Below are 55,549 nucleotides of genomic sequence, written 5' to 3'. Positions count from 1 at the left end.
TCGATTTTCCGCTCGAATCCGGACGCGGCCGCTTCGATCTCCGACCGCGATAACTCGTCGGCCCGCGCCGTCGGACGCGAAACTGCCGTGGTGAGGCCGCAACCATATCGAAGCAGCGTGCAATCATCTTCGGGACGAATCTGTTCGGGAGAAAACCCCGCCAGGTGAACGACACGCCAGAACCGATTGCTTCCGTTCGCGAAGTGGTGGCCTCTCGATGCCGAACGAAGCCCAGGATTGATTCCGCAAAATATCACCGACAACCCGGGTTCGAGAACGTCAGGAAGAGGCTGAACCGAATCGGCGTGACTCACGGATACACAAGCCCTTGCGAACCGATCGGGTGGTCGGCCCCGACCTGGGCGCTCCGAGGTGAACCTGCCGCGCCCCTGAACCGTTGCCGGTATTGTTGCGGCGTAACATTGAGCCGCCGGGAGAACGTCATCCGCATGTGTGTGGCACTGTGAAAGCCGCATCGGTATGCGACGGTTTTGAGCGGCGCATCCGACGTTTCGAGCAACGTCCTCGCCGTGTCGACGCGAATCTGTTCGACAAACGCGGACGGCGTCACCTTTGCATGCTTCGCAAACAGCCTCGAGAAGGTCCGGCGGCTCACCGACACGGCGCTCGCGAGCTGCTCGATCGACAGCGTATCGGTGATGTGCTCGGTCACGTACTGATGGACTTTGCCGATGATCGGGTCCTCCTCCTTGCCTGCCGAGACGAACGGGCTGTACTGGGACTGCCCGCCATCGCGCTGGATGTAGACAACCAGTTGTTTCGCTATGCGTACCGCCATCTCGTGTCCCCAATCTTCCGACACGAACGACAGGCACAGATCAATGCCCGCCGTCACGCCGGCGGATGTGAACAAGCGCCCGTCACGGATGAAGATGCTGTCGGGTTGTACGCTTGCCAGCGGGAATTCATCGGCCAAGCGGGCTGCGACCGCCCAGTGGGTCGTCACTTCCTTGCCGTCGATCAGGCCGGCGTGGCCGAGCAGGAACGTTCCGTTGCAAACGGAGCCAAACCGCGTCGCGCCATGTGCCTGATGTTGCAGCCAATTCAGGACGTCGCACGATGGTCGAGAGTCGGGCAGCATCGGCCCCCCTGCGACCAACACCAGGTCATATTGAATGTCGAGCTCAGCAAAGCCGACCGGGACGGAAAGTTGCATCCCGTTCGAGCAGGTCACGGTGCCGGCCTGGCTTCCTACGAGGGAAACCTCATATCTCTGATGATCAGGAAGATATGTGTTGGCTTCCGCAAATACGTCGAGTGGGCCTGCGACATCCAACGCCTGCACACCATCGAAGATGACAATGGCGACTTTCATTCCTGACCTTCAGCAAGTAAGAGCACGCTCCCGTCGGCGCCATGCGTCGACGCCTTGTCGTCGCGTTTCGATTCGGCGTGACAGACCGCGGTAACGAGCGTTGCGCCAGCTTACCGCAACGGCCGTATTGCAGGGGCGCGCAGTCCGGTAATTGACTTTTGCGGCTCTGGAAGAAGGCTGACTGTAAGCAATGTCCGCATTCTTCGGCGTCGCCGGAAGCAGATTCCACTTCCGATCCCCGGGCCCTGGAGAGCCATTCTTTCGGCTTGTGCATTGCAGCACTCGCGACATTGGAGCCGGGCGGAAGGCGTGGCGATACCGGTGACGCGACGTGGCCCAAATCTCGCCGCAATTGGCCACGCACGGCTCCATGTACGTGTTTCCGCTGCGATGCCGGCTGGCTAGACTTCGTTTCAAAAACGCGAGCGGGAAGATTGCCCGGACATCACAGCAGAACCTGGCTGGAACTCGGGCTGGCCAGGATGACGGGCTACCGTCGCTCCACCTCCACCTCCACCTCCACCTCCACGTCACGGTCGAAGTCGAGACCCGGCACCCGGAAAGGACAGATTCATCATGTCGATTCAGGAACGTCAGACCTCTTTGTTGTTCGAGGGAAATGCCCGCCATGTCGAGGAGCAGTACGAACTTTATCTGGCCGACCCGGCGTCGGTCACGGACGAGTGGCGTGCCCCTTTCGATGCGGCAAGACAGTCGGCGTTTGTCTCGAGTGCGTTTGCGGAGTAATGCTCCATGCATGTTGCAATGATGCTGTACGCCGGGTTTCGGCTGCTCGAGGTGAGTGGTCCGATGGATGTGTTTCAGGAGGCAAACCGCCTGTGTGGCGAGATGTTCTACGAACAGCATCTCGTCGGGCCGGCGCCCGGGCCGGTCGTGTGTTCGAACGGGACCCCGGTGGGCACGACCGCGTGCCTGACGGACGCGCGCACGTCGTTCGACATCGTCGTGATACCCGGGTCCCCGGTCGCCGGTTCGCAGCGAGAGCATCGGGAGCTGGTGGATTGGCTCAATGAAACCGGACGCCGCGCACGAAAGCTCGCGACCGTGTCCAACGGTGCGCTTCTGCTCGCGCGTGCCGGTCTTGCCGATCATCGCTGGCTGACCACGCATCGGGGCGATGCGCGACGTCTCGCAAGCGAGCATCCATTGGTACACGTCGTAACCAGTCTGAATGGCCTGAAGGACGGGAACCTTTACTCGGCGGATGGGGTGGGCGCCGGTATCCATCTGGCCCTGGCCCTGGTCAAGGAGGATCTCGGCGAAAGCGTCGTCGAGCGCATCGCCAAAACGTTGTTGGTGCGGCGAGATTGAAGCAGGAAGCAAACCCGCCCGATCAACGACGCCCGCTTCTTCCAGGATGCCGGATCGATGGGCCGAACCGCGACGTCATGATCCGCCGTGGCGCGGATGATGCCCATTTTGGCCTGCAAGTGAGCTTCTTGGGCGCGCGGGCAGGGTCGATCGTTGGCAGAATGATTTTCACCCTTCTTTGCAATGCTGCCGGAAGCTCACTTGAGAAAGTGCTGGATGGACCGGGCCAGATACGGGGAACCCGTCGGAGCAATCGTCCACGAACCGGTGTCGAACATGCGCTGCTCTCGAGTTGGAAGGGAAGTCGTCCTTTGATCTTGGTTGCTGACGGTGTCAGCACCGGCTTTCATACGAGTCAGCCATGACCCAAAATCCACGCGTTACGTCGCAAGTTTTTCCGCAACCGAGTCACGTCGGCGAATTGATGTCCGGTGCCGACATCATCCTGCGAGTGCTCGCAGAACAGGGCGTCGATACGCTGTTCGGATACAGCGGCGGCGCGATCCTGCCCACGTATGACGCCGTGTTTCGTTTCAACAAAGGGTACAACGCAAACCCCGAGCGCCATATCAAGTTCGTCGTGCCGGCCAACGAACAGGCTGCGGGCTTCATGGCTGCCGGATACGCACGTGCCAGCGGAAAAGTCGGCGTATTCATGGTGACGTCCGGGCCGGGCGCGACAAATGCGGTGACCCCGATCGCCGACTGCAACGGGGATTCGGTTCCCGTCGTTTTGATATGCGGACAGGTGCCTCGCGCGATGGTCGGCACCGACGCGTTCCAGGAGGCACCCGTCTTCAACATCATGTCGGCGTGCGCAAAGCAGGTATTCCTGGTGACCGATCCGGCGAAACTGGAACAGACACTGCGAAGCGCATTCGAAATCGCTCGCACCGGTCGTCCGGGGCCGGTTGTCGTGGACGTGCCCAAGGACATCCAGAACTGGACGGGGCCCTATGTCGGACACGGTACCTTGCAGTTTCGCGGGTACTCGGATCGTCTTCGAATGGTGGCAAAGGGCGCTCGTCTCGACGAGGACAAGCGCGCCGAATTCTTCGATCTTCTCGCGCAGAGCAGGCGACCGCTGCTGTATGTGGGCGGTGGCATTGTCGCGGCGGGCGCGACCGCCGAGTTGCTGCAGTTTTCGAAGCGCTACAGGATTCCTGTCGTGACCACGCTCATGGGCCTGGGCGCGATACCGGCAAAACACGAACTGTGGCTTGGCATGCTGGGAATGCATGGTGCCGCCTGTGCAAACTATGCAGTCGAAGACTGCGACTTCCTGATCGCCGTGGGTGCCCGATTCGATGATCGGGTTGTCGGTAGCCGTCCTGACGGATTCGCGCCGGGCGCACGGCATGTGGCTCACATCGACATCGACGAGGCGGAGATCAACAAGGTCAAGCGAGCACAGTGGTCTCACGTCGGCAATGCGAAGGACGCGTTGCTGTCATTGATGACGCATGACCGGGTTGTGCAAACGCCGTCGGACTGGCTCGACCGGGTGGCGGAACTCAAGCGCCGCTACGGCATGAATTACGACCGGAACAACGCCGCGATTCAGCCGCAGTTCGTGATCGAGAAACTTAGCGAGATGACCGGCGGGCGCGCCATCATCACGACGGGTGTCGGCCAGCATCAGATGTGGGCCGCGCAGTATTTCGATTTCGTCGAGCCGCGCAGTTTTCTGACGTCGGGCAGCATGGGAACGATGGGCTTTGGGCTGCCCGCAGCGATCGGCGCCCAGTTGGCGCGGCCGGACGCGCTTGTGATCGACATCGACGGTGACGGCAGTATCCGGATGAATGTGGGCGAACTGGAAACGGCGAGTACGTATGGTGTTCCTGTGAAGGTGCTGCTCCTCAACAATCGCGGTGACGGGATGATCCGGCAGTGGCAGCGTCTTTTTTTTGATGGACGGATGTTCGTGAGCGACAAGGCGCTTCATCGCAAGGATTTTGTGATGGCGGCACGGGCCGACGGGTTTGAATTTGCTTGTCGCGTTGAAGCGATGAGCGAACTCGTGGACAGACTCAAGGCATTCATTGAATTTGACGGGCCAGCCTTTCTCGAAGTGATGATTGACCCGAACGCCGATGTGTTCCCGATGGTGGGTCCGGGTCAAAGCTACTCGATGATGGTCACGGGGCCCTTCATCCCGGCTCGGCCTGGCCAAGGAGGCGGAATTCACGACGCAGGGAGCCAGTACAGCGCCGACATGTTCTGACGATACTGCGTCCCGGCGCAGCGGCGCTTGATGCGGACGTGGGCGTGGAACTGAGCGATCAGCGCGATGCATTCCGTACTCCAGCACTCGCTTGCCCCCGTATTTTTGGCTTCTATCCCGATCCTGGTCGAACATCATGGTGATTGACACGAATCTGATTCATAAGGCCCTCGCGAACCCCTTACGGCGTGAAATCCTGGCGTGGCTGAAGACGCCGAATGAAGCGTTCGCGCGGGGGCCCATCGACTTTCGCCATGGCGTTCCATCGAATGCGATTCATGCGCGCAGTGGTCTATCGCAGTCGACCGTATCGGCACATGTCGCGACGTTGATCGATGCCGGACTTCTCGTTTCGACCCGAGTGGGTCAATGGACATTTGTGTCTCGGAACGAAGAGGTGATACGCGCGTTTGGCAAGCAGGTTTACTTGCACCTATGACAAGCGGTTGAGTCGATCGGGACATAGCGTGCGAACGGGCGTACAGGGTCCGGTGGAACTCGCCGGTGCGACGTGCCGGTTGCTACCGAACGAAATCGAAAGGCGGCTGGTGGATAATGGTGGGCTCCGGTCCGGTCGGGTAACCCGCTGTGTGCGTTCCGATCCGCCCAGCGTCGTGATGCGCGGTTGACCGACACACGACAGCAACCCCTGTGCCACTCCTGCAGCCCCCGAAAACATGAACCCGAGATTCAACGCGATTGCCATCGCCCTGACCGCCGCCGCCCTGTTCGGTGCCGCGACGCCTGTTGCCAAGGCGCTGCTCGGCGCGATGTCGCCGTTCATGGTGGCCGGGCTGTTCTACCTCGGGAGCGGGATCGGCCTCGGTATCGGCATCGTGGTTCGCCGGCTGCGCCGGCCGGCCACGCGAACCGCGGACGAGCATGCGCTGAAGCGATCGGAAATTCCGTGGCTGGCGGGCGCGATCGCCGCGGGCGGCGTCGCCGGGCCTGCGCTGCTGATGCTCGGCCTGGCGAGCACGCCGGCCGCGACGAGCGCGCTGCTGCTCAATCTCGAGGGCGTGCTGACGGCCGTGATCGCGTGGATGGTGTTCCGCGAGAATGTCGACGTGCAGGTATTCCTCGGCATGGTGGCGATCGTCGCGGGCGGCGTGTTGCTGTCGTGGGCGCCCGGCGAAGCGCGCGTGCCGACCGGCGCGCTGCTGATCGCCGGCGCGTGCCTGTGCTGGGCGATCGACAACAACCTCACGCGCAAGGTGTCGGCCAACGACGCGATGGTGATCGCGTGCCTGAAAGGCCTGTTTGCCGGCCCCGTCAACATCGCGATCGCGTTGCTCGCCGGCGCGGCGCTGCCGCCGGTGACGGCAACCGCTGCCGCGATGCTGACGGGACTCTGCGGCTACGGCATCAGCCTCGTGCTGTTCGTCGTCGCGCTGCGTCACCTCGGCACGGCGCGTACGGGCGCGTATTTTTCCGTTGCGCCGCTGTTTGGCGTTGCGCTGTCGCTGCTGATCTGGCCGGAGCTGCCGGCCGTCACGTTCTGGATCGCCGCGGCGTTGATGGCGCTCGGGATCTGGCTGCACGTGCGCGAGCGGCACGAGCACGAGCACACGCACGACGTGATCGAGCATGCGCATCGTCACCGTCACGACGAGCATCATCAGCACGAGCATGATTTCCAGTACGACGGTGTCGAACCGCATACGCATCCGCACGTGCATCTGCCGATCACGCATTCGCACGCACATTTCCCGGATATCCATCACCGCCATCGGCATTGAGCGGTCGCGGCTGAACGGGATGCAGCCGTTCGGACATCCAATGATCGGGCGCGCGGGGTTTCGACGGCTGGCCTAGCGGTTGCCGCGTCGATAGATCGCAATGCCGTTGGCGCTGATGTCGAATGCCATCAGATCCTCGCCGATGACCAACGGGCCGTCGTACGTTTCGCGTGTTTGCGCGACGATCTCATCGGTCGTCACGCTCGGCACAGTTGGCGAGCCGATCAACGAAAGGTGCGTATAGACAGCGAGCCTGGGGCGCGCACGGGTGAACACCACGCCGGCCTGTTGAGGCGTGACGTGGTGCGCGGCGATGCGCTGAATCGCGGGGCTTTTCATCAATTCCGGCTTGACGGCGAACACCTCGTGCACCAGCAGATCGGTGCCGGTGCCGTATTTCACGACGTTCTCGTTCATCTTCGTGTCGCCCGACACGAGAACGGCATGGCCTGCGTAGTCGATTCGGTATCCGTATGCAGGCTTGACTGCTTCGCCCTGATTGACCTCGACTGCGGTGACGCGAAGCCCGCCCCGTTCGTACACGACGCCGTCCTTCGAAAACTCGTCGACCTTGACCTCGACGCCTGCTCGCGAGAGCTTCTGGTCGGCCATCCGGATTCTGATGTCCGTCGCATACGCGCGCTCGAGATTCGCCATCAGCTCGGCGGCGCCGGTCGGCCCAATCACGTGGAACGGCCCGCTGCGCTGCCCGAACGGGGGCGGCAGCCACCCGGTAAGCCACAGGTCGGGAATGCCGACAGTGTGGTCGGAATGGTATTGGGTCAGAAAGAGCGCGTCGATCCTGCCGAGCGGGATGTTCAACTGACCGAGCCGCATCGTGACGCCACGCCCGGCGTCGATGAGTATTTTCTGGTTGCCGGCCTCGATCAGCGTGCTGACACTGAAACGATCGATCGTCGGATCGGGCGCGCCCGTCCCGAGCAACGTGACGCGCAAGACATCGGGACTCGCCGGATCCTGTGCCATTGCGGCGCTCGGGTATCCGGCAACAACACACAGAAATGCGCAGGCCTTCACCGCGATTCGCCAAAGTCGCTTCATGCGGGTCTCCTCAGTCGAGCCTGGCAACAGCTCACGCCTAGATTTCACGCAGTTGCCGATCAGTATAGTGCGGCGCTGCATCGCTGCGAGCGTCTTACCCCGGGTCGATCGAACGGCGGTGACGCTGGCAGGCGAACAGGGCAACGCTGTCATCTGATACGTTACGATCGCTTCCCGGAGATACGAGTCAATGGTGGAGTAACGGGTAAGCGACGAGTCCGATGAGAGCGGCCGCGGTCACGATCATCGGCTCCTGCATCGTCTTGACGCGCCACAGCAGCAGCACCGTTGCGATGGCGAGAAGTGCGGTCGGGATGTCGACGATCGACCGTTTCGCGATGACGAGGACCGAGCCGGCGATCGCGCCGACGGCCGCGGCGGTGATGCCGTCGACAAACGCCTTGACGCCCGGACGGTGGCCGTACTTCTTCACGTAAGGCGCCGGAATGACCGTGAACAGATAACAAGGCAGGAACGTGCCGAGCGCGGCAACGCACGCGCCGGGCAGGCCCGCTACGAGATACCCGATGAATCCGACCGTGATCACGACCGGACCCGGCGTGATCATCGCGACGGCGACAGCGTCGACGAACTGCTTGTCGTTCAGCCAGTGGTGCTCCGTCACGACGCCGCCGTAAAGGAACGGCACGATCGCGAGCCCGGAGCCGAACACGAATGCGCCGGCCTTCATGAAGAACGCGGCGATCTGAACGAGCAGCGGAAGATCGATGCCGCTCAGTAGTGCGCTGGCAGCCGGCAGATTGGCGGCGGCAACCGCATTCAGTCCGCCCTTGTGGAGCCACCTCGGCGGCGCGCGCCAAAGCCAGCCGATCAGGCCGGCGGCAACGAACAGCCAGGCTATTTCGGATTCCGTGATGAAGGTCACGGTTGCCAGCGTCAGAAAGATCGCCCAGAGCAGCTTGTCGCTGCCGACGGTTTTCGTCGTCAGCTTGTACGCGCTCATCGCAATGATGCCGACCACCGCGGCGCCAACGCCGTAGAAGACGGCCTGCATCCAGGACAGTCCGCCGAAATGCGCATAGGCGAACCCGAGCGCGAGCACCATCACGAACGACGGCAGCACGAACGCGAATCCCACGAGCGTTGCGCCGAGGATGCGGTAATGGACGAAGCCGAGATAGATCGCAAGCTGGGCTGCCATCGGCCCCGGTGCGAGTTGGGCCAGCGTGAGCCCTTCCTTGTAATCGGCTTCCGTGATCCAGCCGCGGCGCTCGACGAGATCGCGACGCATGTAGCCCGCGAGTGCGACCGGTCCGCCGAAACCGAACGTGCCGAGACGCAGCATGTATGCGACCAGTTCGGCCAGCGAATAGGTCGGTTCGGTCGCGGCGATGGCGGTGGTCATGATCGTGTCTCCGCGTCGTTCTATCCGTTCGACGCGAAATGCGCGTACAGCGCGTCGAGCACGGCGCCCATCTGCTCGAGCAGCTGATCGTCGTTTTCCGTGCGCTGGCGCGTGCGGGCCATCACGGCCTCGAAGCCGGCCGCTTCGGGCGCGGCGGGGCCGCCCACGTCGAGCGTGTGCACGATTTCGCCGAGCCGGATCAGCGCCGGGTCGCGATCGAGCCCGAAGCTGGCCAGCAGCACCTCGAATGTCACGTGCTCGCCGACGTGGGTAAATGTCGCGCCGTCGAAATCGAAGCCCAACGCATCGGCTGGGCACTCCGCCGGCGACGCCAGCCAGACGAAGCGGGCATGCCTGTCGATGAAGCGGCGGATCAGCCACGCGCTGGCGGCACGATCGACCCACATCCGCTGCCGTGTCGCCCACAGGCGGCCCTGATACTCGTCGATCGCAAGCAGCCGGACCACGCGATCCGCGGCGTGCGGTTCCCCTGGCGACAGCACGGTGTCGATCAGGGCGACGAAATCCTGCAATGCGACTTCGGCAAGGGTCGTCGCATCGCCCGGGAAATAGTCGATCGCCCGGACCGCGTCGAAATCCTTGTGCAGGCGGCGCAGCAGGCGCGCGAGTTCCGTGGCGGATTGTCCGGCGAGCGTCTTGCGCGCGTCGACGAGCGTTCGGGTGAAGGCGGCGTAGTCGTCGCCGCGGTCGAACAGTGCCCGGAATTCCTGCTCCTGTGACGCATCGAGGCTCGGCGCGCACAACAGGTGAGCGGTGCCGCCGCTTTCGGCGATCGCGTCCGCGAGCTCGCGCAGCACGCCTTCACGCTCTTCCGTGTACGGCAGCAGGTAAATGCCGTCGCGCAACACCGCGCAGCCCTTCGCCTTGAGCGCGCGCCAGAACCGCATGCGAGCCGTCGCGTTCTCCGTAGGCAGCGTCAGAACAAGAAGCAGCCAGGGCGAAATGGTGTTCATGTAGAGAATGCTACTTCCATGTTGACTACGCTACAAGTTTACTTTTCGAGGGCGTGCAGCGGGCGTGCGGGCGCAAGCCGGCAACCTCGGGGCCGGAGCGGAAGCCTTGCCTTTCATTTATGCAACATACCCCCACTCCCTATATGGAAAAGTCTTTCCTGATATAGTCCCCCCCGCTATATGAAGAGGGCACCATGAGTCACACCATCAAGGAAAAACAGAAGCTGCTGAATCGCGTCCGCCGCATCAAAGGGCAGGTCGAGGCGATCGAGCGGGCGCTGGAAGAGGAGCGCGGCTGCAACGAAATTCTCCAGCTCATCACGAGCGGCCGCGGTGCGATGAACGGCTTGCTGGCAGTCGTGCTCGAAGATCACATCCGATCCCACCTGGTCGACGCCGACGGTCACGACGCGCACGAAGGCAGCGCGACCGAGCAGTTGATCGAAGTCGTTCACAGCTATTTCAAGTAATCAGGAATCGAAATGAGCGAATTCAAGGACGCCGCCTTCGGTGCGGGACACGACCACATCTTTCTCGGTGCGGCCCACGAGCAGAACGAGCGAAAGACCTGGATGGTCATCGGGCTTTGCGCGGCGATGATGGTGGCCGAGATTGTCGGCGGGACGATTTTCGGTTCGCTGGCGCTTGTCGCGGACGGGCTGCACATGTCGACGCACGCGGGTGCAATGCTGATTGCCGCGCTGGCGTACACCTACGCGCGCAAGCACGCGAGTGACCCGCGATTCGTCTTCGGCACGGGAAAGCTCGGCGACCTGGCCGGTTTCACCAGCGCCATCGTGCTCGCGATGATTGCGCTGCTGATCGGATACGAAGCGGTCGCGCGTTTGCTCGCCCCCGTTCCTATCCATTTCGGCGAGGCGATTCCGATTGCGGTTGCCGGCTTGCTTGTCAACATCGCGAGCGTCTGGCTGCTGAGCGGCGATCACCATGGGCATAGTCATGGTCATAGCCACGGCCATCATCACGGTCATGCCCATGACGATCACGACCACGAAGAGGAAGTGCACAAGATCTTCGACCGGCAGGGCGTATTCCTCGTGTCGGTGTTCGAAGATGGTGTCCCGCCGGTGTTCCGCGTAGCGCCTGCGACGAACGACACGAAGCTCGGCAATGCGAACGCCGTGTCGGTGACGACGATCCGCCCGGACGGTACCCGCCAGGATTTCGCAATGGAAAGTCGCGGCGGCTATCTGGAGTCGATCGAGGATATTCCCGAGCCGCACCAATTCAAGGCCATCGTCCGCCTGAACGGCCACGAGCACGAACTCATGTTCGAGGAACACGATCACAGCGTGTCGACGTCGGCCGCACGGGATCACAACATCCGTTCCGCCTACATTCACGTAATTGCGGATGCGGCAGTTTCGGTTCTGACCATCATCGGGCTGCTGCTCGCGCGCGCGTTCGGCTGGATCTGGATGGATCCGCTGGCCGGCATCATCGGGGCGCTGGTGATTGCGAACTGGTCGTACGGCTTGATGCGCGATACGGGCGGCATCCTGCTCGACATGAATTCGGATCGTCGACTGGAGGACAACGTTCGTATCGCTATCGAAGGCGGCGGCGACAGCGTCAACGATCTGCACGTGTGGCGTCTCGGCCCGGGGCACATGAGCGCGGTCGTCTCCATCTCGACCGACGACACGAATCGGGATTCGCGCTTTTATCACGGTCTGCTTCAGCGCTTCAAGGATCTGTCGCACGTGACCGTCGAGGTCGTGCCGGTCGCCAGGGGGCACTGAGCATGGCGGTCAAATCGCCTTGCGTCGAAGTGTGCTCGTTCGACGGCAAGACAGGCTACTGCGTGGCCTGTTTTCGCACGCGGGATGAAGCGCGTGCGTGGAAGAAGATGACGGACCATCGGCGCCACCAGATCGTCAATGAACGTGCTCGCCGGCAGGCAAAGCTGGCCCGCGAAACGGCCGACTGACACCGACGCTGGCAAAGCGTTCGGGCACCCGGACACCGCAGATATCCGCGTCGCCTGACGCGTGAACTTGATGGCGAGTCGCCCACAATGCACTCAATACTCGCGTGTCGCGTTTGACGCGTCGGCGGCCGCGGTGGTGGCGGCGGCTTCCCCAACCAGCGTATCGACGAGCGCCGCAGCCGGCATTGCACGAATCGATCGAACGTTTGCGCCGGCCCAGTGCGCAGCGTAGCCGTCGTTCCCCTGCGCCACGGCTGCCGCATGGAGGTGCTTTCCGGCATCGTATGCAATCGGATAATCCGGCACGTCGGGCCGGTTCGGGTCGTCATCGAACCGCGTGAACCGATTTTCGATTGCGCGCGCGACGCGGCCTGAAATCGATCGCGTCAGCACCGTGCGCGCAAGCGGGGCGCTCACGGCCGCGCGATACGCGTCGCTGACTGCGGACTCCGGCGTATTGATGAATGCGGTGCCGAGTACGGCCGCCTGCGCGCCGCGCCGGATCATCCCGGCAATGTCGGCCCCGGTCATGATGCCGCCGGCGGCCAGCACCGGCAAACGGGATGCGGAAACAACCGTGTCGACGAGCGCGGCGGTCGACAGTCTCTCGTCCAGACCATCCGGATCAAACACGCCGCGGTGGCCGCCGGCCTCGATGCCCTGCGCAATCACGGCGTCGATACCGGCACGCTCGATCTCGACAACCTCGTCAACGGATGTCGCATTCGCGATCAGCGTAATGCCGGCGGCGCGCAACGCGTCGATTGCATCGGAGGATGGCAGGCCAAAATGGAAGCTGACCACGGGCGGTCGCTCGGCAAGCAGCAGTTCGAGCATCGCGTCCGCGTCGGCGAAGCTTGGATAGATCGCCTGCAACGCTGCCGGCGGTGCCGCATCGAACTGTTCGAAGTGCGGGCTCAGATAACGCAGCCACTCGGCCTCCCGATTCGCATCGGGCTGCGCGGTATGGTGTGCAAACACGTTGACGTTGAACGGCTTGTCGGTGCGCTGGCGAACCTCGCGGATCGACGATCTGGCCTTATCGACCGACATTGCGCCGACCGCAATCGAGCCCAGGCCCCCCGCGCTCGATACGGCGGCGGCAAGCGCCGGCGTGCCGACACCGGCCATGGGCGCGAGCACGATCGGGAAGGTGATTCCAAGCAGATCGAGCAAATTCGTGGAAAAAGCCGGATTCATCGCGGGTCTCCAGTCAGTGGGTTATGCCGATGCCGACGAGGCCGTGCGCGCCGCCTTCGCGATTCGCTTGCCGCGCTGCCTCAGGTAGAGGTTGTTGAGGATGAGCGCCGCACCTGTCAGTGCGGCTCCGGCGATCTGTGCATGATTCGGCACGACTCCCGTCATCGCGGAGACGATGAACGCGGTAATCGGCACGATATCCATGAACAGCACCCCGTTCATCGGACCGAGGATCCGATTGCCCGTGATCCAGCAGAGAATCGCTCCGAAGCCGGCCACGGGCCCCATATACGCGAGATGCGGCAGGATTGAACGCAGCGACGCGAGCGATGGCGCCGCGATCGCGTGCGAAGCAATCAGGATCAGATTGAGCGTGACGATCGTGGTCAACGCCAGCCATGTCGTGATGGTCGTGTATTTCAGCGCAGACCAGCGCGTGAAATGCGCGGCGCCGAACGTGTAGATGACCCAGCACAACGCGCCCAGCACGATCAGCGCGTTCGCCGCATAGTGCTGCGGTTCACGCAGCGCGGTGATCAGGTCTCCGCGCGTGATGACAAGCGACACGCCGGCAAACGACAGGATCACGAACAAGATGGAAAGCGGTGCGGGCGCGGTACGCTTCACCAGCGCGTTGAGCAGCAATCCCATCATCGGCTGCGTCGCCATCATGATGGACGCCGTGAGCGCCCCTTGATCGCCAGCCAACTGCTGGCCAAGAAAGACAAACGAGCCGAAGCCGCAGAACCCGATCGATCCGAGAAACCACGCGAGCAGAAACGATTCGCCGGCGGGCACAAGGCCGCTGCTTCCTTCGGTCAGCCACAGCAGGACCAGGAAGCCGACGCCGGCGATCAGATAGCGCAGCGATGTGAACGTAAAGGGATCGATATGGAGCAAGGCATCCGTCATGATCGGAAACATCGCGCCCATCAGTATCGTTGCGCCGACACAATAAGCGATACCTTTCCAGTACCGAGCAACCGACAGCGTCTGATTATGAGTGTTATTCATGACTGATCGTTCTCAAATTCGGTGAAGAAATCCGGCGTTCAGCCAACCCGTGTCTGCAACACGACTTGCGTTATGCCGGCGTTCTGATTCCATCTGACCGGAGTCAGGCTTGAACTATTTGGTACTGAATGGTCTCAAAATATTCAAAAAAATTTCAGGTCAGTGCGCGCATGGCCATATCGACGATCGACGCGAGGTCCGGCTCATTCAGATTGGTCTTGCCCAGTACCCGCATCCCCTGAATCAGGCAAAGCAGAAACCGGCCGACCTCTTCCGCGTCGAGGCTGCGGTCGAATTCGCCCGCCTGCTGGCCGCGCGCGACGGCGAGGCTGTATTGCGTCGCGATGCGTTGCAATGTGGATTCGATATGCGGACGCAGTTCGTCGTCCGTCGGCAACAGCTCGATTGCCGCATTCGTGATGAAACAACCGCGTCGGGCCGACAGATTTGCAGCGATCTTCGTGTAATGCAGGAGCGCTTCGCGGAGCGCCTGACCAGGCGGCAGATCCGCCGCGAGACGCTCCTTGAGGCGCGCCACTGCACCTTCTGCATATTGGTTGAACGCAGCGACAAGCAATCCATGTTTGTCCCCGAACGTCCTGTACAGGCTGCCGCGAAATACGCCCGTCGCGTCGCACAGCGCGTCGATCGACGTTGCATGGTAGCCCTGTTCCCAGAACACGCGCGCTGCCGCGTCGATCACATCGTCGACTTCGAATTCGCGCGGGCGCCCCCGGTCACGGGACGGAATGGAAGAACTCGGACTCATGGGGACGAATATTAGAACCGACCGTTCTCAAAATCAAGCACTCGATTTTGCCGCCGGAGGGGCAATCAGCGACGCATGCGCGGCGCCTGCCAGTTCGACCGCCGCGCGAAATCGACGAACGAGACCAGATATTCGAGCTCGCCGTCGGCTTCGCGTGTGCCGAGAAAGATCCGCTTTGCAATGCCGTTCTTGCCGAGCTTCACCGCCGTGATGGCCATTCTGTCTGCGTATTCTTCCGCGAGCCACCGCGGCAGCGCGGCAACGCCCCGGTTGTTCGCGACCATCTGCAGCATGAAGCACGGATGGCATTCCATGCCGATCCGCAGCGTGCCACGCTCGCCGTTCGCGTATTGCTTCATGCGCGCCTCGGCATGCTCGAATTGCGGCAGCAGCTGTTCCGCGAGCGTCAGCAGGTAGCGGCCCGCCTGCGTGAGCCGCAGGCTGCGGCCCTCGCGATCCCGGATCGGCGTGCCGAGCTGTTGCTCGAGCTTTTTCACGGTATGGCTCAGCGCCGACTGGGTCAGGAACAGCTCGCTTGCGGCGGCCGTCAGCGAGCCCTGCCGCTGGACTTCGCGAATGATCAGAAGATGGAAGCGTTCAAGCATCGGGATGATCCGGAATGGCCAACATGAAAAAAACTAATCGATAGATGAAATAATTACATTTTTAATCATGCATCGGAAATCCTATCATCTGCGCCAGACAGCTTTCGACTCATCACTGGATGGCCGCGCCCATGGTTACGACACACAATCTCGGTTTCCCGCGCATCGGCGCAAAACGTGAACTCAAGTTCGGTCTCGAACGCTACTGGAAAGGCGAATCGTCGCGCGATGAACTGCAGGCGCTCGGCGTGCAGCTGCGCGCGCGCCACTGGGACCACCAGAAGGATCTGGATCTCGCACCGGTCGGCGATTTCGCGTTCTACGACCAGGTGCTCGACATGAGCTTCACGCTCGGCAACCTGCCGAAGCGTGTGCAGGATTTCCACGGTGACCCGCTCGACAACTACTTCCGCGTCGCGCGCGGCCGCTCGGCGCAGTCGGCTGAAGAACACGCGGCATGCTGCGGCGGTGTCGCGGCGGGCGAAATGACGAAGTGGTTCGACACGAACTATCACTACATCGTGCCGGAATTCCACGCGGACACGAACTTCTCGCTCAACCCGTCGCGGCTGCTGCAGCAGCTCGCGGAAGCCCAGGCCCGCGGTGTGAACGCGAAGCCGGTGATCATCGGCCCGGTCACGTACCTGTGGCTCGGCAAGGCGAAGGACGATTCCGACCGCCTCGCGCTGCTGCCGAAGCTGTTGCCCGTCTATGGCGCGCTGCTGGACACGCTGACCGCGCAGGGCGTCGAATGGGTGCAGATCGACGAGCCGGCGCTCGTGACGGAACTCGACGCCGCATGGCAGGACGCGTTCCGGACTGCCTACGAGACGCTCGAAACGCGGCGGATCAAGCTGCTGCTTGCGACTTATTTCGGCGAGCTGAAGGACAACCTCGCGCTCACGCGTTCGCTGCGCGTCGACGGCCTGCATATCGACGCGATCAACGCACGCGGCGAAGTCGACGCGCTCGCTCGCGAACTGGGTGGCGATCAGGTGCTGTCGGTTGGCGCGATCAACGGCCGCAATATCTGGAAGACCGATCTGAGCGCCGCGCTCGACTGGCTCGAGCCGCTCGCGAAGCAGCTCGGCGAGCGCCTGTGGATCGCGCCGTCGTGCTCGTTGCTGCATGTGCCGGTCGATCTCGCGAGCGAGGAGAAGCTCGGCGAGGAAATCCGTTCCTGGCTCGCGTTCGCACTGCAGAAGCTCGACGAGCTGAAGGTGCTCGCCACCGCGCTGAACGAGGGGCGCGATGCCGTCGCCGACGCGCTCGCCGCGAATGCCGCCGCGATCCGCAGCCGACGCGAATCGCCGCGCGTGAACAACCCGGCCGTCAAGGCCGCGGTGGAACGCATCACGGCCGCGCTCGGCCAGCGGCAGAGCCCGTACGGCACGCGTGCGCCGAAGCAGTCGGCCCGGCTGAACCTGCCGGCATTCCCGACGACGACGATCGGGTCGTTCCCGCAAACGGTTGAAATCCGTCAGGCGCGCAGCCAGTTCAAGGCCGGCGCGCTCGACGAAGCCGGCTACCAGGGCGCGATGCGCGCGGAGATCGAGCGCAGCGTGCGCGAGCAGGAAGCGCTGGGCCTCGACGTGCTCGTGCACGGCGAAGCGGAACGCAACGACATGGTCGAGTACTTCGGCGAGCAACTCGACGGCTACGCGTTCAGCCAGTTCGGCTGGGTGCAGTCGTATGGTTCGCGCTGCGTGAAGCCGCCGATCCTGTTCGGCGACATCAGCCGCCCGAACGCGATGACGGTCGAATGGATCACGTATGCGCAGTCGCTCACGAACAAGCCGATGAAGGGGATGCTGACCGGCCCCGTGACGATCCTGAACTGGTCGTTCGTTCGCGACGACCAGCCGCGCTCGGTATCGTGCTACCAGCTCGCGCTCGCGATCCGTGAAGAAGTGCTCGACCTCGAGAAGGCCGGCGTGCGCGTGATCCAGATCGACGAGGCCGCGCTGCGCGAAGGGCTGCCGCTGCGCCGTGCGCAATGGAGCGAGTATCTGAAGTGGGCGGTCGAATCGTTCCGCATCACCGCGAACGGCGTGCAGGATGACACGCAGATCCACACGCACATGTGCTATTCGGAGTTCAACGACATCATCGCGTCGATCGCCGACATGGACGCCGACGTGATCACGATCGAGACGTCGCGCTCGGACATGGAATTGCTCGACGCGTTCGATAACTTCAAGTATCCGAACGAAATCGGGCCGGGCGTCTACGACATCCACTCGCCGAACATCCCGACGCTGGAGCACATCGTCGGCCTGATGAAGAAGGCGTCCGAGCGGATCCCGGCGGAACGCCTGTGGGTGAACCCGGACTGCGGCCTGAAGACCCGCCAGTGGGCGGAAGTGATTCCGGCGCTGACGAACATGGTGAGCGCGGCGAAGGCACTGCGCAGCCAGCTCGATTGAGCGTTTCCGTTCGGGGGCGGCCGTCGCGCACGGTGTGCCGGCTGCCGGTGTATCTCTGATCGCGCGGCGGGCACGCAGTGCCGCTACCCGCGATGCACGCGTGCACGATGGCGCTGTTTGAACGAGGACGAATACGATGACCACGCAAAGCAACGATGCGATCGGGCCGCTGCTGAACGCGCTCGAAGCTGACGACGAATCGTGCTGGCCGCTCTACGAGGAAGTCGGCCGAGTGGCGGTCGCGCAGTTGTTGAGCACGGATCGTCAGGCAATGATCGAGATCGTACGTGCGTGGATCGTCAGCAACGACGCGTTGGGGGCGCTTGCCGATGCGTATCCCGATGTGCGCCCTGATGAACCGGCGCACGCCGATGCCGAATTGCGTGCGCAGGCTGCCGACACGGCGCTGTTCGCACGGATCCGCCGTACGCTGTTCGGCGGCGACATCGCCCGTTGACGCGCGGGCAAACGCTGTGGTCTACGTAAAGCGCACCCGTGTTGCATGTCCGCGCTGGAGCAACGGTGCGTACTCGCGCAAATCCCGTGGCGCGATGTCGAACGCGCGCCGGAATGCACGCGTAAAGCTCGACGCATCGTTGAAACCCAACCCCGACGCAATGTCCTGTACCTCCATGTGCGGAAAGCGCACGAGTTCATCGGCCGCCATTCGCAGCCTGCGGCTGCGGATATAGGCGGCCAGACCACCTTCATGCTCAAAGATGCGATACACGCTGGCGCGCGAGAGATGCAGCGATGCCAGCACGCTGTCAGGCGACAATTCCGGATCGTGCAGATGAGTCTCGACATGCCGCCGCACTTGTCCGTAGACAGCGGCACGGACCGCCGCGCGACCGTTGCCGGAAAGACCCGCTTGACGGCTGAAAGCGGCGACGACCAGTTCTACCGCAGTGACAAAGGACTGGTGCGCTTCCTCCTTGCTCAGCCCGACGATTTGTCGATTCAGCGCCACCAGATGCTCGATCAGCAAGCGCGTCAAAGGAGTGGTCGCATGAAGCGAGCGGCCATGCAGTGACGCTGCATCAGGGAGCGACCTTTCCACGAGCGCGCGCGGCACGAACAGGAGCAGTATCCGACCATGAAAGCTCCGGATCGTGCACGGTTGATCCATGTCCAGCGCGAGGATGCTTGGCACTTGCGGTATCGGCGGTGCGTCGGGACGCGGATTGCCGCCTACGAACAGCCCCGGTTGCCCTTCAAGGAACACGCTGAAGCTGATGTCGCGAATGCTCTCGGTCGAAACCCGGCCCAGCGACCGCACGGCCAGGTTCGGAGCGGTGCGGAAGTCGAAAAGACTCAGATTGTCGATCGTGTATCGGGACAGCGATGCGTCGAAGGTATCCTCGGCGTGCTTCGACGAAGGCTGAATGTCATAGACGGGACTCATGCGCTCCTGCCAGGCCAGGAAGCTTCGACGGGCGTCGCCCTGAACGCTGAAATTGCTGTGCGCGATGCCGGGCGCAAGCATCGGCGGCTCCGCCGGCAACAACAAGCGACCTGACGGTGCAGCCGTGTGACCGCTTGTACCAGGCAATATGAGACTTGTGTCGGTCCGCATCAGAGTTGCTGCCCCGGAAACCAGTCCTTGTACGTCCGAACCTCCTGCGGCGCGAAACCATAAGCCCGTCGAAAGGCGCGCGTAAAGTCCGACGCGGATTTGAAGCCGACGGAATAGGCGATCTCCGCGACCGGAAGGTTCGGCAAACGAACGAGATCGTCCGCCGCCGCGCGCAGCCGAAGATGCCGAATGTAGGCGTCTAGCCCGCCTTCATGTTGAAACATCCGGTATACGGTCGCCCGCGAAAGCGCCAGCGATTCGACCACATGCTCCGGAGAGAGATCGATCTCGGCCAGATTGGCCCGCACGAAGCGGCGTGCCGCGTCGAACGCAATCGCGCGGGCGATCGCGGGTTTGCTCCCGCGCAACCCGGCCTGTTCTCCGAATGCGTCGGCGACCAGTCGAACGATTTCAGTGATGCACCGATAGGCGTCATCGAACGACAGATAATCGATGCTCGTGGAGAGCGCCGTCGCGCGCTGCCTGACCAGCTGCACAGCCGGCTCGTTTGCGCCGAGGACACGCCCGTGTAAAGCGCTGGGGTCTGGAAATACCTGCTGCAATGCCGTACGGGGCACAAACAGCGTCACGTGCCGGCACGCACGTCGCAACACGTGCAGAGGCTGATCGAAATCGACCGCGAGGATGCCGACGTCGAGTGGGGCGTCCGCGCGCTTTCCCGGGCGGGTAACGAGCGTCGCGGCGTCGCCGTCCGTCACGATATGGAAGGCAATGGCACGCGCGTTGTCCTGCGAGATCCGGCCGATCGTGCGCTCGAGGGTCAACTCGTCGGTGTACGCGACGGCGAAGAGAAATTCCCCGAGCCAATACGTGTCGATCGCCCCGCGAAAAGGCCGCTCGATTTGCGCACGCGTCGGCACGACATCCATGACCTGACCGATACGCTCGCGCCATTCCAAAAATTGTCGGTGCACAGGTTCCGTCTGCACATCGAAAGGAACGTGAACGATCCCGCTCCGGGACTCCGGGCTTGCGCTGAGATGGCTTCGGCCATGCCGCATGCGGACACCTTGAAAAGGTCGGGGGAGAAGCGATTTTACCGGGAAATGTGGCAAGAAAATTAAGGCGAGATCGGGGCCGAGCTGGTCAATCGGCAACGCATGCGGCAGAGGTGCAGGCGTTCAGAAGATGCTGGCCTTTTCTCTCCGGGCATTGATACAGCATCCAGGCTTTCTGCGAAAACGTTTGCCGTCAGGATGTTGTAGTGTTTCTGTTTGCGACAGGCGTTGCTCCGGAGATCCGGGTTGCCAATGAATGACGGGAACGCAGTTGATTGCAGCCGTTCGGGGCTAGCGGATGACTATGTTTAGCCGAACCCGGGTCGACTACGAAGATCGTGTCGAATTTGCATGGTCGTGCGTGATCGTCGAAACACATCGTGATGGCGGCCCGCCATTTCGTCACGATCGTCGAGAGGCGGGACACACCCCGATCATCACATCAAAGGGGACCTGTACCAGGCATGAAACGTTTTGAGGATGCCGGCACGTCCGGACGTTCGGACGACCATACCCGGAGTGCACCGACACATGTTTTTGAAAGCGCTCCATTCGCTTTTTGTTGGAGGAAATGTGATTGAGCAAAACGTTTTCATGTTGGCTCAAATTCAAATTCATAGTTTTCCTATTTGAATGACGTCATATGTAACATGAAATTAGTTCAAATTTTTTGGAGGGGTGAGCGTAAATTCGTCCTATCAAACCGTGGAATTGTTCTCGAATAGCATATTCGTGGTGGTCGATTTCATAAATTGTTTTTCTGGCCGGAAGCAATGGGTCGTATCGATCATTTTCATCGTGTATGTTTCGTGTTTGAAACGTCTTGGGATCCTCGTCAATTGGCTGCCAGTGCAATCGAAACTTGAGAAAGAAGGGCTCGACGAAGCAAGGCATGTATCACGCATGTAGCGTTTTGTCATGTTGCGAATTCCCCGCGTGGCTATCAGGTGAATTTTGCAAATCAAAACAATGAGTAATCGTGAGTGGTCCATATTTCGCTAACAGTGCGATGCCGAATCACATGCGTCGGTTACGGCTGGCGTCATTGCAACTGCCATGCACCGACGATGAGCCAAGCAACCAGTCAGACAGTGCGATCGGAGTGCTGGCTCCGGGGCCATCCGCCTTTCCGGCAGGCAACGGCCCGCCACTCGCAACCAGATCAGGCAGCCGACGAGAGCGCAATTGTTGAAAGGTGAAGCTTGCGAAAGCAACCGCGCTTGCCTTCGGCATCAGCGCGTGACGACATCGATGCGATGTTCAACCGTTGACGAGTTACCGGGGCTGAGTCCAACAGGAGCGACCAACATGTCCCGAGCCATGAGCGACCACGCAACGGCTGTCCCTAAGCCTGGTCCTGCAGCCAATCCCGCTGATCGCTTGTCATGGGTGATCCAGAGGGGCTTTTCGCTTCGGTACTGGCCGCCTTGTCGGCTCTGCTAGGCGCCTGCGGTGGCGATAACGATTCGGGGTCGGCGACGCAGGCACGATTCCCATCGACGGCTGTCAGTGTGGGCGACGGCAGTCAAGGCGGCGCCAGCGGCAACCCGGTATCGGAGCCAGGCAAGGCCATCAGCGCACCTGTCATCTCGATCTCGGTACAGCCGCAAAGCATTACCGTAACTTCCGGCCAGACCGCAACCTTCTCCGTGACCGCGTCGGGCAACGGGCCGCTGATGTATCAATGGTTGATCGACGACGTCAAGATCGCTGGTGCGATGAGTTCGAAGTACACCACAGGCGCTCTATCTATCGGTGATACGAACTCGGTATTTTCGGTCGTCGTCAGCGACGTGACGGGCAAAGTCACCAGCGCCGGTGCCAAACTCAGCGTCAGGCCGCCGGAGACCGGCGTGACGGCCCCCAGCATCACGTCGCAGCCGCGCCGTCAGTCGGTGCTCGCCGGGCAGACCGCAACCTTCTTCGTGGCGGTCGAGAGCAGCCAGACGCCCACCTATCAGTGGCGCCGCAATGGGGTTGCGATTCCAGCGGCCATTGGCGCCAGTTACACGACGCCGCCGGTCGCGTCCACCGACAACGGCGCCAGATACAGCGTTGAAGTCCATTGCGGAGCGGGCTCGACAACGAGCGCCGACGCAATGTTGAACGTGACGTCTGCAGTTGCCGCATCCAGATAGTTTGGGCCGTCTCGATCGCATCATCGGTGCGGCGTGACGGGTTTCGATCGTGAATCGACATGATGTCGGGACGGAGGGCCGTGGCCTGGAGGCAACAATCAAGCCAGAGGTGTTTGCAGTCCGTGGGCGCAATTCGGAATGTCCGGAACTTTTGATTGCGACCACGTATTCACGATGATTCGATTTCTATTAATTTCGAAGGAAGTGCCATGCTTACTAGACATCTAGTTCTTGCATCCGCGTCTGCACTCTTCGCATTGGCTGCGCCCATGGCGCACGCTGCGCGAGCCGTGGTCATCAACCCGGCCGGCGGCTGCGGTCTGGCTGACGGCAACGGAAACTTCGTCTTCACGACCGATACCAAGGCCGTTGTCACGCAGAGCAACAACGACAATGCGACGTTCCAATGCCAGGCGAATGTGCCACCGTCCGCATCGGGCTCGGCAGCGCGATTTGACTTTGCATCAACGTGAAGCTTGTGCGGCCTCTACACTTCGAATGGTTTACAAATTACCGACCAATGGCATGAAACTGTTTCGGCCAGCGGTCAGGCAACGTTGATCTGCTTTGTCACCGGAAAGCCATAAGACTCGCGCAAGCGATCCAATCCAGATGCCCCGTGAATCGGACGAGCATGGCCGGCAGCGTCCATGCCCAATGGAAAAGTTGTGCATGTCGGTTTCCTGGTGAACGGGACGATCGCCACCCGTGGCAGGCACTGGTATCTCGGGAATCGGAAAACCGTGAGCGGCGGCCCTATCGAGGGCGCGAGGGAAAAGCGCGCGCAGTCCACCGCGTAAACCACCGACTTCTCCCGAATCGCAAACGATACAAACCACGAATTTCAGCCTTCGTTATATTCTGCTGTATATTACGAGGTCAACGATTACGACAGGTATTCGAGCAGCCCCTGCTACCGAAGGCAGGGCAGGTTCGATTGCAGCGAGGGCGGGATGGGCAAACGAGCGCAGCTAGAGTTGAGCGACGGCGTCGAATGCGGCGTGCTGTCGGCGACGATCGTGCCGCTGAGGCGGCGCGAGGATGGTCCGCGCGCGGAACGGATCGCGACCGTGGTCGATGCGTTCGGGCGTCTGCGCGGCAGCGTGCTGCGTGTTGTCGCGATGCTCGCGCCGCATGGTGCGGCTGTCCCGGCGGCCGGCGACGCGGATGCGCTGCGCTTCGACCGCTTGCTGACGTTGCTGTCGCGGCAGGCCGAGCTGGCCGGATTTCGCCGCCTGTCCGAGCTGAATCGATATCTCGAGCGCGCGGCGTTCGCGGAACGGCACCGGGATGTGATCTTCGCGCAGTCGCCGCCGGCCGGCGACGCCGAACTGCAACACGCTGCGGCGGCGCTCGAGCGACTCGATGCGGAACTGGTCGCGCTGTGCGTCGCGCACGTGCTGGAATGCCATCCGCAACCCGCGCCGACGCATGCGGCCGCGATCCCGCGCCGCGAGATCGACGCGCTCGCCTGAGTCGCTCACTGAACGAGGCCTTGCGATGGAGACGCCCCCGTTTCGACTGTCCCCGCTGGTGTCCGGCTCGTCCGATTCGAAGCCGATTCAGCCGTTGCAACCGCTTCAGCCGTTGCAGGATCGCTGCTGCGAACGCCCGCCGCTACCCGCACCGGCCACGCGGCCTGCGGCGCCGCGCAGGGCACGTCTTGCCGAGCTCGATCCGCATATTCACTGCTCGGTGATCGGCACATGCCTGACGACTGCGGAACTGCGCAAGCTTGTGCCGCGTTACACCGACGTGGATCGCGAGCACGCGTCCGACCTGCAGATCCATAACGCGGCGGTCGAACTGGCGGCGCAGGGTGGCGACGGCGCGAAAGCGCTGCACAAGGCGCTGGATCAACGTTATGCGCCGGCGCTCAAGCGCGTCGGGCTCGCAAAGGACGTCGACGCGCTGCGCACATTGTGGCGCGATGCGCTGAAGACGGGCGACGTACCGCCCGCGTACTGGGCCATCGTCACGCATCCGGCGGCGACACTGGAGATGCGGCAGCTTGCATTCGGCGACGTCCACATGCTGTCGCATCTGGTGGGCGCGGCGAACCGTGCCGACATCCGCCGTCTCGTCGCACTCGAAGACGAGAACGCAGCGCTCACGGACAAGATCGAGCGCCAGCAGGCCCGGCTGCAGACGCTGGCCGTCGAGCGCGATGCCGAGGTGCGTGCGCTGCGCGCGACGATCGATGCGCTAACCGCGGTGGTGAACCGGCGCGCGGCTTCGGCGGACAGCGACCAGCACGCGGAACTCGCGCGGTTGCGCGACGCGGTGAGCGAGCGCGACGCGATCGTCGCGCTGCACGCGAGCCGTTGCCGCGCAGCCGAGGACCGGTTGAAAGAAGAACAGTTGCGCGTGCAGGCGTTGCGCGCGCAACTCGACGAGGGTCGCGACACGATCGCGACGATGAAGAGCGAAGCGCACGCGATGGAACAGGCCATCCTGCGCACAATCGCCGAACCTGAGAGTATGCCGCCGACACTCGAGCGCGCGCGTGGCAAGCGCATCGTGTACGTCGGCGGCCGCCCCGGATCGCACGCGGCGATCCGGCGGCTCGTGGAATCCGCCGGCGGCACGCTGACCGTTCACGACGGCGGCATCGAAGACCGCAAAGGCAAGCTGGCGGCGTCGATTCCCGGCGCGGACCTGGTCGTGTTCCCGGTCGACTGCATCGACCACGATTCGATGAACACGCTGAAGCGCGTGTGCGAGCGGCATCGGATTGCGTATCGCCCGCTCCGGACCGCGAGCGTCGCCAGCTTCGTCGACCTGATGAGCGACGACCAGGACGATGCGGCGCAGCTGTCGAGCTGCACGCGCGTGTCGGCATTCTGCCTGCGGCACGGGTAGTGCCGCGCCGCGTCAGCGCTGCATGAGTTCGGTGAGGGCCGCGATCTGCTTCGCGCAGTGCTTCTGCGCCTGAAGTTCGATCGCGCGATAGAGCTGGATGATTTCTTCGCCGACTGGCGTCAGCGTGCAACCGCCGCCGCTGTGTCCGCCTTGCTCCGATACGGTGGCGGGCGAAGTCAGCGAACGGTTCAACTCGTCGATCAGCAGCCAGGCCCGACGATACGACATGCCGAGGCTGCGTGCGGCCGCCGAAATCGAACCGTGCTCATGCACGGCTTCGAGCAGCGACACCTTGCCGGGCCCGAGCGCGACCGTGTCACCCTTGCGGATGCGCATGCGGAAACTGACCTGGGGGGCGTCGATCGCGGGCCGCGTCGCGGCGGTGGTGGGCTTCGTCATGCGCGACAGGATACACGAACGTGTCGTCCATGCGCGGGGGTCGCACGGGCCGCTATCGAACCGGCGGAAAGCACACCACGTAGTCCTCGCAGCCGGGGCACCCCGGTGCGGGAGCGGGTGCCAGGCCACGGGACCGGGCGACTTCCTGCGCGAGGAATTTCTTCCAGCGCAGCGGTTCGACGTTACGCGCGGCCAGCGCGGGGAAGTAGCGCGCCAGCATGCCCGTCACGGCTTCGCGTCCGTCGAGACCGAGGTCGCGCCACAGGTGATCGGGGCGCAGGCACGCGTGCGCGATGATCGCTGCGAGGCAGTCGGCATCGTCCTCGTGTACGGCGTGGCTGACGTCGCGCAGCAGCAGCGCGTGCAGTGCGGCGACGAAATCCGCATGCGCACGATCGTCGATCACGATCAAGACCGGCAATGCGGATGCGGCGACAGGTTCCAAGTGCGGAAAATGCCTGGCGAGCAACGCGACGAGCCGCGCACGCGGAAGCCCGAGCAATGCCAGTTCGCCGCGGCCGATGCGTGCCGCGACGAGGGTGGAAAACAGGTTCGCGTCGGGGGAATCAGCGTCGTCCGCGCCGGCCAGCAGCGCGTGCCGATACCGTTCGCACGCCTGTGCGGCGCCGGACGGATCGGCAGAGGCCGGTGCGTGCGTCACGCTCGTTACTCGACGCCGACGATCACGCTCGACGCCTTGAAGATCGCCGTCGCCGCGTTGCCGCTGGCGAGCCCGAGCCGCTCGACGCTGTCGTTGGTCACGATCGCGACGATTTGCGCACCGCCTGCAGCGGTGATTGCAACCTCCGCGTTGACGGCCCCCTTCGTGACCGACGACACGGTGCCTGCGATGCAGTTGCGGGCCGAAACCTTGCTGCTGTCGACGTCGACCATCACGACGACCGACGACGCCTTGACCAGCGCGAACGCGGCGGAGCCGGTCGCGAGCCCGAGCGATGCGGCGCTGCCGTGCGTGATGACGGCGACGATCTCGAGGCCGTCCTGCGTGCGTAGCGTGACTTCGTCGTTGACGGCGCCGGCCTTGACGGCCGAGACCTGTCCGACGAAATGATTACGGGCGCTGGTTCGCATGATGAATCTCCGCTGTGGATGCCGCTGCCCGACGGGCAGCGGTGAGTGAATAGAGTGCGTCGGCCAGTTTACCGCCGTTGAACGTGGCCAACCGCATGCGAATGCTATGCCGCGAATCAGGAAATATCCACCGAATTGCGCGGATTGCGCGGACTGCAGCAAGGCGACCGTTGTGTATCGATCGCTATGACGCAGTGTCGATCACTCGTGTGCGGCGGAATTCGTCGCAGCATTCGCCGCCTGCGGCGCCGCGTTCTGCGCGCCCGGCGCCACATCCGCATCCCACCCGCCGCCGAGCGCGAGGAACAGCCGCACCTGGTCGGCCGCGACCTGCCCTTCGGCCGCCGCGACCTGCGCGTGCACGCTCGTCAGCGTGCGGGTCGCATCGAGATCGGAGATGAACGATTCGCGGCCGGCCAGGTAGAGCCGGTGCGTTTCGTCGGCCGAATTCCGCGCCGATTCGTAGGCCGTGCGCAGCGCGTCCGTGCGTTGCGTGTCGGCCGCGTAGGTGGCGAGGGCTGATTGCGTTTCGCGCAGCGCGCTCAGTACGACCCCGTCGAAATGCGCGAGCGCGCCGCCCGTCGCGGCCTCGGCCTCGCGCACGCGCTCGCGCTGGCCGTTGAGCGGGAACGTCCAGCTGATCAGTGGACCGAACGACCAGCGATTGGTGGTCGGCGAGAACAGGTCGGCGGCGAGGCCGGTCGTGCCGGCCGAAGCACCGATGCTGATCGACGGGTACAGCGCACCCGTCGCGACGCCGATCCGCGCGGTGGACGCGGCCAGCTGCCGCTCCGCTTCGCGCACGTCGGGGCGGCGGCGCAGCAGCGCGGCGCCGTCGCCGATCGGAATCGGCTGGCGCAACTGCGGCAGGCGCTCGCAGGTGGCGACCGCTTTCGGCAGGTCGGCGGGCGCGCGAGCGAGCAGGGCGGCGAGCTGGTATTGCGCGACCTTGCGGCGGCCTTCGAAACGCGGGATGTCGGCGGCGAGCGTGCGGACCTGCGTGACGCCGCGCGTCACGTCGCTCTGGTTGCCGCGCCCCGCATCGCGCAGCCGTTGGGACATCGCGACGCGCTGCTTCTGCAGCGCAAGCGACTCTTTCGCGATCGCCAGTTCGTCGCCGGCCGAGCACGCTTCGACATACGCGCGCACGACGTCCGCGACGACCGAGATGCGGGCGAGATCGCCGGCCGCCTTGACGGCGTCGCTGTCCGCGCGCGCGGCTTCGACGCCGCGCCGCAGCTTGCCGAACAGGTCGAATTCATATGACACGTTGATGCCGAGCGTGCCTTCGTTCACGACCGGCAGCTTGTTCTCGAGCAGAAACTGCTCGGCCGATTCCTGCGCGCGCTGCACCCCGCCTTCCGCACGGCCGGAGAACCCGCCCTGTGCATTCGCGACATCGATCGCCGCACGCGAGCGCGCGAGGTTCGCGGCCGCGACGCGCAGGTCGGTGTTCGATTTCAGCGCGCTCTGCACCAGCTCGTTGAGAACCGGGTCGTCGTACAGCTGCCACCAGTTGCCGGGCACCGCGTCGTGCGACACGAGCGTACCGTTCGCGCCGTCGAGCGCGCCGTTCGCGAGCGGCGCGTTTACGTACGCCTGCTGCGGCAGACGGTAGTCGGGGCCGACCGACTTGCAGGCGCCGAGGGCGAGGGCGAGCGGCGCGAGCGCCGCCGCGAGCCGGATGCCGTGCCGCGTCATTGCGACGCTCCCGCCGCGCTCGCGGCCATTGCCGACGCCGGCAGCGTCGCAGCCGCGCCGCTCGCGGCGTTCGGTTTCGTCGTGTTATCGCGGCGCTTATCTGGAGAATCCGTCGAGCGTATCGCGACGGTTGCAGTGCGGCCCGCGATCATCCGGAAGTCGTCCGGCACCTCGTCGAGCGCGACACGCACCGGCACGCGCTGCGCGAGCCGCACCCAGCTGAACGCCGGGTTCACGTTCGGCAGCAGGTTCGCGCCCTGCGTGCGGTCGCGGTCCTCGATCGCGGCGACGATGCTCTGCACGTGTCCGCGCAGCACATGCGGTTCGCCCATCACCGTGATGTCGACGGGCTGGCCGATATGGATGCCGCGCAGCTTGGTTTCCTCGAAATAGCCGTCGACGCGGAACGAATGCTGGTCGACGACCGACAGCACCGCGTGCCCGGCCGGCACGTATTCGCCGACGCGCGGCGCCCGATCGTTCAGGTAGCCGTCCACCGGGCTGACGATCGTCGTGCGCTGCAGGTTCAGCTTCGCGGTGTCGAGCGACACCTGCGCATCCGCGAGCGCGGCCTCGCCCTGTTCGACGCGCGTGCGGCTTTCCTCGACCTGCTCGCTCGCGACGAGGTTGCCGAGCTGCTGGTTGCGCGCGTACTCGCGCTTTGCCTGTGCGAGCGTTGCGCGGCGCTGGTCGAGCGTCGCTTCGGCGAGGCGCTCGGCCAGCGTGTAGCGCGCCTGGTCGATCACGAACAGCACCTGGCCGCGTTTCACCGGCTGGTTGTCGACGACGTCCACCGACGTGATCAGGCCCGACACGTCCGGCGCGACCTGGATCACGTCGGCGCGCACGTGCCCGTCCCGCGTCCACGGCGAGAACAGGTAGTAGTTGATGATCCGCCACAGCACGAGGCCGGCCACGATGACGACGATCAGGGTGAGCAGGATCTGTCCTGCGGAGAGCCAGGTTTTTTTCACGTTCTTTTCGCGTTAGGTAGCCACGAGATGGTAGGAGACGATCACGACGGCGGCCAGCACGAACACGTAGATGCCGAGGTCGAAGATCGAACGGTGCCAGACGAGGCGATAGAAGCCGATGCGCGTGAGGCCGGCGCGAATCACGACGTTGATCAGGTATGCGATCAGCATCAGCACGAGCGGGGCCGGCACGAACACGCCGAAGATGTCGATTTCGCCGATCATGGTCGCGGTTGCAGGAGCGTGGAGGTGGAAAGCCGGTTCATGCGTGCGTGCCTCCCGAGGTTTGCGGCGCCTGGCCGGCCGACGCAGGATACAGCGACAGCCGCAGGCCGACGAGCGCATGCAGCGTGTCGCGCAGCCAGCGGTGCGCCGCGGGCGCGACCGGCTGGGCGTCCGCCGCGGTGTTGGCCGGGATGTCAGCCGCGGTGTCGGCCCCCTGCGCGGCCGGCAGGTTGAGGTCGGCGACCCGGCGCAGCGCGTCGTCGATCGTCTCGCGCAGCGCGGCCGGCGCGGGCTGGCGCTCGTTTGCGGCCGCGCAGCGCGTGAAGTGTTCGGTTACGCCGGCCAGCACGCGGTCGATCGCGTCCGGCACGTCGCCGCCGAGCTTGCGGCGCGTGCGGCGCAGGTCGAGCGCGTTCAGCGCGATGCGCAGGTCGCGAAAGCTCTCGATCGACGGATGGCGGTGATCGTCTGATGCGCCGAGGCGCGGCAGCAGGTGCGTCACGCGATCGAGCATCCGCGATGCGTGGTTGCGCTGGTCGTCGAGCGGCTGCGTCGACGCGGACCGCGCGACGTCTTCCCAGCCCGAGCGCAACAGGCGCCGCACGGCCAGCTCCGCGCCGAACGGGCGGGTTGCGCGGGTCCACACGAACGCGAACAGCAGCCCGGCGACACCCGCGAGGTTGCTGTTCAGGAATACGAGGAAATCCGCTTCGTAGGCACTCTGGATGCTGATGAACGTGGCCGTGTTGACCGCGACGAGCATGGTCACCATGTTGAACTGCGGGCGCGGCAGCAGCGTGCCGACCAGGATGAACGGCCCGGCGAATATCAGCACGAGCATCTCGAAGTCATGCACGTGCGGCAGCACGACGAACAGGTAAAGCCCTGCGAACACGACGCTTGCGCAGGTCGACAGGAAGAACCGGAACACCATCGGCGCCGGCTCGTCGAGCGCCGCGAAGAAGCTGCACGCGACGGCGAGGAGCGTGACGGCGCCTGCGCCGTCGTGCCAGCCGGAGCTCACCCACAGCCAGCAGCCGGCCAGGATCGCGCAGACCACCGACAGCGTCGAGAACAGCATCATCCCGCGGTCGAAGAAGCGCTCGGTGCCGCCGAGCCGCCAGTGCCGGTAGCGCGGCTGCCACACGCCGGATTCGTTCGCGATCAGCGCGCGCAGCGAGCGGCAGTCTTGCCAGATGTCGATCACCTGGCGCAGCCGCCACAGCGCGTTCGACAGCAGCGCGCCGTCCCAGCTCGCGAGCGCGCTGTCCGGCGGCTGCAGCGCGGCGATGCGCGCGCGCAGCTGGTCCGCGACCGGATCATGGGGCACGTCGCCGGTGCTCGCGGCCTTCAGCGTCGGCAACGGCGCGTCGAACCACTTCGCCGCGTCGGCCAGCAGCTCGTCGAGCCCGGCGGGGCGCAGATGCAGGTCGCGCATCAGCGCGAGCAGCGGATCCGCGAGCGACGACATCAGCGGCAGGAACAGCTGCATCCGGCCGGCGAGCGCCTGTGCGCGCGCGAGGATGCGCGGGTGCGCATGGTCGTAGCCGAGCTGGCTGATGAGAAACTCGAGGCCCGTGATCGTCGACGCGAGACGCTGGCGGCACGCGGACAGCGCCTTGCCGGCGATATGGCCGGACAGCGTTTCTCGGCCATAGAACGCGGCATCCTTGAACCAGCCGTCCGTGCGCTCGATCAGCGTCGGCGCGAGCCGGCTCGGGAAGATCGTGCTGCCGACCACGCTTGCGCAGACGATGCCGAGCACGATCTCCTCGGTACGCGCGATCGCGACGTCGAAGATCGTGGTCGGATCGGTGACGGTCGGCAGCGCGATCAGCGGCATCGTGTAGCCGGCGAGCATGAACACGTAGCTGCGCGCGGTGCGGTCGGAGATCGCGAGGTAGAGCAGCGTCCCGCACCACGACGCGACGATGACGCTGAACAGGAACGGCGTCTCGACGAACGGCGGCACGAACAGGATCGCGGCGGCGGCGCCGAGCGCGGTGCCGAGTGCGCGGTACAGCGCCTTCGAGCGCGTCGCGCCGACGAACGGGTTCGACACGATGTAGACGCTCGCCATCGCCCAGTACGGGCGCGGCAGCTGGAAATACAGCGCGAGGTACAGCGCCAGCATCGACGCCGCGAACGTCTTGACCGAGAACAGCCAGTCGCGAATGCTCGGGTAGCTCATGACGGGCGCCGCTGCGGGTCGGGATGGCGCGCTGTGGCATCGTCCGCGCCGGTTTCGTTGAACGCGTTCAGCACGCGCAGCGCGGCCTCGAGGTCGGCACGCGTCACGCCCTTCAGCGCGTGGGCGCGCAGCGTCCGCAGATCGTCCTCCATCATCGCGGTGACCGATCGGCCCGCGGCGGTCAGCGAGATCGTTTTCGCGCGGCGGTCGCTCGGATCTTCGTCGCGGCGCACGAGGCCGGCCGCGCAGAGCTGGTCGAGCAGCCGCACGAGCGACGGCCCTTCGATGCCGACATGGTCGGCCAGCGTGCCTTGCCGCAAGCCTTCGCCAAGGCGCCCGACCATCAGCAGCGGCGCCGCGCAGGCCTCGGAGACGCCGTACGCGGTCAGCACGGCGTCGCTCGTGCGCCGCCACTTGCGGGCGGACAGCACGAGCAGGCTGCTGACGGCGAGGCGGAGGTCGTGCAGGTTTGTCATGGCCGAGATGATAGGGGCAAAACAATTCGATAGCAAACTATCGGTTTTTGTCATGTACACGTCATATCGGCAGGCAGATGCAGGCCGGGATGCAGGCAATTTAGGGGGTGAATCCGGCGTCGGTCAAGACGGGAGACGGGGCGGGGCGGTGGGGGACCTGCGCGAGCATGCGTGTCAGGTATGGTGCCGGCGATGTAGATGGCGAATATGCGCGCTGTCGGGCATTCATCTGATGTAATCCGGGGAGTGAGTGGGTGCGGCGAGGCTTTCGACGATGCAGGTGAAGATCGGCGTACGACGGGCTAACGCAAGGACGGATTCGAAGCGTCATACGTCCGCCAGACGGGCTTGTTAAACTGATCGGCCGCTCCGCAAAGCGCCTCCGGTCACGGTTCCGCCGTCGTCCGGCGTTCCGTCTGACGAAGCGCCCGAAGCAACAGCGACACGCGATCACAACCCTTATCGATTCTTGCCTGAACCAGGTATGTCAACGCCTGAAATGGTCTCTTCCGAACACTCGTGGTGGGGCGTGCTGGCATTGGCGCTTTCCGCGTTCATTTTCAACACCACGGAATTCGTGCCCGTTGCGCTGCTGAGCGCGATCGGCGACAGCCTTCACATGCAGCCGACCGACGTCGGCCTCATGCTGACGATCTATGCGTGGACCGTGGCCGTCGTGTCGCTTCCGTTGACGGTGCTCACCCGGCATGTCGATCGTCGCAAGCTGTTGACCGGGGTGTTTCTGCTGTTCATCGCCAGCCACGTCGTCACCGGCGTCGCATGGAATTTTCCCGTGCTGATGTTCGGCAGAGCGGGCATTGCATGCGCACACGCAATCTTCTGGTCGATTTCAATCTCGTTGGCGGTGAGGCTGGCTCCACCTGAAAGGAAGAGCCGGGCGCTCAGTCTGCTTGCAATGGGCACGTCGATTGCGATGGTGGCGGGTATTCCGCTCGGGCGCGTGATCGGCGAGGCAGTCGGCTGGCGGGCGGCATTCCTGACGATCGCACTGGTTGCGGCGATCGCGCTGCTGATACTGCGCGCCACGTTGCCCGCGCTGCCGAGCCAGCAAACGGGTTCACTGCGAAGCTTGCCCGTTCTGCTCAGGAAGCCGATGCTGGTATCGCTGTACCTGATCACGATCCTCGTCGTGTCCGCGCACTTCACGTCGTATACGTACATCGAGCCGTTCGTCCATAGCGTCAGTCATGCAAGCGGGAGCCGGATCACCTTCATTCTGATTCTGTTCGGCAGCGCCGGCATCCCTGCCGCATTCTGCTTCAACCGCATCTACCCGCATCGCCCCGGGACTTTCCTGCTTGCGTCGGTCATTGCGATTGCCACGTGCCTGCTGGTTCTCTTCCCTTCCGCGCTGAGCATCGTCACGCTGTCCGTCCACACCGTGATCTGGGGCGGCGCGATCGTCTGTTTCGGCCTCGCGATGCAGGCATGGGTGCTGCGATTGGCGCCGGACGCGACGGATCTCGCCGTATCGATTTTCTCGGGTTTGTATAACGTCGGCATCGGCGCCGGAGCGCTGCTCGGGAATCACATCGCGGGCGATTTCGGATTGCCCTGGGTCGGCACGTTCGGCGGTGTCGTCGGAGGACTCGGGGCAGGCATCTGCTGGTTGGCGCTGCGCGCACAACGCAAGGTGGCGATCGCGTAAGCGATGCCCGACCGGCGGCCTGCCACAACGAAGATTTTCTTTCTGGTCGCAACACAAAATCTGCTTTGTCGAATGTCTCGCGCCAACGGAAGAATAGGTTCGGCGCAAAGCTCCGGACGTTGTCCGGGCCTTGGGCATCCGCGTCATCTTGTCGGTCTGCGACTTCCGGGGCTGACGATGTGCGGCCATTTCGTTACCGACCCAGGAGAGACTTCATGGTGTACCTGCAGATCACCCTCAATATCGCAACCGACAAGCGCGCTGCCGCCGCGAACGTGTATCAGATGTACAAGGCGCCGTTCCTCGATACGATCGCCGGCGCGAAATCGAAGGAATTGCTGGTGCGCGATGCCGACGTGCAAGTGCTGCACGGCTTCGACACCGAAGACAACGCGAAGGCCTATCTGACCAGCGACCTGTTCGAGCAGGACGTCGTACGCGCGCTCTCGCCGCTGCTCGACGCCGCGCCCGAGATCCGGATCTATCAGGTCGCGTAACGGTGCGACGGCAGCCGTGCTATTTCAAGACGCGCCGTTTGCTTCACACCCGATCGGGAGCCTAGCGATGCCAACGACACGTATCGCCATCGTCGGCGGTGGCCTGAGCGGCCTGTATGCGGCTTGCCTGCTCGAAGAGCATGGCATCCACGATTACCAGCTGTTCGAAGCACGCGACGCGCTCGGCGGACGGATTCTGTCCGTCGCCGCGCCGGGCGATGTCTGCGACGACATCACCAGCCGGTGCGTCAACCGCTTCGATCTCGGGCCGACCTGGTTCTGGCCGGAGGTCCAGCCGCAACTGGACCGGCTGGTCCACGCTCTGGGGCTCGACCGGTTCGAGCAGCACACGGCCGGCGACATGCTGATCGAGCGCTCGCGCAACGAGCAGCCCGCGCGAATGCCGACCTATGCGAATTCGCCTGCGTCGATGCGGCTGGTGGGCGGGATGTCGGCGCTGATCGATGCGCTCGGCGGCCGGCTCGACGCGACGCGCATCCGCACGGGAACGATCGTGCGTCGCCTGCGCTGCATCGGCGAGCACATCGAGGTCGATAGCGAGGATGCCGCGGGCAACGTCGCAACCGTGCAGGTAGAGCATGTGCTGCTGGCCGTGCCGCCGCGTCTGGTCGAGGAGTGCATCAAATTTGCGCCTGCACTTCCCCCGTCGATCGCACAGCAATGGCGTCGCACGGGCACCTGGATGGCGCCTCATGCGAAGTACGTGGCGCTGTACGGGACACCGTTCTGGCGCGAGCAGGGTCTGTCCGGCGACGCGCGTAGCGCTTGCGGCCCGCTCTCCGAGATCCACGATGCGTCGATGGCGGGAGGCAGCGCAGCGCTGTTCGGTTTCTTCGGCGTGCCGGCCCGGCTTCGCGCGAGCGTCGCTGACGATGTGCTGCTCACCCATTGCCGCGCGCAGCTGGCACGCCTGTTCGGACCGGCGGCTGCCACGCCGGTAGCCGACTTCATCAAGGACTGGGCGAGCGACCCGTACACGGCGACGTACGACGATGCAGTGGGTGCGCTGCCGCAGCACGAGATCGCTGCACCTCAAGTGCCGCAGGGCCCGTGGAGCGTACGACTGACCGGCATTGCCAGCGAATGGTCACGGCCGTTTCCCGGCTACGTCGCCGGCGCGATCGACGCAGCCGCACGCGGTGTTCAAGCGCTGATCTCCGCGCGTCAACGCGTGCTCATGTAACGCAATGGTGGCGGCTGGCGCACGCGTCGCGTTCCGCGCGACCGGTTGCACCATGGGCCGCCGCCCGACGAACACATTGGAAAAATCGATGAAACACACGACATATCGCGCGATGCAGATTGTCCGGCCAGGCGCGCTCGAGCTGGTCGAGCGGACGATACCGGAACCTGGCAATGGCGAGGTATTGATCGCCGTCGACGCATGCGGGGTCTGCGGTGCGGATGGACGGGATATCGAGCATCCGGTGCCGGGCGCACCGCTGCCGCGCGTGCCGGGTCACGAGGTGGTCGGTCGCATCGTCGCGCTGGGCGCCAATTGTGCGCCGATGTGGCAGATCGGACAGCGCGTCGGCGTGGGCCGCCTCGGTGGGCCCTGTCTCGTGTGTCCGGCGTGCCGCCAGGGGCACTTCACGCAGTGCCACGACCAGCCGGTCGTCGGCGCGACGTGCGACGGCGGTTACGCGGATTTGATGTTGGCGCGCAGCACGGGCCTCGTGTCGATTCCGGACGAGCTGAGTGCGGAAGAGGCGGCACCCATTCTGTGCGCGGGAATCGCCACATTCAACGCACTCAGGAAATGCGGGGCCGAAGCGGGCGACGTCGTCGCGATCCTGGGCATTGGCGGGCTCGGACACATGGCCGTGCAATACGCGCGTCGCATGGGTTTCCGCGTGGTCGCGATCGGCCGTGGCGACGATATCGCCGACACCGCGCGGCAGCTCGGCGCGCATCGCTATGTCGATACCCGTCACGAGGACGTGTCGGACGCGCTCAAGCGTCTGGGCGGAGCACGTGCGATCGTGACGACGATCGCCGATCCCGAGACCGCGGCACGTGCACTGAACGGCCTGGCACCGCAAGGACGACTGATCGTACTGGGCGCGGGGAAGGATCCGTTGCCGGTGTCGATGAGCCAGCTGGTTGGCGGCGAACGCTGCGTGCTGGGCTCGCTGACCGGCTCGCCGTACGAAACGGAGAAGGCACTCGACTTCAGTGTGCTCACAGGCGTGCGTCCGATGATCGAGGTCATGCCGCTCGAGCGGGCCAACGACGCGTATCAGCGGATGCGTTCCGGTGACGCGAATTTCCGCATGGTGCTGTCGATTCCGCGCGACGCGGCGTGACGTCTTGCGCGACGACGCCAGCGCCGACATCGGCTCAGTCGGCGTGGCGTCCGATCGCGCCGCCCATCTGCCGGGCCAGTTCGAGAAAACCGGCGATATAAGCCGTCGACTCTTCTCCGCGCCGGACGCCGAGATTGATGTGCTTGTGCAGGCCGTGCTCGCCGAGCCGCACCGTGCGGATCGGCAAGTCACCTCCTTGCTCGATGACGAGCCAGTCCGGCAGCACGGACACGCCGCGTCGAGCGGCGACGAGCTGCAGCATCAGCTCGGTCTGCTCCGCCGTACGATGGAACTTCGGCCGGCAGTGCGCGGGGACGAGAAAGCGCGTATAGATGTCGAGCCGCTCCTTGCTCACCGGCACGGTGATCAGCTCTTCCTGAAGCAGGTCGTGCGGCAATGCGTGGTCGCGCGCCGCGAGCGGATGCGTGTCGGGCACGACAAGCACCAGCTCGTAGTCGACCACCGGGACGAACATGACATCCGGCATGTCGATCGGGTCGGGCGTGACGAGCAAGTCGATTTCATAGCCGAGCAACGCGGCCACGCCGTCGAAACGGAAGGCGGTCCGGACATCGAAATCCACATCGGGCCAGGCGGCCAGATATTGGGACGTCAGGCGCGTCAGCCAGGTCTGGCACGGGTGGCACTCCATCCCCACGCGCAGCGCGCCGCGCCGGCCTTCGGCGAAATCGACGAGCGTGCGTTCCGCATGCTCGATCTGCGGCAGCACCCGCTCGGCCAGGTCGAGCAGATACTCGCCGGCCTGCGTGAATCGCAGGCCGCGTCCGTTCTTGGTCCACAGCTTGACGCCATGCCGCTCCTCGAACTTGCGCACCATGTGCGACAGCGCCGACTGCGTGACGCACAGGCGCTCGGCCGCCGCCGTGACGCTACCGAGGCGCTCGACTTCCATCAGGATCGACAGGTACTGGAGGTCCAACATCGTTTGTCTCCGTTCGTTGTACGCCGGTCGCCGGCCGCGATGTCAGCGCGAACGCCGTCAGCCCGAGCAGCGGGCCCGGCACCATCAGCCAGGTCGCATCGAGCCCGAACCGGCCGAGCAGCGAGGTCGTCGCCGCGATCGACACGACGGTGATCGCGAATCCGATCGAGTTCTGGATCGCCAGCGCGCTGCCGACCAGCTCCGGCGGGCACGCCTTTGCCGCCAGCGCCGAGAATTGCGGCGAGTCGGCGATGACCGACGCACCCCACACGATCAGCAGCGCAACGAGTGCGCCGGCCGGCAGCACGCGCCAGCCGAGCGCGAAGATCACCGCGCAGGTGCCCGAGAGGGCCAGCGCGCCCACGGCGGCCTTCGCGCTGCCGGCGTGCTTCGATACGATGCCGCCGATCAGCGAGCCGACCGCGCCGGCGCCGATCACGGCGAATGCCATGCCGGACACGCCGATGCCCGGAAAGCGCGCGGCGAGCGACGTGTGCACGATCAGCAGCGGCACCACGGTCCAGAACGTGTAGAGCTCCCACATGTGGCCGAAGTAGCCGAGCGTTGCGGCGCGAAACGCGCGGATCCGGAACGCGCTTAGCACCGATGGCGGCCGGGACGCGGCTGCGTGCGCCGGGTGTGCGGTGCGCGGCCGGTGCGACGTGTGCGGGCCGTCTCCCAGCGCGGCGATCACGCCTGCGCCGATCAGCGCGAGCACCGACGACGCGCTGATGATCGCCTGCCACGGAAGGCCGCCGCCCATCACGCGCATCGCGTGGGGCAGCGCGGTGCCGAGCGTGAGCATCGCCACCAGTTGCGCGAGCGCCGGCCCGGTCCGCTCGGGCGCCCAGCCGACGATCAGCTTCATCCCCATCGGATAGATGCCGGCGAGGCAGATGCCCCCGCCGAAGCGGAACGCCGCGCCGCTCGCGAGGCCCGTCGACAGCCACGCGAAGCCGACGTTGAACAGCGCGCCGAGGATCGCGCTGCACACGAAAATCCGGCTCGCGCGAAAGCGGTCGGCCGCCCCGCTCAACGAGATGGCGAGCGTGCCGAGAATGAAGCCGAGCTGCACCGCATTCGTCAGCCAGCCGATATCGGCGGCGCTCGCGTGCCAGACGCGCATCAGATCGGCGGCCGTGCTGTTCGCGCTGAACCACAATGCCGTGCCGAAGAGTTGTGCGATCGAGATTGCGGCGACCGGTCCGATTCGGTCGACGAGCCGTGTCCGCAGCGTCGCCGGCTTGACCGTTACGCGTGAATTCATGCCACTTCCTTATTACGTCGCCGCGAGCTGGTCGAGCCAACGCGTGTCGCGCGGCGACGGGCGGCGATGCAGCCGCTTGTCGAGCAATGCCCGCGCCTTCGCCGCGTCGCCGCTGCGCATCAGCGAGACGAGCAGCGTGTCTTCGACAATCTCCCGCTGCGCACCGCTGCCGCCGATCCGCACGACGTCGTGTGCGACGGGTTCGAGAATCTCGGCGCACAACGTGTACTTGTCCTCGGCGAACGCGAGCGCCGCGCGGCAAATGGCGGGGACGACCGGGCCGGCGGGCAGATTGCCGGCGTCGATCAGGCCGACGAGCGCATCGACGCGCTGGTCGAGCGCGTTCTTGTCGCCGGTCGCGGCGGCCACGAGCGCCATGTGGACATCCGCGAACGGGAAGCCGGCCTGCGTGAAATAGTTCGACGCGTAGCGGGCGGCGGCGTCCCACAAACCGTCGGGCACCGGATGGCCGTATGCCTGCACGCGCCAGAGGAATGACGCGGTATCGCTGACGACATTGATCGGTACACCGAGCGAAGCCGACGGCGCGACATGCGCGTGATACACGGCCAGCGCGCGCTCGGTGTCGCCGCGCTCGAGTGCGATCAGCGCGGCATGCCATGCGATATGGCTGTGCAACACGCCGCTGCGATCGTACTCGGGCAGCCAGCCGGCAATCATTGCTTCCGCGTCGTCGTTTGCGCCCATCTCATACAGCACATGCGCGACCGCGTGCGCGGCGTTCACATTGTGCCGGCGCAGCGACAGCGAGCGCTCGGTCAGCGCGCGCCCGAGCGTCACGTCGCCGTTCTCGCCGTGCGCCCAGCCGCGATAGTTCAGGAACCACCAGTCGTCGGCATCGAAATGCCGTGCGTGTCGCTCGCAGAGATCCACGCGGGCCTGATTGTGGTTCGCCATCCCGGAGAATGCGAACAGGCCGAACGCGCCGAGCGGCAGCGACATGATCACGATGTCGCGCGGCCAGGTATCCAGATGCTGCAACGCGCCAGCCAGCGCCTTCGCCGCGTGCCCGTGGATCGCGTGGTAGAGCACGTCCACGTGGCTGCGCTCCCGCTCCGTACCGTGGTGACGGACAAGCTCCAGCGCCTTCGTGATCTTCGCGCGTGCATCCGCGACTTCGGCGCGAATCGCGTGCAGCCGCGCACGGGCCGCGAGCGCCAGCGCGAAATCGGGATCGGCCGCCACTGCGTCGTCGAGCATGTCGGCAGCGCCCGGCCAGAGCGACAGAAGCAGATCGATACCCGCGCGATAGCGCTCGGCCGCAAGGTCGGATGTCGTCGAAAGTGGCAGGCTGTAGCGGTCGTGACGAGCCATAAAACGAATAACTCCTGTGGGAATCCCGAGCGTTCAGGGCGGGGCGATTGGGGGGAGGTCCCGTCGATGTCGACGGACAGGTACGTGGCTCATTAAACCAGCTTTCCCGGTGTCGGTATTTCGATGGATAGACAAGATATGTAGAATATATGCCAACCGGAGAGTCGACATGGGATGGGACACAATCGAGGCGCCGACAGGCGTGGCGGCGCCGGCGCCGCTGACGGTGCGCGCGCAGTTCATTCCCGCTCGCCACGCATTTCCCGAGCACAGCCATCGTTGGCATCAGGTGGTGTACGCGATTTCGGGTGCGTTGACGGTGATCGCGGAAGGCGGCTCGTTCGTCATCTCGCCCGAACAGGCCGTGTGGCTGCCGACCGGGCTGCGCCATCGCGTCGGCTCGCTGTTGGGCGCCGAGTTTCGCAGCCTGTGGATCGCGGAGGACGCGGGGCAGGCGCTGTCGATCGCGGACCCGACCGTCTTCGCGGTCTCGCCGTTGCTGAAAGCACTGATCGTCGAGGCCTCCGAACTGGATGGCCGGCCGGACGACGACGGTTACGCGGGCCGCGTCACGCGCCTGATCCTCGATCAGTTGCGCCGTGCGCGCACGCTGCCGTCCGCGCTGCCGTGGCCGCGCGATCGCGCGATGGTGACGCTGTGCGAGGCGCTGTACGCCGATCCGGCCGATCCGCGCGGCCCGGAAGAGTGGGGCCGGATGCTCGGAATGTCGGCGCGTACGCTGGCCCGGCATTTCGTCAGCGAGACGGGCATGAGCCTGCGCTCGTGGCGCCGGCGAATGCGCCTGTTCAGGGCCATCGAGCTGCTGGCGGGCGGCCTGGGCGTCACACGCACGGCGATGGAGCTGGGATACGGTTCGACGTCCGCATTTGTCTATGCGTTTCGTCTCGAGATGGGCAGCAGCCCGCAAGTCTATATGCGTGGCCGGGGCGACGCGTTCGCCGAGCTCGCATCGTCGCCGCTGCAAGAGGCACCGCCGGACATCTGAAGTGGCGGGCCGCAGCTGGAGTATTCGAACGACGGCACCGCACAGCAACCTAGGCCGATACGCCACGTACCGTCGTAGCATATCGGCCTCGCTGGCGCGCCGACCTCGATCGGCGGCGCATCGCGGCGTCCGGCGTCCGGCATCCGGCCGGTGGGCCGGTCACGTTCAGCGCATCAAGCCGGCTGATCCTTCGCGTCGTGCGATTCCACCGCGGCGCGGGCGGGCGATGCTTCGGCGCGAACGTACAGCTTGTACGCGACGAACACCACGGCAACCCACGCGGTGGAGACCACCAGCGACATCCGCATGTCCGGCAGGATCGCGATACACACGAGCACCGCGGCGACGAAGACGAGCGCGAGGTAGTTGCTGTACGGATAGAACGGCATCTTGTACGACAGCTTGTCTGCGTCGCCTTGCCGAATTTTCAGCTTGCGGAACTTCAGGTGGCTGATCACGATGGAGCCCCACGCGCACACCAGCGCGAAGACCGTCACCGACGAAAAGAGCTCGAACGCCTGTTCCGGCATGATGTAGTTCAGCAGCACGCCGGCAAACATCGTCGCAAACACCATCAGGATCGCGCGGTGCGGCACCTTGCGGCTGCTGACGACACCGAGGAACGCCGGCGCGTTTTTCTGCAGCGCGAGGTTGTAGAAAGTCCGGCTGTTGGTGAACACGCTCGCGTTCACGGCAGACAGCACCGCCATGATCACGACCAGGTTCATGATGCCCGCCGCTGCCGGGATGCCGATCTTCGTGAACACCTCGACGAACGGGCTACCCTTCGTCGTGAGCGACGTCCACGGGAAAATCATCAGCAGCACCGCAATCGCGCCGACATAGAAAATAAGCAGACGCCAGAACGTCGCATTGATGGCCTTCGGTATCGTCGTCTTCACGTCCTTCGCTTCGCCGGCCGCCAGCCCGAGGTTCTCGACGCCGCCGAACGAGAACGCGACCATCACGATCGCCAGGAAGGTTCCGCCGACGCCTTTCGCGAAGAATCCGCCGTGGTCGACGAGATGGTGATACCCGATCGGCACGCCGTTGTTGCCGATCCCGAACGCGATCATGCCGACGCCGAACACGATCATCGCCACGATGGCCGCGACCTTCACCAGCGCGAACCAGAACTCCGTCTCGCCGTAGATTTTGACGCCGACGGTATTGACGACGAACATGACCGATACGGCTGCGCCCGCCGTCACCCAGATGGGAATGCCAGGGAACCAGAAATGCACGTAGTTTCCGAGCGCGTTCAGGTCTGCCGCGCTGGTGGCCAGCAGGAAAATGAACGCATTCCAGCCATTCAGAAATCCGGCGAACCGGTGAATGTACCGGTTTGAATACGAGATGTACGAACCCGATACGGGCTCCTCGACCGCCATCTCGCCGAGCGCCCGCATCACGAAGTAGATCGCGATCGCAGCCAGCACGTACACCAGCAGGATCGCCGGGCCGGCCGTGCGGATCGCCCACGACGATCCGTAAAACAAGCCGGTGCCGATTGCCCCGCCAATGGCAATCATCTGGATATGCCGATGTGACAGGTCGCGTTTCAAATCCTCTTTTTCGTAGACCTGTGTCTGATGATCGTTACTCATGTCGCCTCCTTGATAGTATCCATGCGTCGTTATTCTTGTGTCGCTACGTTGGGGGAAATCGCCAGATCGGCGTTATTTGAACTGCACTCCTAATTCATTGAATCGGTCGCGAACCGCATTCGGAACCGCGGCCTTATGAGGCTTAGAGCGCGCCCAGCGCGTTGGTCAGGCGATCGATCGCTTCGTCGATCGTCGAGCGCGGGCAACCGAGGTTCGCGCGCATGTAGCCGTGCCCTTCGATGCCGAATTTTTGCCCTTTGTCGAGCCAGAGCCGTGCGTTGTTCAGCATGAACGTGTTGAGCACGTCGGGATCCATGCCGAGCCCTCGGCAGTCCATCCACGCGAGGTAGAGCGAATCCGCAGGAAGCACCTCGATCTTCGACGTGATGCCGTGCACCGCATTGCGAAAGTGCGTCTGGTTCTCGCGAAGGTACACGAGCAGCGCCTCCAGCCACGGCTCGCCGCGCGAATACGCGGCTTCCGCCGCGACCATCCCCAACGTGTTCACCGACTGATACATGTTGCGATCAAACTGCCGGCGCAACTCGTCGCGCAGGCGCGGGTTCGGCACGAACAGGTTCGCGCTTTGCAGCCCCGGCAGATTGAAGGTCTTGCTCGGCGCCGTGCAGGTGATGCTGTTCCGGGCGAACCGTTCGCCAAGCGATGCGAACGGAATGTGTCTCTTCACCGGATGGAGGATCAGATCCTGATGAATCTCGTCGGAAATCACGAGCACCCCATGGCGCGAACAGATTTCGCCCATGGCTCGCAGCTCGCCTTCCGTCCACACGTTGCCGGTCGGGTTATGCGGATTGCTGAGGATAAAGAGTTTCGTGTCGTCCCGAATCGCCGCTTCGAACGCCTGTTCGTTGAAACGATACGCGGTACCCGCACGCTCGAGCGGCGCGAACACCAGACGGCGGCCATTGAGCAGCACATCGTCGTGAAAGTGCGCATAGACAGGCGGCTGGATCAGCACCGTGTCGCCCGGTGCGGAGAACGCCTGAATCGCGGTCTTGAGTGCTGTGATGATGCCGCTCGATTGCAGCACCCATTCCTTCGCGACATCCCAACCGAAGCGCCTCGCCTGCCAGCCGACCACCGCGTCGAGATAACTGTCGGTCGCCCCGCGCGAATAGCCGAATACACCGAATTCGACCGCTTCGTGCAGTGCGTCGAGCACCGGCCGGGGCGCACGGAAATCCATATCCGCGACCCACATCGGTAACGGATCGGCCGCGTATTCGTCGGCGGAAAGCAGCTTCTGCCCGAATGCCCATTTCAACGAGTTCGAGCGTCTTCGGTCGATCACTTCGTCAAACATGGACGCGGCCAGTCCGACCGATGCGCCACTCTCCAGCATGTCCAAATGAGCACTCACGCTAACCTTTACTCTCGATAGAACGGCACGCCGACGGCGTGACTACGTATGGCGTTCAGATTAGCAGCGCTGAATTTCGAGCAACAATGGTATCTTTTCATGGAGCAGTGAGCGCTGCTCATGGATGCCCGATCGCGAGCGCTCACCGCTCGGCCGTCAGATTGCGAGCGCTACGAGGAAACGCGACACCATGTTGTAGGCCGCCACCGTGGCAACGGCTTCCACCGTCTGCGACTCGCCGAAACGCGTTTTCAGTGTCTCGATGACCTCCGCGTCGACGACGACGTGCCGCGTCGATTGGTCCGTCAGATGCAGCAGTGCCTGCTCGTCCTCGTTGAACAGCTCGCTGCGCACGATATCCGTCTTCAACGCTTCGCACTTCTCCCGCGTGCCACCCGTGGCCAGATACGCGGGCTCATGCACATGCCATTCGAAATCGGCGCGGTTCAGCACGGCAACCCTCAACATCATCAGCTCGCGATACTGCAAATCGAGGCTGAACTCGGCACGCACGCGCCGCAGCAGCGCGTTCCAGCCGGTAGCGAGCGGGAAGCTTCGCAGCAACACCCGATCGATGTCGATCAGCGCGCCATCGGGCCTGCGCGCGCGCATCTCGGCCAGCAAGGCCTCCGGCACCGGTTCGCGGTCCTGCCAGGGTTGGACGCGTACATGATTCATTGTGTTCTCCTTCATAAACGTGGGTTGACCAATATTGGCGCTCGTGTCATAACTCCGCGCGTCTCACACGCCGGCTTTCTTTGCGGGCATCAAGGAAACACTTCCATGCGAGCGCCGGTTTTTCTCAATGCGCTGCGCGCGTTCGAAGCGAGCGCGCGCTGCCGGATATCCGAGCCGGGTTCGACCTTCTGTCGCTAGGGCTCAGCCGGCTGCGGGAAGGCACGAAAGCGGGCGTCCTTACCGTGGCGGTGAGCCCGGCCCTGGCGGCCAAGTGGCTGCTGCCGCGCATCGAGCGATTCCACGCACGCTGGCCGGAAACCGACGTGCGGCTCGATACGAACCTGAAGCTCGTGGATTTCGCGGAGCAGGGCATCGATATCGGCGTGCGTTACGGACGCGGCACGTGGCCGGGCCTCGTCGCCGAGAAACTGATGGACGAGCAGATCTTTCCGGTCTGCTCGCCCGCATGGCTCGCGAAACACGGGCATCCGGGCACGCCGCAGGATCTGGCTGGCAAGGCGCTGATTCACGATCTTTCCGTGGACGCGCACATCGGTTTCGCATCGTGGCCCGACTGGCTGCAGCGGGCCGGAGCGATGGAGGTCGATGCGACGCGCGGGATGCAGATCAACAATTCGGCGGCGGTTCTGCAGGCCGCGATTGATGGTCACGGCGTGGCGCTGGCCCGCAGCGTGATGGCGCATGACGATCTCGCGTGCGGCCGGCTGACGAGGCTGTTTCCCGACCTGCAATGGACATCGGAGCTCGCGTATTTCATCGTCTATCGCGCTGAAAGCGCATCGCTGCCGAAACTCGTGGCGTTTCGCGATTGGCTGCTCGAGGAAGCCGCATTGGGTGGTTCTCGTTCTCGAGATGGATCGAATCAGGGTTGGCTACCGGCGAAAATGTAGCGGTTTGCGCATGAAGCGTCTGTCGATCAGGTGTCGAAGTGCATCGAGTAACGGTCAGGAGAGGTCAGGCACGGCCTGGATCCCAGCCGTGACTAAGGTTTTGAACGTACGGCGACCAACGCGTGATGGCGCGCTTCGGTTTCGTCATCGGCGGGGAACATGCACTCGAGGCGCAGTTCCTGCGCGACGACGTTCTGCGGTGCGCCAACGGTCGTGACCATCGAGAAATATCGAAGCACGACGCCATCGCTGATGAACCCGATCGGAATCACGGGCATCGTGGGCGCGGCGGACGGCCCATGATGCGTCCTCCAGTCGCGCGGCACATCCGGATAGCCAAGCAGTTCGTCGAGCAGATGCCGGGTGCCTGCGTCGACCATATGACCGACCGATTCCCGATACACGCGTTGCAGCAAGCTTCGCGAGACCGTGTCCCAATCGGCGACGAACGGACGCATCCCCTGTGGATCGAAGATCAGATGCAGCATGTTGCGCGGACCTTTGCGCGCAGCCATGTCGATGAAGCAGTCGAAGAAGCGCGGCGCAGCGTCGTTGGTCATCAGCACGTTCCAGTAGCGATCCATCACGATCGCCGGAAACGGCTCATGCTGGCGAACGACCCGTTCGAGCGCGCGGATCACGCCATGCATCTCCTGCGCGTTCCATGGCGCGTCGGAATACACGGGCGCGTAGCCGGCGGCGAGCAGCAGCGCATTGCGCTCGCGCAGCGGCACGTCGAGCGTCTGTGCTAGCGTCAGCAGCGTGTCCCGGCCCGGCATGCTGCGTCCGCTTTCGATGAAGCTGATCTGGCGCTGCGAGACACCGGCCTCGAGCGACAGATCGAGCTGACTCACGCCACGCGCATCGCGCCAATAGCGCAGCAGGTCACCGAGTTCGCTCGGCGGCGCTTTCGGATCGGGATGGGTGGCGTTCATCGAAGTTCCGTCGTCGAGGTGAATGAATGGCGCCGACTGAATGGAGTCGACTGAATCGAGCAGACTCACGGCGCGGGCGCATGCCACGCAAACGCGTCGAACTGCGCTTCGAGCGGCGGCCGGGTTACGCTGCCGGCGTAGTTTGTGATCGTCGACGCGGCGACCACCGCAATGACCTCCAGTATCTGCTCGACGCCGAACCCCGCTTCCACGAAGCGTCTCTGGTCCGATTCGGCCAGGCGGCCGCGCTTTTCGATCAGCGAGCGCGCCAATGCCGAAAGCGCGGCCAGTCGGGCGTCGTCCGGCAACACGCCGCGCCGGATCGCGTCGACGTCAGCGGGACGCACGCCCTCCTTCAACGCGAGCGCCGTGTGAAACGCGACCGGCCATTTGCTGGCGTTCGTGACCGCGTTGGTCAGCAACAGTGTCTGAATCTGCGGCTCGGTCAGACTGCTCGCGTGCACGCGCTCGAACAGACTGATGAAACCGTTGATCAGCACCGGCGATCGGGCCATCGTCGCTGCGATGTTCGGGATCAGGCCGAACGCCTGTTGCAGTTTCTGGAGCGCGGGCAGGGATTGCGCGGGCGCGGATTCGATCGTATGAACGGGATAGCTGGACATGGTAGCTCCTTGGCAGTGAGCGCGCCCGGAACGGAAGCGCGACAGCCGAAGAGTAGGAGCGGTCCTGCGTTGCGCCAATTACATGACATGTAATCGCCGCACGGCGAGGTACGGCAAGGTACGGCCGGCGGCGCGTCGCGTCGTCGTGCAGGACGGCCCGGGATCCGGATGCGCCGCCTTCGAACGTATGAAGTTTATGCCGGCCGAAAGCACAACCCTCCGATCAATGGGCGGACATCGAGACCGGATCGACGGTGGATGCCGGATTCGCCGGCATCGCTGCGAACGGCGCCACGTTTGTGTTCTTTTCCTCGCTTTTCGCGGGTGATTCCCACTGGTCGAGTGCGGGAATTTCTACCTAATATGAGGCAATCGTGCGCGTAATTTCGGTGCAGGCCCGCGAATCGCGGGAGGCAAGGGGGGAGCGCCGGGATCGACGCTAACGAGTGGTTCCATCATGCATGCGAAGGTGTGCGCGGCCGCTATCTGCGATGCGGCCGCAATGTCGCCAAGGGGCGCGGCGACGATCGCCGCGCAGACGACGCACGGCCGGGTTGGCTGGGGCGTCTTGCTTCGCCATGCGTTGCTCGCGTTGATATGGGCGCTGAGCGTGGCACCGGCCGCGATCGCCGAGACACCCGCCAGTGCAGCCGGCTCGGCCAGCCCGACCAGCGCGACCGACGGGGCGCACGCCGTCGCTACCGCGAGCCGCGCCGATTCCGCCATTTCGCCACGCGACGCCGCCGTGCGCCAGGTCGTGCTGGGCATCATCAGCTTCACGCACTGGCCGACGTCGCGCGCACGCGTGCACCTGTGCGTGACGGGCCGGCCCGATTTCGCGCACGGCCTGAACGACACGCTGCAGGCCGGTTCGACACCGCTCGACGTGCAGCACGTCGGCGTCGATGATCCCGCGCTCGGCGCAGCCTGCGAAGTCGTCTATCTCGGCAACCTGAGCGACGACGAGCGAAAGCTGGTGAGGGCCGCCGTGGCCGGCCATCCGGTGCTGACGATCGCGGAGCACGATCCGCCGTGCACGGCCGGCAGCATGTTCTGCCTCATTGTCGATGTCGAACGCGTGTCGTTCGACATCAATCTCGACGCCGTGGCGCGCAGCGGCGTACGGGTTCACCCGAATGTGCTCAATCTCGCGCGGCGGCCTGTGACGCCATGAGACAGCCCGTGCCGTTCCTTTCCCATCCGCGCACGCCGCGCCCGACGCTGCAAAGCGTGTTGCGCCGCGCACACCTGCGCCTCGCGTTCGTCGCCGTCGCGATGGCCGCTGTCTCGTTGATCGTCGTCGCCGTGATCGCATTGCGTTCCTATGCAGGCAACAACCTGAACCTGCTGTCCCGTTCGCTCGGCTATACGGTCGAGGCGGCGCTGGTGTTCGGCGACCGCATCGCGGCGGCCGACGCGATCAGGCTGATCGCCAGCGAAGAGGACGTGGCCGAAGTCGTCGTCACGGATGGCAAGGGCCAGCCATTCGCGACGTGGATGCTGCCTGCCGTCAGCCCGATCGCCAGGATCGAGCGGGCCGTCGCCGACATCGCGCTGCCCGGGCCCGTGACCACCCCGGTGGTGCACGACGGCATCTTCGTCGGACAAGTCGAAGTGCGCGGCCGGGGGCACCAGTTCTTCCACTTCCTGCTCGGCGGCGTCGGCGGCATCCTCGGCTGCCTTGCGGTCAGCGTGCTCGGCGCTTATGTCAGCTCGAAGCGCGTGTTGCGCAACATCGTCGCGCCGCTGCGCGCGCTGGCCGGCGTCGCACACGCGGTGCGGCGCGAGCGCGCGTTCGAGCGGCGGGTCGAGCCTGTGGCGATCGCCGAACTGAACCAGCTCGGCGACGACTTCAATGCGTTGCTCGACGAATTCGAAGACTGGCAAAACCACCTGCGCCACGAGAACGCGTCGCTCGAACACAAGGCAACGCACGATGCCCTCACGGGCCTGCCCAACCGCGTGCAGTTCGAGTCGCGCCTCACGCTCGCGCTCGGCGAGGCGAAGGTGACGGGGCAGCGGGTCGCCATCCTGTATCTCGACTGTGATCGTTTCAAGGAGATCAATGACTGCCTTGGGCACGACGTCGGCGACGCGGTGCTGATCGACATCGCGGCGCGGCTGCGGATGCAGTTGCGCGAGGCCGATCTGGTTGCGCGGCTGGGCGGCGACGAATTCGCCGTGATGCTGGCGCCGATGCGCGACGCGGGCAGTGCCGGCCGGATCGCCGACGGCATACTATCTAGCATGATGGCGTCGACCGTCCTGCCCGATGGCCGCACGGTGGCCAACACGGTGAGCATCGGCGTGGCGCTGTATCCCGATCATGCTTCCGACGCGAGCGGCTTGCTGCGCGCGGCAGATGCGGCGATGTATCGGGCCAAGCGCGCGCATCCGGGCTCGTGGCAGTTTGCCGAAGGTGTGGCGGGACCTGCTTGATGGCCGTGGCCTCGCGCGGTGGGCGGGGGCGTTGCAAGGGATTGATGGGATTGAAGGGATTGAAAATACAAGGGCTTGAAAATACGAGGGTGTGAAAAATAAGCGCGCGCGATGCGGGCGCACTCGAATGGGAGGCGACGATGAAACACGCGTTTCCAGTGAGTATTTGGCGAATGGGCATCGCGGGGGCGCTGCTGCTGAGCATGCTGCTCGTGGGCTGCAAGTCGCCGCCGCTTTACCGTGGGCTGACGCCGACGCAGGTCAAGGTGCTCAAGTCGGCGGGATTCGAAGAAACGCCGCAGGGTTTTGAGTTCGGTTCGACAGGGCCGATCCTGTTCGACTTCGATCGCTACAACCTCAAGCCGGATGTTCGACGGATCGTCGAGCGCATCGGGCACACGCTGGCGTCGGCGGGGATCAACGGCGTGCATGTCTATGGTTACTCGGACGGGGAAGGTACGGAAGCGTATGACCTCGAGTTGTCCAGAAGACGTGCCGAGATCGTGAAGATCGAACTCGTCGACGTGGGGCTTGCTGCCGCGCGCGTCGCGATCACCGGGAAAGGGAAGATCGATCCGGTGGGGGATAACCATACGTCGGGCGGACGGGCGCAGAACCGGCGGGCGGCGATTGTCGTTTCGCCGCGGTGAGGGGGGGAGCCAAGCCGTTCGTAAAAGAGCCTGGCCTGGAAATCATGCGTGTCGAGCCAGACACTATGGCATCCACGAGCCAGTGCCTCCTCCTCGGCCAACTGCATGAGACGTGTGCCTAAGCCCTTGCCACGAGCCTCTGCAGGGACAACCAGCAGGTCAATTTGAAGCCAGCCGTAACTCGTCGCACCCCACAGCCCACCTGCAACATTTTCTTCATCGTCCTTCAGAACGACTGCGAGAGGACGAAAATTTATCGGACCCGTCTGGCTTTCGTTGAAATGCACCAGTGGCCCCGCGATTTGCTTTCGGACGTTTGCGTCCCCGGAATCAGTCACCGTGTAATTGAATCTCATCGAAATGCTTTGTGCTGGAGGCAGTTGCAGAATTCGAAAGTGGCCACCTGTCGCCTGTCGCGACGACACATTTGATCGGGCGCAAGCGCGCCGCGATCACGGCTCTCGTGGTCGCGATGGCGAGTACACTGACTAAGCATTAAAAGCAGGAGAAAGTGATGGCTAACTCTGACCCCAAAAGCACCTTCCGAGGGCTGCCGCTCACCGCGGAGCAGGACGCGGAAGTGAGGCACTACATCAAGGACCGGACTCGGCGTGGGTTGCCATGGGACACGTCGGAGTTGCGCGCAATGCTCAAGGACATGCTGCAGCCCCCGGGTGAGGGCGACGGAGATGCCGCCTTCCCGGTAGATGAAACCAGAGCGGCCGCCGAGCGCGCAACGGCGTCGGTTGACGAAGCGATGGACCCCATTGAAGCGAGCGAGGAATGGAATGCGGCCATGGAGTCGGAAGGAATGAAAGGACCCAGACGATAAAATCCGGGCAACGATGCTCGCTTTCCCCACCCGTACTCGCGGTTGGCGGCACCACGCTTCAATTTCCCCAGAGCGGCGGGCTCATCGTGACGTCGTAGCCAGCGAACATGACGTTGAAGCTGACGCTCACGCGTGCTTGAGCGCTCGTGTTCGGTGACACCGAATGCGGTAGCCAGGCGGGAAACACCAGCAACGTGCCTTCGCTGACCGGCAACACCACCTGATCGGTGTTGTAAGCCGTCAGCCCGGTGACGGGTGGACGAATGACGGTCGCCTGTGGGCGCGGATCATGAAAATTGATCGTGTCGGCACCGGGTTGCGCGCGCAGGTAATACACGCCGCTCAGGAAATTGTTCGGATGACTGTGCATCGCGTGTGCGCCGCCGGGATCCAGTACATTGACCCAGCATCCGGTAATGCGAAACGGGGCATCCGCGACTTTGAGAAACGTCAGAACGTCGCGTGCGGCCTGTTCGATATGCGCGATCAGCGCAGCACACTCCGGCCTTTCGTGTTGCTGGTGACCCGATTGCCATGCGGCGCCGGTGCGGGTGCCGCCACCGCTGCGTATCAACGTGTCGACATACGCGATCAGCGCCCGATCAAGCGGCTCGTAGCACGCCTGCTCGAGGCGACGCGACCATACGAAGGTCGGGAAAAGTCGGACGATATCCGCGGCGGAGGTTTCCATTGCCAGTTGCGCAACGCGCTGGTCGTGATGCTCATTCATCACTATAGGCGTGGATCTATTGCGCCCGCGTCGAATCGGTCAGCTCGTCGGCCTCGCGTTTCAACCTGTCGCCTTCAGCCGAACGTTGCGTGTGGCTGAGCAGCGTGCCCAGATTTCGCAACGTGCGCGCTTCGTCCTGCCGCCAGGTCAACGGATCGTCGTGTGCGAGCTTGCGGTACAGATCCAGCGCACGGCGCCATGCGTCTTCCGCTTCGCGTGGCTTGCCCGTGCGGCTGTAGAGCACACCCAGGTTGTTCAGTATCCGCGCCTCGTCGGGCTGGTACGCGGCAGGCGTATCGCGCGAGAGCGCGTGAACGATCTGCAGCGCCTGCTGATACGACTGTAGCGCCTTGGCCGGCTGGCGTTCGAGACGGTACAGCACGCCCAGATTGCCCAGCGTACGCGCCAGGTCGGGCTCGTAAAGCGCGGGGGTTTCGCGGGCGAGCTGTTGACGGATCTTCAGCGCTTCCCGGTACGCGTGCTCTGCTTCCGGCAGCCGTTCGCTTGCGCTGTACAGGTTCCCGAGGTTATTCAGCGTGCGCGCAAGGGCCCGACGCCAGGCGGCGGGGTTGTCGTGTGCGAGCGCGCGCTGGATGTCGAGCGCTTCCAGATACGCGCGTTCCGCGTCGCGCGTGCGCTGTGTCGCACTGTAGAGGATGCCGAGGTCGTTGAGCGTGGTCGCGACCGCGGGCCGGTACATGGCCGGGTTCTGGCGGGCCAGCGCGCGGTCGATGGCGAGCGCTTCGCGCCACGCGTCCGCCGCTTCCTGAAGGCGTTGCGTGTCGCGGTACAACGTGGCGAGGTTGTCGATGGTTCGAGCCACTGCGGGACGGTAGGCCGAAGGGTTCACGCGCGCGAGCGCCCAGTAGATTTCGAGCGCGTGCAGCCACGCGGCCTCGGCTTCCTTCGGCTGCTGCCGCATCAGATACAGGTTGCCAAGCTTGTCGAGCGTACGCGCGACGGAAGGCTGCCACGCGCCGGGCTTCTGCTGCGCAAGTGCCCGATACTGGCTCAGCAGCACCCGATACACGGGCTCCGCGCGCTCGGGCTCGTGCTGCACGAGCAATGTGTCGGCGAATGCCGTGGCGATGTCCGTATCGTCAGGTAGCAACGCATGGGCCTTCTCCAGGTACGGCAGCGCGTTCCACGGCATGAAGCGCAGCAGTTCGATGCTCGCCGCTTCGTAGTTGCGCGCGGCGGATAGCTGGGCGGTAGTGGGTGCTTGGGCAACGAGCCGCATGAGCAGTGCAGATGCGTTGTCCAGATCGACGCGCTTCGCGGCTTCGTTGAGCTGCAGTTCGGCGGGATCTGTGCTCCGTGCGATCGACATTCTTCTCAGCAGATCTTCATAACGTGCGTTCCATTTCGACGCTTCTGCTGTGACGTCGATATCGGCGCGCGTCCGGATCTGCAACGCAAGGCTTTCGAGGATCGGTTCGAAGTTGACGAACGCGGCGTCTGGGGTGGATTCGCCGTGTTCTGTCTGCAAGAAGACCGCGTGCAGCATCACGTTGGCCGCTGTCGCCAGCGCAACACGTTGCGCGGCGGAGAGTCCGTCGCTCTTCACGGCGCGGCTCAGGCGCTCCGTGACGCGCGCGAGCGCGGGCGCGGAAACGGCGCAGCGGGTCCGCACTTCGAGCCCGTCGTGGACGTCGACCTCGGAGAACGACGGCGAACACGCACCGGCCACCTCCGCAGCCGCGCATGTCGCGGACAGCGCGGCCAGCGCGATGCCGGACAGAATCTTGCCCGCACTCATTTCCAGTCAGGTCTTCAGGCTTGCCGGGACGGCGTTGCGCGATGCGGCGCTCAGCGCCTGCAGGCGATCGCCTCGATTTCTATTTTCGTGCCAACCATGTTCGTCGCCTGCAAGGTCGATCGTGCCGGCTTGTTCCCGGGGAAGAACGCCGCGTAGACACGATTGAATACCGCGAAGTCGCGTGCGTCTTCGAGCCAGACGGTGGTTTTCACGACGTCGTCGAGCGTGCAACCCGCAAGCGCGAGCACGTGGGCGACATTCTTCAATGTCTGACGGGTCTGCGCTTCGATTCCACCGTCGACGAGGCTTCCGTCTTCGTTTCTTGCAACCTGACCTGAGACGAACACCAGATCGCCCGCTTTCGTCGCCAGCGAGCGCGGAAGGTTGCGGGTAAGCGGATTGCTCTCGGCAAAGTACTCGATCGCCATTTGAGTCTCCTTCGGTCGGTCAGTCGCCTGCGTCGGTCGTTGACGACGCAGCGTATCGCGGAAAAGCAGCGCTGCCGGCTCCGCATGCTCGGCAGGCAAACCGCTTCGCCGCGCTCGTGGATCGAGGAAGGTGCCGATGGCGCATCACTTCACGGCAGCATTCCCTCCATCGGCGAACAGCGCCGAACCGGTGACAAAGCTTGCCATGGGACTCGCAAGAAAAAGCGCTGCGGATGCAATCTCGTCGGGTTGGGCGATGCGCTTCATCGCATGGAGCCCGGCTGCCCATTCCTTCTGTTTCTGGTCCCCGCCCATCTCGGTGTCAACACCGCCCGGCAACAGTGCGTTTGCCCTGATTCCTTGTGCTGCGTAGTCAGCGGCAATTCCTTTTACCAGTCCCATTAGCCCCGCCTTCGATGCGCCATACGCGGCCATGCCGGGAAGACCGACACTGGTTCCTACGAAGCTGGAAGTGAAGACGATTGAACCACCTCCGCGCTCGAGCATCGCGGGTATCTGGTTGCTTGCCCCCAGAAAGGCCGCCGTCAAATTGGTCGCCAGCGTTTGCTGCCAGTCTTCCAGTGAGATGTCGGCGAGTGGCTGGAGCGGTCCGACAGTGCCGGCGTTGTTGATTGCGATGTCGAGGCCACCAAACTCACGCACGGCCGTCGCGACGAGCCTTTTATGCGTATCGATATGACTGACGTCGCCAGCGCATGCATAGGCCCGCCCACCCTGACTACGAATCTCGTCTACAACCTGATTCAGTCTGGTTTCGCCCCGTGCCCCCAAGACGACCGACGCGCCCTGCGCGGAGAACATCAGCGCGATCGCACGCCCGATACCGGTAGATGCGCCGGTGATGATGGCGACTTTTC

At 64.2% G+C, this 55,549-nt stretch carries 54 protein-coding genes and 2 pseudogenes (2 of these 56 cut by a window edge); 24 read left to right on the top strand and 32 right to left on the bottom strand.

The window, feature by feature from the left end; all coding sequences use genetic code 11:
• Together mug and G3N94_RS00570 are read right to left on the bottom strand one after the other, a co-directional pair.
• Positions 1-314 carry the 5' portion of a G/U mismatch-specific DNA glycosylase gene (gene mug / locus G3N94_RS00575; protein WP_205789973.1) on the bottom strand. 217 nt of this gene lie to the left of the window's left edge, so the window shows 314 of its 531 coding nt (coding positions 1-314); the start codon lies at positions 312-314; its stop codon lies off the left edge, out of view.
• Positions 311-1,336 carry a GlxA family transcriptional regulator gene (locus tag G3N94_RS00570; RefSeq protein WP_205789776.1) on the bottom strand — a complete coding sequence of 342 codons (1,026 nt, stop codon included), beginning with the start codon at positions 1,334-1,336 and terminating at the stop codon, positions 311-313. Before G3N94_RS00570 ends, mug begins: the two co-directional genes overlap by 4 nt.
• A 576-nt stretch (positions 1,337-1,912) precedes the next feature.
• Here G3N94_RS00570 and G3N94_RS00565 point away from each other — a divergent pair.
• The 5 genes from G3N94_RS00565 (at position 1,913) to G3N94_RS00545 (ending at position 6,634) form a co-directional block, all read left to right on the top strand.
• On the top strand, positions 1,913-2,083 hold the full coding sequence (locus tag G3N94_RS00565) for a hypothetical protein (RefSeq protein ID WP_205789774.1): 171 nt from the start codon (positions 1,913-1,915) through the stop codon (positions 2,081-2,083).
• 6 nt (positions 2,084-2,089) lie between these two features.
• Complete coding sequence (locus G3N94_RS00560; RefSeq protein WP_205789769.1) at positions 2,090-2,668, top strand: DJ-1/PfpI family protein; 579 nt, start codon at positions 2,090-2,092, stop codon at positions 2,666-2,668.
• Between the two features lie 361 nt (positions 2,669-3,029).
• Complete coding sequence (ilvB, locus tag G3N94_RS00555; RefSeq protein ID WP_205789765.1) at positions 3,030-4,895, top strand: biosynthetic-type acetolactate synthase large subunit; 1,866 nt, start codon at positions 3,030-3,032, stop codon at positions 4,893-4,895.
• Between the two features lie 136 nt (positions 4,896-5,031).
• Positions 5,032-5,334: a helix-turn-helix transcriptional regulator gene (locus tag G3N94_RS00550; protein WP_205789756.1), complete on the top strand. Its 303-nt coding sequence runs from the start codon at positions 5,032-5,034 to the stop codon at positions 5,332-5,334.
• 238 nt (positions 5,335-5,572) lie between these two features.
• The gene (locus G3N94_RS00545) at positions 5,573-6,634 is read left to right on the top strand and encodes a DMT family transporter (protein ID WP_205789754.1); all 1,062 of its coding nucleotides are present in this window, start codon (positions 5,573-5,575) and stop codon (positions 6,632-6,634) included.
• Between the two features lie 72 nt (positions 6,635-6,706).
• Here G3N94_RS00545 and G3N94_RS00540 read toward each other — a convergent pair whose 3' ends face one another.
• The 3 genes from G3N94_RS00540 to G3N94_RS00530 form a co-directional block, all read right to left on the bottom strand.
• The gene (locus tag G3N94_RS00540) at positions 6,707-7,696 is read right to left on the bottom strand and encodes an MBL fold metallo-hydrolase (RefSeq protein WP_241021456.1); all 990 of its coding nucleotides are present in this window, start codon (positions 7,694-7,696) and stop codon (positions 6,707-6,709) included.
• Between the two features lie 187 nt (positions 7,697-7,883).
• Positions 7,884-9,062 carry a chromate transporter gene (locus tag G3N94_RS00535; RefSeq protein WP_205789752.1) on the bottom strand — a complete coding sequence of 393 codons (1,179 nt, stop codon included), beginning with the start codon at positions 9,060-9,062 and terminating at the stop codon, positions 7,884-7,886.
• A 20-nt stretch (positions 9,063-9,082) separates the two neighbouring features.
• Positions 9,083-10,036: a chromate resistance protein ChrB domain-containing protein gene (locus G3N94_RS00530; protein ID WP_205789750.1), complete on the bottom strand. Its 954-nt coding sequence runs from the start codon at positions 10,034-10,036 to the stop codon at positions 9,083-9,085.
• A gap of 194 nt (positions 10,037-10,230) precedes the next feature.
• Here G3N94_RS00530 and G3N94_RS00525 point away from each other — a divergent pair, with 194 nt between their 5' ends.
• The 3 genes from G3N94_RS00525 to G3N94_RS00515 are packed head-to-tail and all read left to right on the top strand — an operon-like array spanning position 10,231 to position 11,987.
• Positions 10,231-10,506 (top strand): metal/formaldehyde-sensitive transcriptional repressor, encoded by a 276-nt coding sequence (locus tag G3N94_RS00525; protein ID WP_205789748.1) that lies wholly within the window; start codon positions 10,231-10,233, stop codon positions 10,504-10,506.
• A gap of 12 nt (positions 10,507-10,518) precedes the next feature.
• Positions 10,519-11,799, top strand: a complete 1,281-nt coding sequence (dmeF, locus tag G3N94_RS00520; protein ID WP_205789746.1) for a CDF family Co(II)/Ni(II) efflux transporter DmeF — start codon at positions 10,519-10,521, stop codon at positions 11,797-11,799.
• A 2-nt stretch (positions 11,800-11,801) separates the two neighbouring features.
• The gene (locus G3N94_RS00515) at positions 11,802-11,987 is read left to right on the top strand and encodes a DUF1289 domain-containing protein (RefSeq protein WP_205789737.1); all 186 of its coding nucleotides are present in this window, start codon (positions 11,802-11,804) and stop codon (positions 11,985-11,987) included.
• 93 nt (positions 11,988-12,080) lie between these two features.
• Here G3N94_RS00515 and G3N94_RS00510 read toward each other — a convergent pair whose 3' ends face one another.
• From G3N94_RS00510 to G3N94_RS00495, 4 genes are all read right to left on the bottom strand, one after another.
• Positions 12,081-13,187 (bottom strand): nitronate monooxygenase, encoded by a 1,107-nt coding sequence (locus G3N94_RS00510; protein ID WP_205789735.1) that lies wholly within the window; start codon positions 13,185-13,187, stop codon positions 12,081-12,083.
• 21 nt (positions 13,188-13,208) lie between these two features.
• Positions 13,209-14,201, bottom strand: a complete 993-nt coding sequence (locus G3N94_RS00505; RefSeq protein WP_205789733.1) for a DMT family transporter — start codon at positions 14,199-14,201, stop codon at positions 13,209-13,211.
• 154 nt (positions 14,202-14,355) lie between these two features.
• The gene (locus tag G3N94_RS00500) at positions 14,356-14,970 is read right to left on the bottom strand and encodes a TetR/AcrR family transcriptional regulator (RefSeq protein WP_205789731.1); all 615 of its coding nucleotides are present in this window, start codon (positions 14,968-14,970) and stop codon (positions 14,356-14,358) included.
• A gap of 65 nt (positions 14,971-15,035) precedes the next feature.
• A complete protein-coding gene (locus G3N94_RS00495) occupies positions 15,036-15,575 on the bottom strand; it encodes a LysR family transcriptional regulator (RefSeq protein ID WP_205789729.1) in 540 nt (179 codons plus the stop codon).
• Between the two features lie 131 nt (positions 15,576-15,706).
• On the opposite strand from G3N94_RS00495, the gene metE reads away from it, so the two are divergent.
• Both metE and G3N94_RS00485 read left to right on the top strand, forming a co-directional pair.
• On the top strand, positions 15,707-18,001 hold the full coding sequence (metE, locus tag G3N94_RS00490; RefSeq protein WP_205789720.1) for a 5-methyltetrahydropteroyltriglutamate--homocysteine S-methyltransferase: 2,295 nt from the start codon (positions 15,707-15,709) through the stop codon (positions 17,999-18,001).
• A gap of 136 nt (positions 18,002-18,137) precedes the next feature.
• On the top strand, positions 18,138-18,458 hold the full coding sequence (locus G3N94_RS00485) for a hypothetical protein (RefSeq protein ID WP_205789714.1): 321 nt from the start codon (positions 18,138-18,140) through the stop codon (positions 18,456-18,458).
• 21 nt (positions 18,459-18,479) lie between these two features.
• Here the strand turns inward: G3N94_RS00485 and G3N94_RS00480 are convergent, their stop codons facing one another.
• Together G3N94_RS00480 and G3N94_RS00475 are read right to left on the bottom strand one after the other, a co-directional pair.
• Positions 18,480-19,487 (bottom strand): helix-turn-helix domain-containing protein, encoded by a 1,008-nt coding sequence (locus tag G3N94_RS00480; protein WP_205789707.1) that lies wholly within the window; start codon positions 19,485-19,487, stop codon positions 18,480-18,482.
• An 89-nt stretch (positions 19,488-19,576) separates the two neighbouring features.
• The gene (locus tag G3N94_RS00475; RefSeq protein ID WP_346778621.1) at positions 19,577-20,512 is read right to left on the bottom strand and encodes a helix-turn-helix transcriptional regulator; all 936 of its coding nucleotides are present in this window, start codon (positions 20,510-20,512) and stop codon (positions 19,577-19,579) included.
• 1,469 nt (positions 20,513-21,981) lie between these two features.
• Between G3N94_RS00475 and G3N94_RS00470 the strand changes: the two genes are divergently transcribed.
• The 4 genes from G3N94_RS00470 (at position 21,982) to G3N94_RS00455 (ending at position 25,596) form a co-directional block, all read left to right on the top strand.
• Positions 21,982-22,734, top strand: coding sequence for an immunoglobulin domain-containing protein (locus tag G3N94_RS00470; RefSeq protein ID WP_205789703.1), 753 nt, complete (start codon positions 21,982-21,984; stop codon positions 22,732-22,734).
• A 269-nt stretch (positions 22,735-23,003) separates the two neighbouring features.
• Positions 23,004-23,207, top strand: coding sequence for a hypothetical protein (locus G3N94_RS00465; protein WP_205789702.1), 204 nt, complete (start codon positions 23,004-23,006; stop codon positions 23,205-23,207).
• Between the two features lie 480 nt (positions 23,208-23,687).
• Positions 23,688-24,209 carry a hypothetical protein gene (locus G3N94_RS00460; protein ID WP_205789695.1) on the top strand — a complete coding sequence of 174 codons (522 nt, stop codon included), beginning with the start codon at positions 23,688-23,690 and terminating at the stop codon, positions 24,207-24,209.
• A gap of 25 nt (positions 24,210-24,234) precedes the next feature.
• Complete coding sequence (locus G3N94_RS00455) at positions 24,235-25,596, top strand: DUF2325 domain-containing protein (RefSeq protein WP_205789693.1); 1,362 nt, start codon at positions 24,235-24,237, stop codon at positions 25,594-25,596.
• 12 nt (positions 25,597-25,608) lie between these two features.
• Here G3N94_RS00455 and G3N94_RS00450 read toward each other — a convergent pair whose 3' ends face one another.
• The 8 genes from G3N94_RS00450 to G3N94_RS00415 form a co-directional block, all read right to left on the bottom strand.
• Positions 25,609-25,995: a winged helix-turn-helix domain-containing protein gene (locus G3N94_RS00450; protein ID WP_241021455.1), complete on the bottom strand. Its 387-nt coding sequence runs from the start codon at positions 25,993-25,995 to the stop codon at positions 25,609-25,611.
• 52 nt (positions 25,996-26,047) lie between these two features.
• Positions 26,048-26,587: a nitrogen fixation protein NifQ gene (locus G3N94_RS00445; protein WP_241021468.1), complete on the bottom strand. Its 540-nt coding sequence runs from the start codon at positions 26,585-26,587 to the stop codon at positions 26,048-26,050.
• A gap of 74 nt (positions 26,588-26,661) precedes the next feature.
• Positions 26,662-27,087 carry a TOBE domain-containing protein gene (locus G3N94_RS00440; RefSeq protein ID WP_205789689.1) on the bottom strand — a complete coding sequence of 142 codons (426 nt, stop codon included), beginning with the start codon at positions 27,085-27,087 and terminating at the stop codon, positions 26,662-26,664.
• A gap of 201 nt (positions 27,088-27,288) precedes the next feature.
• The gene (locus G3N94_RS00435) at positions 27,289-28,788 is read right to left on the bottom strand and encodes an efflux transporter outer membrane subunit (protein WP_205789687.1); all 1,500 of its coding nucleotides are present in this window, start codon (positions 28,786-28,788) and stop codon (positions 27,289-27,291) included.
• Entirely contained in the window at positions 28,785-29,762 is a 978-nt protein-coding gene (locus tag G3N94_RS00430; RefSeq protein WP_205789685.1) for an HlyD family secretion protein, read from the bottom strand. Before G3N94_RS00430 ends, G3N94_RS00435 begins: the two co-directional genes overlap by 4 nt.
• Positions 29,763-29,774: 12 nt before the next feature.
• Positions 29,775-29,987, bottom strand: a complete 213-nt coding sequence (locus G3N94_RS00425) for a DUF1656 domain-containing protein (RefSeq protein ID WP_205789676.1) — start codon at positions 29,985-29,987, stop codon at positions 29,775-29,777.
• A gap of 37 nt (positions 29,988-30,024) precedes the next feature.
• A complete protein-coding gene (locus tag G3N94_RS00420; protein WP_205789674.1) occupies positions 30,025-32,178 on the bottom strand; it encodes an FUSC family protein in 2,154 nt (717 codons plus the stop codon).
• Positions 32,175-32,654 carry a MarR family transcriptional regulator gene (locus G3N94_RS00415; RefSeq protein ID WP_205789672.1) on the bottom strand — a complete coding sequence of 160 codons (480 nt, stop codon included), beginning with the start codon at positions 32,652-32,654 and terminating at the stop codon, positions 32,175-32,177. Before G3N94_RS00415 ends, G3N94_RS00420 begins: the two co-directional genes overlap by 4 nt.
• Before the next feature lie 484 nt (positions 32,655-33,138).
• Between G3N94_RS00415 and G3N94_RS00410 the strand changes: the two genes are divergently transcribed.
• The 4 genes from G3N94_RS00410 to G3N94_RS00395 all read left to right on the top strand — a co-directional run bounded on the left by G3N94_RS00410 (position 33,139) and on the right by G3N94_RS00395 (position 37,147).
• Entirely contained in the window at positions 33,139-34,323 is a 1,185-nt protein-coding gene (locus G3N94_RS00410) for a sugar transporter (RefSeq protein ID WP_205789665.1), read from the top strand.
• A 215-nt stretch (positions 34,324-34,538) separates the two neighbouring features.
• A complete protein-coding gene (locus tag G3N94_RS00405; RefSeq protein WP_205789663.1) occupies positions 34,539-34,820 on the top strand; it encodes a hypothetical protein in 282 nt (93 codons plus the stop codon).
• A 67-nt stretch (positions 34,821-34,887) separates the two neighbouring features.
• Positions 34,888-36,024: an FAD-dependent oxidoreductase gene (locus G3N94_RS00400; protein WP_205789661.1), complete on the top strand. Its 1,137-nt coding sequence runs from the start codon at positions 34,888-34,890 to the stop codon at positions 36,022-36,024.
• An 88-nt stretch (positions 36,025-36,112) separates the two neighbouring features.
• A complete protein-coding gene (locus G3N94_RS00395) occupies positions 36,113-37,147 on the top strand; it encodes a zinc-binding dehydrogenase (protein WP_205789659.1) in 1,035 nt (344 codons plus the stop codon).
• 34 nt (positions 37,148-37,181) lie between these two features.
• Here G3N94_RS00395 and G3N94_RS00390 read toward each other — a convergent pair whose 3' ends face one another.
• Genes G3N94_RS00390 through G3N94_RS00380 form a run of 3 tightly spaced genes read right to left on the bottom strand, consistent with a single transcriptional unit; the run spans position 37,182 to position 40,692 of the window.
• The gene (locus G3N94_RS00390) at positions 37,182-38,090 is read right to left on the bottom strand and encodes a LysR family transcriptional regulator (protein WP_205789657.1); all 909 of its coding nucleotides are present in this window, start codon (positions 38,088-38,090) and stop codon (positions 37,182-37,184) included.
• On the bottom strand, positions 38,038-39,357 hold the full coding sequence (locus tag G3N94_RS00385; RefSeq protein WP_205789655.1) for an MFS transporter: 1,320 nt from the start codon (positions 39,355-39,357) through the stop codon (positions 38,038-38,040). Before G3N94_RS00385 ends, G3N94_RS00390 begins: the two co-directional genes overlap by 53 nt.
• 12 nt (positions 39,358-39,369) lie before the next feature.
• Positions 39,370-40,692: a tetratricopeptide repeat protein gene (locus G3N94_RS00380; RefSeq protein ID WP_205789653.1), complete on the bottom strand. Its 1,323-nt coding sequence runs from the start codon at positions 40,690-40,692 to the stop codon at positions 39,370-39,372.
• A 169-nt stretch (positions 40,693-40,861) separates the two neighbouring features.
• On the opposite strand from G3N94_RS00380, the gene G3N94_RS00375 reads away from it, so the two are divergent.
• A complete protein-coding gene (locus G3N94_RS00375; protein WP_205789651.1) occupies positions 40,862-41,698 on the top strand; it encodes a helix-turn-helix transcriptional regulator in 837 nt (278 codons plus the stop codon).
• A 173-nt stretch (positions 41,699-41,871) separates the two neighbouring features.
• On the opposite strand, the gene G3N94_RS00370 is transcribed toward G3N94_RS00375, so the two are convergent.
• From G3N94_RS00370 to G3N94_RS00360, 3 genes are all read right to left on the bottom strand, one after another.
• A complete protein-coding gene (locus tag G3N94_RS00370; RefSeq protein WP_205789649.1) occupies positions 41,872-43,305 on the bottom strand; it encodes an amino acid permease in 1,434 nt (477 codons plus the stop codon).
• Positions 43,306-43,447: 142 nt separating this feature from the next.
• The gene (locus G3N94_RS00365) at positions 43,448-44,668 is read right to left on the bottom strand and encodes a MalY/PatB family protein (protein WP_205789948.1); all 1,221 of its coding nucleotides are present in this window, start codon (positions 44,666-44,668) and stop codon (positions 43,448-43,450) included.
• 174 nt (positions 44,669-44,842) lie between these two features.
• Positions 44,843-45,364 carry a carboxymuconolactone decarboxylase family protein gene (locus tag G3N94_RS00360; protein ID WP_205789648.1) on the bottom strand — a complete coding sequence of 174 codons (522 nt, stop codon included), beginning with the start codon at positions 45,362-45,364 and terminating at the stop codon, positions 44,843-44,845.
• 146 nt (positions 45,365-45,510) lie between these two features.
• Between G3N94_RS00360 and G3N94_RS00355 the strand changes: the two are divergent.
• Positions 45,511-46,275, top strand: a pseudogene (locus tag G3N94_RS00355) (LysR substrate-binding domain-containing protein); the annotation flags it as partial.
• 92 nt (positions 46,276-46,367) lie between these two features.
• On the opposite strand, the gene G3N94_RS00350 reads toward G3N94_RS00355, so the two are convergent.
• A complete protein-coding gene (locus G3N94_RS00350) occupies positions 46,368-47,210 on the bottom strand; it encodes a helix-turn-helix transcriptional regulator (protein WP_205789647.1) in 843 nt (280 codons plus the stop codon).
• 65 nt (positions 47,211-47,275) lie between these two features.
• On the bottom strand, positions 47,276-47,833 hold the full coding sequence (locus G3N94_RS00345; protein WP_205789645.1) for a carboxymuconolactone decarboxylase family protein: 558 nt from the start codon (positions 47,831-47,833) through the stop codon (positions 47,276-47,278).
• Positions 47,834-48,290: 457 nt separating this feature from the next.
• Here G3N94_RS00345 and G3N94_RS00340 point away from each other — a divergent pair, with 457 nt between their 5' ends.
• The 3 genes from G3N94_RS00340 (at position 48,291) to G3N94_RS00330 (ending at position 50,922) form a co-directional block, all read left to right on the top strand.
• Positions 48,291-49,007, top strand: a complete 717-nt coding sequence (locus tag G3N94_RS00340) for a YfiR family protein (RefSeq protein ID WP_205789643.1) — start codon at positions 48,291-48,293, stop codon at positions 49,005-49,007.
• Positions 49,008-49,015: 8 nt separating this feature from the next.
• The gene (locus tag G3N94_RS00335; protein ID WP_346778620.1) at positions 49,016-50,272 is read left to right on the top strand and encodes a diguanylate cyclase; all 1,257 of its coding nucleotides are present in this window, start codon (positions 49,016-49,018) and stop codon (positions 50,270-50,272) included.
• A gap of 140 nt (positions 50,273-50,412) precedes the next feature.
• Positions 50,413-50,922 carry an OmpA family protein gene (locus G3N94_RS00330; RefSeq protein WP_205789632.1) on the top strand — a complete coding sequence of 170 codons (510 nt, stop codon included), beginning with the start codon at positions 50,413-50,415 and terminating at the stop codon, positions 50,920-50,922.
• A 17-nt stretch (positions 50,923-50,939) separates the two neighbouring features.
• On the opposite strand, the pseudogene G3N94_RS00325 reads toward G3N94_RS00330, so the two are convergent.
• Positions 50,940-51,278: pseudogene (locus G3N94_RS00325) on the bottom strand (GNAT family N-acetyltransferase); the annotation flags it as partial.
• Between the two features lie 158 nt (positions 51,279-51,436).
• Here G3N94_RS00325 and G3N94_RS00320 point away from each other — a divergent pair.
• On the top strand, positions 51,437-51,754 hold the full coding sequence (locus tag G3N94_RS00320; protein ID WP_205789631.1) for a hypothetical protein: 318 nt from the start codon (positions 51,437-51,439) through the stop codon (positions 51,752-51,754).
• A gap of 58 nt (positions 51,755-51,812) precedes the next feature.
• On the opposite strand, the gene G3N94_RS00315 is transcribed toward G3N94_RS00320, so the two are convergent.
• The 4 genes from G3N94_RS00315 to G3N94_RS00300 all read right to left on the bottom strand — a co-directional run.
• Entirely contained in the window at positions 51,813-52,484 is a 672-nt protein-coding gene (locus G3N94_RS00315; RefSeq protein ID WP_241021454.1) for a 2OG-Fe(II) oxygenase family protein, read from the bottom strand.
• Between the two features lie 16 nt (positions 52,485-52,500).
• On the bottom strand, positions 52,501-54,243 hold the full coding sequence (locus tag G3N94_RS00310) for a tetratricopeptide repeat protein (RefSeq protein WP_205789630.1): 1,743 nt from the start codon (positions 54,241-54,243) through the stop codon (positions 52,501-52,503).
• A 50-nt stretch (positions 54,244-54,293) separates the two neighbouring features.
• Positions 54,294-54,671 (bottom strand): RidA family protein, encoded by a 378-nt coding sequence (locus tag G3N94_RS00305; protein WP_205789629.1) that lies wholly within the window; start codon positions 54,669-54,671, stop codon positions 54,294-54,296.
• 144 nt (positions 54,672-54,815) lie between these two features.
• Positions 54,816-55,549 carry the 3' portion of an SDR family oxidoreductase gene (locus tag G3N94_RS00300; protein WP_205789628.1) on the bottom strand. Its footprint extends 16 nt past the window's final position, so 734 of the gene's 750 nt are visible here — the last part of the coding sequence; the start codon falls outside the window, past its right edge — the gene reads right to left on this strand; its stop codon occupies positions 54,816-54,818.

It is taken from the genome of Burkholderia sp. Ac-20353, assembly GCF_017104785.1.
Taxonomy (GTDB): Bacteria; Pseudomonadota; Gammaproteobacteria; order Burkholderiales; family Burkholderiaceae; genus Burkholderia.
The sequence above is the reverse complement of the archived record's forward strand: the minus strand, read 5'-3'. Positions and strand labels throughout refer to the sequence as shown.

What these genes read in the sequence shown, in the direction of transcription:
- G3N94_RS00570 (WP_205789776.1), bottom strand. Translation starts at nt 1,336, where the DNA reads ATGAAAGTCGCCATTGTCATCTTCGATGGTGTGCAGGCGTTGGATGTC.
- G3N94_RS00565 (WP_205789774.1), top strand. Translation starts at nt 1,913, where the DNA reads ATGTCGATTCAGGAACGTCAGACCTCTTTGTTGTTCGAGGGAAATGCC.
- G3N94_RS00560 (WP_205789769.1), top strand. Translation starts at nt 2,090, where the DNA reads ATGCATGTTGCAATGATGCTGTACGCCGGGTTTCGGCTGCTCGAGGTG.
- ilvB (WP_205789765.1), top strand. Translation starts at nt 3,030, where the DNA reads ATGACCCAAAATCCACGCGTTACGTCGCAAGTTTTTCCGCAACCGAGT.
- G3N94_RS00550 (WP_205789756.1), top strand. Translation starts at nt 5,032, where the DNA reads ATGGTGATTGACACGAATCTGATTCATAAGGCCCTCGCGAACCCCTTA.
- G3N94_RS00545 (WP_205789754.1), top strand. Translation starts at nt 5,573, where the DNA reads ATGAACCCGAGATTCAACGCGATTGCCATCGCCCTGACCGCCGCCGCC.
- G3N94_RS00540 (WP_241021456.1), bottom strand. Translation starts at nt 7,696, where the DNA reads ATGAAGCGACTTTGGCGAATCGCGGTGAAGGCCTGCGCATTTCTGTGT.
- G3N94_RS00535 (WP_205789752.1), bottom strand. Translation starts at nt 9,062, where the DNA reads ATGACCACCGCCATCGCCGCGACCGAACCGACCTATTCGCTGGCCGAA.
- G3N94_RS00530 (WP_205789750.1), bottom strand. Translation starts at nt 10,036, where the DNA reads ATGAACACCATTTCGCCCTGGCTGCTTCTTGTTCTGACGCTGCCTACG.
- G3N94_RS00525 (WP_205789748.1), top strand. Translation starts at nt 10,231, where the DNA reads ATGAGTCACACCATCAAGGAAAAACAGAAGCTGCTGAATCGCGTCCGC.
- dmeF (WP_205789746.1), top strand. Translation starts at nt 10,519, where the DNA reads ATGAGCGAATTCAAGGACGCCGCCTTCGGTGCGGGACACGACCACATC.
- G3N94_RS00515 (WP_205789737.1), top strand. Translation starts at nt 11,802, where the DNA reads ATGGCGGTCAAATCGCCTTGCGTCGAAGTGTGCTCGTTCGACGGCAAG.
- G3N94_RS00510 (WP_205789735.1), bottom strand. Translation starts at nt 13,187, where the DNA reads ATGAATCCGGCTTTTTCCACGAATTTGCTCGATCTGCTTGGAATCACC.
- G3N94_RS00505 (WP_205789733.1), bottom strand. Translation starts at nt 14,201, where the DNA reads ATGAATAACACTCATAATCAGACGCTGTCGGTTGCTCGGTACTGGAAA.
- G3N94_RS00500 (WP_205789731.1), bottom strand. Translation starts at nt 14,970, where the DNA reads ATGAGTCCGAGTTCTTCCATTCCGTCCCGTGACCGGGGGCGCCCGCGC.
- G3N94_RS00495 (WP_205789729.1), bottom strand. Translation starts at nt 15,575, where the DNA reads ATGCTTGAACGCTTCCATCTTCTGATCATTCGCGAAGTCCAGCGGCAG.
- metE (WP_205789720.1), top strand. Translation starts at nt 15,707, where the DNA reads ATGGTTACGACACACAATCTCGGTTTCCCGCGCATCGGCGCAAAACGT.
- G3N94_RS00485 (WP_205789714.1), top strand. Translation starts at nt 18,138, where the DNA reads ATGACCACGCAAAGCAACGATGCGATCGGGCCGCTGCTGAACGCGCTC.
- G3N94_RS00480 (WP_205789707.1), bottom strand. Translation starts at nt 19,487, where the DNA reads ATGCTTGCGCCCGGCATCGCGCACAGCAATTTCAGCGTTCAGGGCGAC.
- G3N94_RS00470 (WP_205789703.1), top strand. Translation starts at nt 21,982, where the DNA reads ATGGGTGATCCAGAGGGGCTTTTCGCTTCGGTACTGGCCGCCTTGTCG.
- G3N94_RS00465 (WP_205789702.1), top strand. Translation starts at nt 23,004, where the DNA reads ATGGCGCACGCTGCGCGAGCCGTGGTCATCAACCCGGCCGGCGGCTGC.
- G3N94_RS00460 (WP_205789695.1), top strand. Translation starts at nt 23,688, where the DNA reads ATGGGCAAACGAGCGCAGCTAGAGTTGAGCGACGGCGTCGAATGCGGC.
- G3N94_RS00455 (WP_205789693.1), top strand. Translation starts at nt 24,235, where the DNA reads ATGGAGACGCCCCCGTTTCGACTGTCCCCGCTGGTGTCCGGCTCGTCC.
- G3N94_RS00450 (WP_241021455.1), bottom strand. Translation starts at nt 25,995, where the DNA reads ATGACGAAGCCCACCACCGCCGCGACGCGGCCCGCGATCGACGCCCCC.
- G3N94_RS00440 (WP_205789689.1), bottom strand. Translation starts at nt 27,087, where the DNA reads ATGCGAACCAGCGCCCGTAATCATTTCGTCGGACAGGTCTCGGCCGTC.
- G3N94_RS00435 (WP_205789687.1), bottom strand. Translation starts at nt 28,788, where the DNA reads ATGACGCGGCACGGCATCCGGCTCGCGGCGGCGCTCGCGCCGCTCGCC.
- G3N94_RS00425 (WP_205789676.1), bottom strand. Translation starts at nt 29,987, where the DNA reads ATGATCGGCGAAATCGACATCTTCGGCGTGTTCGTGCCGGCCCCGCTC.
- G3N94_RS00420 (WP_205789674.1), bottom strand. Translation starts at nt 32,178, where the DNA reads ATGAGCTACCCGAGCATTCGCGACTGGCTGTTCTCGGTCAAGACGTTC.
- G3N94_RS00415 (WP_205789672.1), bottom strand. Translation starts at nt 32,654, where the DNA reads ATGACAAACCTGCACGACCTCCGCCTCGCCGTCAGCAGCCTGCTCGTG.
- G3N94_RS00410 (WP_205789665.1), top strand. Translation starts at nt 33,139, where the DNA reads ATGTCAACGCCTGAAATGGTCTCTTCCGAACACTCGTGGTGGGGCGTG.
- G3N94_RS00405 (WP_205789663.1), top strand. Translation starts at nt 34,539, where the DNA reads ATGGTGTACCTGCAGATCACCCTCAATATCGCAACCGACAAGCGCGCT.
- G3N94_RS00400 (WP_205789661.1), top strand. Translation starts at nt 34,888, where the DNA reads ATGCCAACGACACGTATCGCCATCGTCGGCGGTGGCCTGAGCGGCCTG.
- G3N94_RS00395 (WP_205789659.1), top strand. Translation starts at nt 36,113, where the DNA reads ATGAAACACACGACATATCGCGCGATGCAGATTGTCCGGCCAGGCGCG.
- G3N94_RS00390 (WP_205789657.1), bottom strand. Translation starts at nt 38,090, where the DNA reads ATGTTGGACCTCCAGTACCTGTCGATCCTGATGGAAGTCGAGCGCCTC.
- G3N94_RS00385 (WP_205789655.1), bottom strand. Translation starts at nt 39,357, where the DNA reads ATGAATTCACGCGTAACGGTCAAGCCGGCGACGCTGCGGACACGGCTC.
- G3N94_RS00380 (WP_205789653.1), bottom strand. Translation starts at nt 40,692, where the DNA reads ATGGCTCGTCACGACCGCTACAGCCTGCCACTTTCGACGACATCCGAC.
- G3N94_RS00375 (WP_205789651.1), top strand. Translation starts at nt 40,862, where the DNA reads ATGGGATGGGACACAATCGAGGCGCCGACAGGCGTGGCGGCGCCGGCG.
- G3N94_RS00370 (WP_205789649.1), bottom strand. Translation starts at nt 43,305, where the DNA reads ATGAGTAACGATCATCAGACACAGGTCTACGAAAAAGAGGATTTGAAA.
- G3N94_RS00365 (WP_205789948.1), bottom strand. Translation starts at nt 44,668, where the DNA reads ATGCTGGAGAGTGGCGCATCGGTCGGACTGGCCGCGTCCATGTTTGAC.
- G3N94_RS00360 (WP_205789648.1), bottom strand. Translation starts at nt 45,364, where the DNA reads ATGAATCATGTACGCGTCCAACCCTGGCAGGACCGCGAACCGGTGCCG.
- G3N94_RS00350 (WP_205789647.1), bottom strand. Translation starts at nt 47,210, where the DNA reads ATGAACGCCACCCATCCCGATCCGAAAGCGCCGCCGAGCGAACTCGGT.
- G3N94_RS00345 (WP_205789645.1), bottom strand. Translation starts at nt 47,833, where the DNA reads ATGTCCAGCTATCCCGTTCATACGATCGAATCCGCGCCCGCGCAATCC.
- G3N94_RS00340 (WP_205789643.1), top strand. Translation starts at nt 48,291, where the DNA reads ATGCATGCGAAGGTGTGCGCGGCCGCTATCTGCGATGCGGCCGCAATG.
- G3N94_RS00330 (WP_205789632.1), top strand. Translation starts at nt 50,413, where the DNA reads ATGAAACACGCGTTTCCAGTGAGTATTTGGCGAATGGGCATCGCGGGG.
- G3N94_RS00320 (WP_205789631.1), top strand. Translation starts at nt 51,437, where the DNA reads ATGGCTAACTCTGACCCCAAAAGCACCTTCCGAGGGCTGCCGCTCACC.
- G3N94_RS00315 (WP_241021454.1), bottom strand. Translation starts at nt 52,484, where the DNA reads ATGAATGAGCATCACGACCAGCGCGTTGCGCAACTGGCAATGGAAACC.
- G3N94_RS00310 (WP_205789630.1), bottom strand. Translation starts at nt 54,243, where the DNA reads ATGAGTGCGGGCAAGATTCTGTCCGGCATCGCGCTGGCCGCGCTGTCC.
- G3N94_RS00305 (WP_205789629.1), bottom strand. Translation starts at nt 54,671, where the DNA reads ATGGCGATCGAGTACTTTGCCGAGAGCAATCCGCTTACCCGCAACCTT.